Raw genomic sequence first — 57,671 nt, forward strand, 5'->3', positions numbered from 1 at the left:
GCTGAAGGATCCGAAGGACTTCGCTTCCTCGGCCGCTGGCGTGAACTTCTACGGTAAGCAGCGCAATGCCGAATTCTTCGCCGGTGGCGAGACTGGCGAAGCCGGCAAGCTGATCAAGCTGGGCGGCGATATCTGGGGCGGCTTCGGCAAGCTCAAAATGGACGTCAAGTATGACGACCTCGTCGATACGTCCTTCCTTGGGAAGTAGCTTGGCCTTGGAAAGTAGCTTGGCCTTGGAAGTAGCTTGGCCTTGCAAAGTAGCTTGGCCTGCGAAGTAATTTGACCTTGCAAAGTGATTTGGCTGAACCGGAGGCGGACCTCGCGCCTCCGGTCCAAGCGGCCCAAAAGGGTATCCCGTGACACTAGCACCGAACACGAGCTCTCTGGTCAGCAATGGCGTGACCGCGAGAGTTGAAGAAGGTCAGGCCGGTCGATCCGTCCTGAAAGTCATCGCCACACCGTTTCGGGCTGTGCCGCGCTCTCTCTCCATTACGCTCGGCTTCATGGTCTGGATCGCCGTCATCGGCGGCTGGTTCGCGCTGACCTATTCCGGAGCGGTCAAGGAAATGTTCCTGCCTCGCCCCGAATCCGTGTTGTCCACCACCATCAGCATGGCGCTTGACGGGTCGTTGTGGGAGCATGTTTTCGCCAGCGTCCAGGTGGTGTTGATCGGCTTCGTCCTTTCGAGCATCGTTGCGGTGCCGCTTGGATTGACGATGGGCACCTATCGCATCGTCCAGGCCGTTCTCGAACCGTTGGTCAATTTCATACGCTATCTGCCGGTGACGTCCTTCGTGCCGCTTTTCATCCTGTGGATCGGCATCGGCATCGAGCAGCGCGTTGCCGTCATCGTCTTCGGCGTCTTCTTCCAGCAGCTCGTCATGATCGCCGACAGCGCTCGCAGCGTCCAGCGCGACCTTGTCAACGCAGCCTATACGCTCGGCACGAAACGAGGCGACACGGTCTTCCACATCGTCTTTCCGGCCACGCTTCCGAGCGTGCTGGATGTGCTGCGCGTCACCATGGGCTGGGCCTGGACCTATCTCGTCGTGGCCGAACTCGTCGCCGCCCGCAGCGGACTTGGCTACATCTCGCTCAAAGCCATGCGCGGCTTTCAGGTCGACGTGATCTTCATGGCCATCGCCATGATCGGCATCCTTGGTCTTTGCACCGACCAATTGTTCCGGGGCATCCGCCGCCTCGTCGCTCCCTGGGCCAATTGAGGAACACGCACACATGGACGCCCTGAATCTTACGACGAAACCAAAGAGTTCCGACATAGGCATCGACAATGTGGTCCTGCGCTACGGCAAGGGTGACAATGCGGTGCTGGCGCTGGATGGCATTTCCTTTCACGTCGTGCCCAACGAATTCTGTGTGATCGTCGGCCCATCCGGCTGCGGCAAGTCGAGCCTGCTTTATCTCGTCGCCGGTCTTGAGGAGCGGACCGGCGGCATGATCGTAGTCGGCGGCAAGCCTGTTACCGAGCCGGGCCCGGATCGCGGCATGGTGTTTCAGGCATATACGCTGTTTCCCTGGCTTACGGTGGCGCAGAACGTCGAATATGGCCCGAAGCGGAAGGGCATTGCGCCGGCCGAGCGCAGGGTCATTGTCGAGCATTTTCTCCACGAGGTCGGTCTGGCAAAGTTCGCCAACCATTACCCGTCTCAGCTGTCGGGCGGCATGAAGCAGCGCGTTGCGATTGCGCGCGCGCTCGCCAATGATCCGGACGTGCTGCTGATGGATGAGCCTTTTGGAGCGCTCGACAGCCAAACCCGTCACAGCATGCAGAAGCTTTTGCTGAGGATCTGGGATCATTCCAAGAAGACGGTCCTGTTCGTTACCCATGACATCGACGAAGCGATCCTGCTGGCGGACAGGGTGCTCGTCATGTCCGGCCGGCCCGGTCAGATCAAGAAGGAAATCCGCGTAGGCCTCCCGCGTCCACGCAGCATGGATCTGGTCATGGAGCCGAACTTCATCGCCATGAAGCGGGAGATCCTCGAGCTCCTGAAGAACGACGAAGACGACGAGCACTAATGCATGTCGCTCAAAAGTGACCTCGGTTTTGGGCAGACGACATGCATGAAACAGACATCGGCAGTCTTCGGTGTGGATGATGAAACGGGCAAGGCATGAGCATCGAGGCGGCGGAATTTGACTATATCGTCATTGGCGCGGGCTCGGCCGGCTGTGTCTTGGCAAACAGGCTGAGCGCAGACCCGGCAGTTCGTGTCTGCCTGATCGAGGCGGGCGGCAGCGACGACCGCACCAGGGTGCGCGTGCCGGCCGGCATTCTCTCGCTCTACGGCAATCCGAACTTCGACTACGGCTACAAGGGCGTGCCGCAGCCGCTGCTCAACAACCGCCGCATACCGGTCAACCGGGGCAAGGTTCTTGGCGGGTCGAGTTCGATCAACTCGATGGTCTATATTCGTGGCGCCGCGCAGGACTACGATGAATGGGCAGCGCTTGGCTGTGCCGGGTGGTCCTATGCCGATGTCCTGCCCGTCTTCAAGAAATTGGAGCGGAACTGCCTGTTGCAGAGCCCCGCCTATCACGGATTCGACGGCGAATTGCTGGTCGACAATCCGCGCGATCCCAACGTGGTATCCAGCCTGTGGGTTGAGGCGGGCAGAGGCGTAGGCCTGCCCGAGAACCGCGACTTCAATGCCGGTGGCCAACTCGGCCTCGGCATCTACAACGTCACCCAGAACAGAGGCGAGCGCTTCTCGGCCTACAGCGCCTTTGTCCGGCCGATTCTCGGCCGCTCGAATCTACGGATATTGTCAGGCGTCGAGGTTCTTGATCTGGCGATTGAACGCGAGCGCGTCACCGGCGTCAACGTGATCAGGGAAGGCGCAACCCAACGGTTGGGGTGCCGAGCGGAGGTCGTCCTCAGCGCGGGTGCGATCGGATCGCCGCGCATTCTGCTTGCTTCCGGCGTCGGCCCGGCCGGGGAGCTGAAAGCAGCGGGGATTGAACCGGTCGCGAACCTGCCAGGCGTCGGTAAGAACTTGCGCGACCATGTCGATGGCATGATCACGGTGCGATCGAACAGCCGCAAGACGCTCGGCCTTTCACTTGCCAATCTTCCGGCGATGCTGGCGGCGCCGTTCCAGTATTTCGCCCGGCGCAAAGGCATGCTGACGACCAACTATGTCGAAGCCGGCGGCTTTGCCAGGACGAAGTATGCCGGGAGCATACCCGACATTCAGTTCCACTTCGTGCCGGGCTATCGCAGCCATCGCGGTCGGCTCGTCGAATATGGCCACGGCTATGCCGTGCACACCTGTGTGTTGAGACCCGGGAGCGTCGGCGAAATCACGCTTCAACGCGACGGCACCCGCCGCAATATGCTCATAGACCATCGCTTCTTCAGTGACGAACAGGATGCCCTGACCCTCGTCGAGGGCATAAAGGTCGCGCGTTCGATCCTGGCTTCGCCGGTTTTCGGCGGCATCCGCGGACCGGAAATCCTGCCTGGGCCCAACGTGAACACCGATGACGAGATTCTCGCCTATCTGCGTGCCGAGGCTCTTACCGTCTATCATCCGGTTGGCACGGCCAGGATGGGCAACGACGCCATGGCGGTGGTTGATCCCGCCGGTCTCAAGGTGCGCGGTTTCGACAATCTGCGCGTCGCTGATGCCTCCGTCATGCCGACATTGATCGGTGGCAACACCAATGCGCCATCCATGATGATTGGCGAAAAGGCGGCTATGGCAATACTGGCGTAGCCGTCTGCGCGCGGCCAATTCAGCATTTAGGAACAAGCTAACCACTGCCACATGAAATCGTAATTTTCGCTGCCCGGTCCCTCCAGTAAACCAACGATCAGACCTCCGCCGCATGCGCAGAAACTCTCGGGGAGAGCCAGAAAGGGCCGCTGAATGCCAGTCGAAACAGTAGACACGCTTGTTGTTGGCGGCGGCCAGGCGGGGCTGGCGATGAGCGAGCATCTGAGCAAGTGCGGCGTGCCCCATCTCGTGCTGGAGCGGGACCGCATCGCCGAACGCTGGCGTAGCGAGAGATGGGACTCGCTGGTTGCCAATGGTCCCGCCTGGCATGACCGTTTTCCCGGCATGGAATTTCCCAATGCCGGTCCGGATGCCTTTATCGGCAAGGAGAAGGTCGCCGACTATTTTGTCGCTTACGCCGACATGATCGCTGCCCCCATCCGCTGCGGCGTGGAGGTCAGGAAAGTGGAAAGGCTTGTCGGCCGTCCCGGCTTCCGGATCGAAACCTCGGATGGCGTGATCGAAGCCAGGAGCGTGGTTGCCGCCACCGGCGCTTTCCAGCATCCGGTCATCCCGGCCGTCGTTCCCGGGGACGCCGGACCTATGCAGATACATTCCAGCGCCTATCGCAATCCCGGCCAACTGCCCGCAGGCGCGGTGCTGGTGGTCGGCTCCGGGTCTTCGGGGGTGCAGATCGCCGACGAACTCCAGCGTGCGGGACGGCGGGTTTATCTCTCGGTCGGGCCGCACGATCGGCCGCCGCGGGCCTATCGCGAACGTGACTTCTGCTGGTGGCTGGGGGTTTTGGGCAAGTGGGACGCGCAGGCGCCTGCGCCCGGCACCGAACATGTCACCATCGCGGTCAGCGGCGCGCGTGGCGGCCAGACGATCGACTTCCGGCGCCTTGCCGCGCAAGGGATGACGCTGGTTGGCCGGACCGAATCCTACAGGCACGGTGTGATGATTTTCGCACCCGATCTGGCCAAGAATATCGCGCGCGGCGATGCGAATTACATGTCGGTTCTGGACGAGGCAGATGCCTATGTCGCCCGCAACGGCCTCGACCTTCCCCCAGAGCCCGAGGCCCGCAAGATCGGCCCGGACCCGCGATGCATGACCGATCCCATTCTCGAGCTGAACCTGTCGGAAGCCGGGATAGGTTCGATCATCTGGGCGACGGGATTCACCGTCGACTACAACTGGCTGAAGGTCGATGTGTTCGACGAAAGGGGCAAGCCGAAGCACCAGCGCGGTGTGTCGACCGAGCCCGGCATCTATTTCCTCGGACTGCCTTGGCAATCGCGCAGGGGGTCGAGCTTCATCTGGGGCGTCTGGCACGACGCGCAGCATGTGGCCGACCATATTTCCACGCAGCGCAAATACCTAGCCTACCATGCGTCCGCGAAGCGCGAGACCAAGGTGGCATAGACACGGCACCTCAAACGGGATGCCCCGACCTCGAGCCTGATCCGACGGAGACCAAGATGGCGCATACAAGAATTCGAAAGTTCAACACCAAGGACACTTATCCCGAGCAGAAGCTCGACAATGATCTGTGCCAGGCGGTCGTTACGCGGGGCGGCAGGACCGTCTATCTGCGCGGCCAATGTCCGCAGGACCTCGACACGGCCAAGAACATCGACAGCCATGATCCGGTCGAGCAGACACACAAGGTCATGCAGAACATCCGCCAGCTGATCGAGGAGTGCGGCGGCACCATGGAGCACCTGGTCAAGGTGGTGGTCTACATCACCGATGTGCGCCATCGTGAGGCGGTCTACCGTACCATGGGCGCGTATATCAGAGGCGTGCATCCCGTCTCGACCGGCCTTGTCGTGCAGGCCCTGGCGCGGCCGGACTGGCTGGTCGAGATCGACGGCACCGCCGTCATTCCGGACTGATTGCGATGACCTTTTCCATTGTCGCGCGGTGCGGCCGCACCGGCATGTTCGGGGTCGCGGTGTCCTCCTCGTCGCCTGCTGTTGCGGCGCGCTGCGCCTATGCGCAGGCGGGCGCCGGGGCCATTGCCAGCCAGAACGTCACCGATCCTACGCTTGGACTGCGCGGTCTCGAATTGCTGGCGCGCGGCGCGTCCGCGGCGGAGGCGATTGCCATATTGAAGCGCACCGGTGCCTATCCCGAATACCGGCAGGTGCTGGCTGTCGACGCCGCTGGAGCGACCGCGATCCATTCGGGTCCCAAAGCTCTTGGCATCTGGGCGGAGGCGCGAGCTGACAATGTCGCCTGCGGCGGCAACATGCTGGCCCATGATGGCGTGCCGCAAGCGATGGTCGAGGCCTTCCTGGCGTCGGAGGGGCATCTCGGCGACCGCCTCATCGCGACTATGCGCGCGGCGCTGACAGCCGGCGGCGAGGCTGGCCCTGTCCATTCCGCCGGCATGAAGCTGGTGCGTGAGGTGGCGTGGCCGGTCGCCGACCTGCGCTGCGACTGGACCGACGATTGTCCTATCGAGCAACTGGCGGCGCTGTGGCAACTCTACAAGCCACAGCTCGATGCCTATGTGACCCGCGCGATCAACCCATCCGATGCGCCGAGCTACGGCGTGCCGGGCGACGAATAGTCAAGACAGGGGTCACCTGCGATGAGTGAACTCAGCCACAAGGACTGGATCGGCAAGGCGTCCGCGATCCGTTTTCGTGACAAGGCGTTCATCGACGGCAAGACGGTCGCGGCGCGTTCGGGCCGGACCTTTGCCAGCGTCAATCCGGCAACGGGCGAGGTGCTGGCCGAAGTGGCGTCCTGCGGCGAGGAAGACATCGATCTGGCGGTTGCCGCCGCTAGGCGCAGCTTCAACGCCGGCGTCTGGTCGCGCACCAGCCCGGCGCACCGCAAGGAGGTGTTGCTGCGGCTGGCGCAGCTGCTGCGCGACAACCTGCATGAACTGGCCCTGCTTGAATCGCTGGACATGGGCAAACTGGTCAGGGATGCGGCCTCGGTCGACGTCCCCGGTTCGGCGGCGATCTTCCAATGGTATGGCGAGGCCATCGACAAGATCTATGGCGAGGTGGCGCCGACCGGCGAAGGCGATCTGGTGCTGGTGCGGCGCGAGCCGCTTGGCGTGGTCGGCGCGGTGGTGCCGTGGAACTTCCCGCTCGACATGGCGACCTGGAAGTGCGCGCCGGCGCTGGCGGCGGGCAATTCGGTGGTGCTGAAACCCGCCGAGCAGTCGCCTCTGTCGGCCCTGCTCCTGGCGGAGCTGGCGATGGAGGCGGGCCTGCCTGCCGGCGTGCTCAATGTTGTGCCCGGCCTTGGCGAAACCGCCGGCCAGGCGCTTGGCCGCCATATGGATGTGGATTGCCTCGCCTTCACCGGTTCGACCGCGGTGGGCAAGATGTTCCTGCAGTACTCCGGGCAGTCGAACATGAAGCAGGTCTGGCTGGAGACCGGCGGCAAGAGCCCCAACCTCGTCTTTGCCGACTGCGGGGATCTCGATGTGGTGGCCGATATGGCGGCCTTCGGCATCTTCTTCAACCAGGGCGAGGTCTGTTCCGCCAATTCACGCCTGCTCGTCCAGCGCGGCATCAAGGATGCCTTGGTGGAGAAACAGGTGCAGCGTGCGGCGGCCACGCAGCCCGGCGATCCGCTCGATCCGATTTCGAAAATGGGCGCGATGGTCGATAGTCGCCACGCCGCCAATGTCATGCGCTTCGTCGAGGCCGGTAAAAAGACCGCGCGCCTGGTCGCGGGCGGCGACATGGTCACGGTCAATGGGCGCGGCAGCTTTGTCCAGCCCACCATTTTCGACGATGTCACGCCTGCCGATCCGATTGCCCGCGACGAGATCTTCGGGCCGGTGCTTTCGGTCATTGCCTTCGATGACGAGGCCGACGCGATCCGCATCGCTAATGACAGCCCCTACGGGCTCGCCGCATCGCTGTGGACCGACAGCCTGTCGCGCGCGCACCGCATCGCCGGGCGGCTGCAGGCCGGCACAGTTTCCGTCAACAAGGTCGACGCTCTGAGCCCGATGACGCCGTTCGGTGGTTTCAAGCAATCCGGCTTCGGCCGCGACCTGTCGCTGCATGCGCTCGACAAGTACACCGCGCTCAAAACGACATGGATCAAATATTGATGGGCGCCTAGAGCGCATCGCGATCGAACGGATTCAAGTGATGCGCTTTAGGCCTTTGCTCCATGCATGTCGTTTGCGCAAAACCGGGGCCACTTTTGCGCGACATGCATTAGGCTTGATCGAAGCCCTCAAACCGGCAACATAGCCAGCCATGCCGCTACGCTTCACGCTCAGACAGCTGGAATATTTCGTTGCCGTGGGCGAAGCCGGCTCCATCGCCAAGGCGGCCGAGCAGGTCAATGTGTCGCCGCCATCGATTTCGGCCTCGATCGCGCAGTTGGAAACCGAGTTCGGCGTCCAGCTTTTTGTCCGCAAGCATTCGCACGGCCTCTCGCTCACCGCCGGTGGCCGCATCTTCCTCAAGGAAGCCGCCCGGCTGCTCAATGATGCCGATGCCTTGCATGACGTCGCCGGCGATTTTGCCGAGAAGGTGCGCGGCCCGCTGGCGGTGGGATGCCTGCTGACCTTTGCGCAGATCGTGCTGCCGGCGCTGCGCATGCGGTTCGAGCGTGCTTATCCCGATGTGCGCGTGCGCCAGTTCGAGCGCAATCAGGGGCAATTGCTTGAGATGCTGCAGCGCGGTGAAATCGACCTTGCCCTGACCTACGATCTCGAACTGTCGCAGGATATGACCTTCGAGCCGCTGATGTTGGTGCCGGCCTATGTCATGCTGCCGGCGGGCCATCGTTTCGCGGCCAAGGCGTCGATCACGACGGAGGAACTGGCCGACGAGCCGATGGTGCTGCTCGACCTGCCGTACAGCCGCGAATATTTCCTGTCGGCATTCCACCAGCGAGGGATCCGGCCCAACATTGCCGAGCGCACCGGCGACATTGCGGTCATGCGCTCCATGGTGGCCAACGGCTTCGGCTACGGCATCGCCAACATGCGGCCGCTCAACACGCTGGCGCCGGACGGCAAGCCGCTCGTCTTCGTGCCGTTGGACGGTGACCTGCGGCCGCTGACCATGGGCGTCGCCTTGCCCAATTCCGAACATCGTACGCAATCCGCCCAGGCGTTCATCGACCACTGCCGGCATTTTGTCGTCGAGCAAGGTGTGTTCGGCGCCGAGCGGGCCGTCGGCCAGGCAGCGCTTCCGCAGAAGTAGCGCCCGCTTACGCCAGTTGCTGGTCGGCAAGCCGCTTCAGCAATTTTTCCAGCATGTTGTCGCAGCGGCGCATCTGCTCGACGCTGACGAATTCGTCCGGCTTGTGCCCTTGCGCCATCGACCCCGGTCCGCACACGACCGTCGGCGTGCCGAGATCGCGGCTGAACAGGCCGCCTTCCGTGCCGAAGGCCATCTTGATGGTATTGTTGGCGCCGGTCAGCGATTTGACGAAGGCGACGGCTTGCGAACTGGCTGGCGTGTCCAGGCCGGGATAGGTGTTGGTGATGTCGATGTCGATTGCTGCCTCGGGCGCGATGGTCGAGGCTTCGGAAGCAATATGAGCAGCCTCCTTGCGCAGGCGGTCGAGAATCTCGTGCGGGTCGTCGGCTGCGACATTGCGGATCTCGAAGTCGACCTGGCAAAGGTTCGGCACGATGTTCAGCGCCACGCCTGCGTTGATCTTGCCGACATGGACGGTCGTGTATGAGATGTCGTAGTCGCCGTCGCGGGCGCCATCGCGCACCAGCCGGTCCTGTTCGCGGCGCAAGGCGGCGACGAAGTCGCAGCCGAGATGGATGGCGTTGAGCGCCAGCGGGGCCAGCGCCGAATGGCCTTCGCGCCCCTTGCAAAGCGCGCGTGCGGCAAGCTTGCCCTTGTGCCCCGTCGCCACCTGCATATCGGTCGGCTCGCCGACAATGCATAGCAGCGGCCGATGCGGGGCCGCTTGCAGCATGTCGACCAGGCTGCGCACACCGATGCAGCCGATCTCCTCGTCGTAGGAGAGTGCCAGGTGCAGAGGCGTCTTCAGCGTCATTTTCGCGGCCTTGAGGCACGCGGCGAGCGCGCAGGCCACAAAACCCTTCATGTCGGCCGCGCCGCGTCCGTAAAGCTTGCCGTCACGGTTCGTCATCTCGAAGGGCGGCAGCGTCCAGGCCTGGCCGTCGACGGGAACGACGTCGGTGTGACCGGACAGCATGATGCCGGAAGCATCAGTCGGTCCGATGGTGGCAAAGAGGTTGGCCTTGTGGCCGTCCTCGCTGTGGATGATCTGGCTGGCAGTGCCGTGTGCGTCTAGCAGGTCCGCCACGTAGTTGACGAGGGCGAGGTTCGAGTCGCGGCTCACCGTCGGGAATGCGAGCAGCTTTTCGAGGATCTGGATGCTGTCCATGCGTCTTGTGTCTCATTGGCCGTCGGTACTTCTAGCATCGCGTGGCCGGGGCCTTGAAGTCGCATTTGGCTCAGTCGGGATTCAGCGGATGCTAATCCGGATGTGTGCGATTAGGCGCGGCCTAACCGGCACAGAAGAAATCTGTTGTTTTCCGGCGCTTGCCGCAACTTATGAATGGTCTCACGGCATCAACCCACTGGGCTGGCCGGCTTGCGTCACGCCTCGAAACCATGATCGGGCGTGCTGCAGGGCGACGCTGGCAGGAAGGCACGTTCCATGCGCGATCCGCGTTATGATATTCTGTTTGAGCCCGTGAAGATCGGTCCGGTGACCGCCAAGAACCGCTTCTATCAGGTGCCGCATTGCAATGGCGGCGGCTATCGCGACCCTTCGGCCGCGGCCGAGATGCGCCGCACCAAGTCGGAAGGCGGCTGGGGCGTCATCTTCACCGAGCAAACCGAGATGCACCACACATCGGAGATCACGCCCTTCATCGAGCTCAGGCTGTGGGACGATGCCGATATTCCGGCGCTGGCGAAGATGGCCAAGGCAATGCACCAGCATGGCGCGCTGGCCGGCATCCAGCTGGCCTACTCAGGCATCAACGGGCCGAACCTCTACACCAAGGAAGTGCCGCGCGGGCCGTCGGCCCTGCCGATCCGCACCTTCACCAACGATCCGGTGCAGGCGCGCGCCATGGACAAGCAGGATATTCGCGACCTGCGCCGCTGGCATCGCAATGCCTTCAAACGGGCGAGGCTCGCGGGCTTCGATTTGGTGTGCCTCTACGGCGCGCATGGCTTCGGCATCATCCAGCACTTCCTGTCCACGGCCACCAACCAGCGCAGCGACGAATATGGCGGCTCGCTGGAGAACCGCTCGCGGCTGATGCGTGAGCTGATCGAAGAGGGCAGGGACGCTATCGGCGACACGTGCGGCCTGACGCTGCGGCTGTCGCTGGACGAGATGATCGGTGAGCTCGGCTTCGCCAATTCCGAAGTGCGCGACATGATCGAGATGCATGCCGATCTGCCCGACCTCTGGGACCTGGCGCATGGCGCCTGGGAGGACTGCTCCGGGCCGTCGCGGTTCAAGGAGGAGGGCGCGCAGGAGAGCCTGGTGTCCGGCATCAAGAAACTGACCTCGAAGCCGGTCGTAGGCGTCGGTCGCTTCACCTCGCCGGATGTGATGGTGAAGATGATCAAGTCCGGCACGCTGGATTTCATCGGCTGCGCGCGCCCATCGATTGCCGATCCCTTCCTGCCGAAGAAGGTGGAGGAGGGGCGCATCGAGGACATTCGCGAATGCATCGGCTGCAACATCTGCATCACCGGCGACATGACCATGTCGATCTCGCGCTGCACGCAGAACCCGACCTTCATGGAGGAATGGCGCAAGGGCTGGCATCCCGAACGCATGCAGGCCAAGGGCGATAGCGACAGCGTGCTGATCGTCGGCGCCGGCCCGGCCGGGCTGGAGGCGGCGCGTGCGCTCGGCCTGCGCGGCTATCAGGTGGCCATCGCCGAGGCCGGCACCGAACTTGGCGGCCGCGTGGCGCGCGAGTGCCGCTTGCCTGGTCTCTCGGCATGGGGACGCGTGCGCGACTACCGCCAGTACCAGATCAGCCAGATGTCCAATGTCGACGTCTATTTCGAAAGCCGATTGTCGGCGCAGGAGATACTGGACTTCGGCTTTCAGAACATTGCGCTTGCCACCGGCTCGACATGGCGCCGAGACGGCGTGGCGCGCGCGCATGTCGTGCCGATGCCGATCGACCCGGCCATGCCGGTCTACACGCCGGACGATCTGATGGCCGGCACTGTGCCGACCGGCAGTGTCGTGCTGTTCGACGACGACCACTACTACATGGGTGGCGTTCTGGCCGAGCTGATGGCGCGCCAGGGCGCGAAGGTGACGCTGGTGACGCCGTCGGCCTATGTATCCGACTGGACCCGCAACACGCTGGAGCAGGGCGCCGTCCATCGCCGGCTGGCCGAACTCGGCGTCGAGATCGTGCTGAACCGGACTGTGACGCGCATCGTGCCGGGCGGTGTTGCCACGGCGTGCGCCTATACGGGCAGCCAATTTGACATCGCCGCGGACGCCGTGGTGCTGGTCACGTCACGCCACCAGGACGATAGTGTCTGGCAGGAATTGAAGGCGCGGCGGGACGAATGGGCCGACAGCGGAATCCGCTCGATCAAAATCATCGGCGACGCCGAGGCGCCGGGTCCGATCGCCTGGGCAACCTATGCCGGTCACCGCTTCGCGCGCGAGCTGGATGAAGCCGATATCGGCGACGCACTGCCCTTCCGCCGCGAGGTCACGGCGTTGGCCGCGGAATAGGGCGCCTGCGGTTCGCTGCAGGCGACAGGGTCATCGCGTGAAGGGCGGATTTCAGCGCCGCTGCAGTGCTCGACCAGCAGGTTCTTTTAAAGTGCATAGCTGCGGGAATGGCTGTTGTCGCTACTCATCGTCGTCTTCGGTTTCCGGCTTAGGAGCCATGGCCTTAATGAAGGCATCTTCTACAGTGCGCGGAACTCTTCGACGGTCGGACATTTCAGATATTGCCTGTGCGATTGCTCCAACAGACGCCTTTCCGTCGATGCTTACGGTAGCTGTCAGATCTACAAATGTCGCAATTGCGTTTCGATAAAGCGCCGAGACCAAAAACCCAACGGGCTGACCGGAAGGTAAAACCAAGTGCTCCCGTCCAACTGGCTCGCCATGGAGAAAATTGTTTCTCGCTTGGTAAGCGAGAGCATACAGATAGCTGGGAAATGCTTTTCTTACGACGCTCTTTTTGCTCAACCGCACATCATGGACTTTTTCGCGAACTGCTTCACGCTCCCATTCACCGCGTTCAATCAATGCAAATACTTTCGCGCGGTTGGCTTCACCGCCAGGGCCAGGGTGCACGAGTATCTCAAATGCGCTTATCCAAAGCGACAGGGATCGGCCCCAGTCATATATCGTGGCGCCCGCGCTTTGCGGCATTTGCATTGCGGCATTAGCAGCGTTCAGAGAGCGAAATAGCGCAAGTTGTTCCCAGTGTGGCGTTCCGCCGGAAAATCTCTTCCTCCACCAGTCTAGCAAAACTTTTAGTAACGCTTCATCAATGTCCCAATCGCGAATCTGGACGACCGAAAGTCCTGGCGAGGAAAGCCCCCTAAATCCTTTGATCTGATGAAGTGCGCTTACGGCCGGAGTGTTCGCGATGAGGTGCTCGCCATTCCGATCGACCATCCAAGGATAAAGATCGAAAGAGTCAGAGTACATCGGTCGGGAATAATTGCGATGAGTTATGGCCGCAGCGCGTGCAAATGGGATGATGGACGCGGCAACGGCATCTCGAAAACCCGAGACAGCTTCGCTGTTGAGAAACTCGGCGGGCGTATCAGATCTCGCAACGAGCGCTGCGGGCGTAATCCTCACTCCGTGGCTGTTTGTAAACCTTCGGAAGAATGCTTTTAGATTTGGCTGCAGGGCAAAATTATCGGACAGGCGCGCGTCATCGCTGCCGATCATGGAGAATTGTTCTCCCTCAATCGGGTCTGTGACGACGATGTTCGGAAGCGCAGCGAGAATATTCCAACTCATCAAAGAAGCTCATTTCCCGGCATGATTATTTAGCGGTCGGCGCGACGCACATAAGCCTCGGCCGATCTAGGATATCGGTAGTGCGACTCTTTTCATGATCGGCTGATTGGCATCCAACGAAGCCGCAGACAATTGGATTCCGAATGATCTAGCGTTGCGCCGCTGCTCCCCGTCGATTTCTCTCCAACTCAACTCGACCAAAATTGGCGATAACGCTCTCACCCTCTTTATAGACTTTCAGCGCGAGATCTGAAGCATTGCTCAGCGTGTTGAGCGGCACACGTTTGATCGCTCGGCTTTTACGATCAGTAGCCTTCAATAATTTCGCAACGCTATTGGTCGCTAGAACATGTTCTCCACCGCTGTCGATAACCATACTGTGGGCGGCGAGGTTCCGAGCCCGGTTTACTTTTTCAACGCCGTCTGCGTAACGCAGGACTGGCTTCTTCCATTCGTCGTTGGATATCTGCGTGACAAATGCCTTCAGGATTTCAACTTTTCGGGCCGGGTCCAGGGCAGCGACAACCGCGAGTGTCAGCGCCTTCCCGCCAAGAGATAGAGCTGCCACCAAGACGGCATTTAACTGATTGTCTAAGAGTGAAGCCATGAGTACGATTCGGCCCACGACTTCACAGATCTCTTTTTCAGCTTCAGTCTCAGATTTCTTGTCGATCATTTTTCGTCCTCAGATCTGGTGCCGTTGCCGCCGTTGTAATCTCAACGCGATCAGCGCCATAGGCTGCTTGATCTCTGCCTTGGTTCCAGTTGCTGTTCCGGTCGTCTCAAACCGATTGACGTAGTGAATGCGTTAGCCGCAGTCGGTCCTACTGCCGCCAAAATCACAGCTATCCATTTCCAGCGTCCACCTCTATAGGCCTGCCAAGGCGTAGCGAGCACCGCTCTCTCTCGATACCGCATTGCACAATTCCCTCGCTTAGTCACAATGCAGGCATGGTTCGAACCGCACTCGCCGTCCTGGTGATCGATGAAAACCGCATCCGCGCCGCGATCATCGAGGCGGGTTTGCGCGAGGCCGGCCATGAGCGGGTCACCGTCATCCATGATGTGACCGGCATTGCGCGGCGGATCGCCGAGATCGAGCCCGATGTCATCGTCATCGATCTCGAAAACCCGAATCGCGACATGCTGGAAAACATGTTCCAGCTGTCGCGTGCCGTAAAACGGCCGATCGCCATGTTCGTCGACCGCTCCGACCAGGCCTCGATCGAGGCGGCGGTCGATGCCGGCGTTTCGGCCTATGTCGTCGACGGTCTGCGGCAAGAGCGCGTCAAGCCGATCCTCGACATGGCGGTCAGCCGCTTCAACGCCTTTTCGCGCATGGCACGCGAACTGGAAGAGGTTCGCGGCGAGCTCGAGAGCCGCAAGGTGATCGACCGTGCCAAGGGCATCCTGATGAAATCGCGCGGCCTCTCCGAAGAGGCGGCCTACACGCTGCTGCGCAAGACGGCGATGAACCAGAACCGCAAGATCGGCGACATCGCCCAAAGCCTGGTGACTGCCGCGGGGCTGCTGGGACCGGCGGAGGACGAATGAGCATGACTGCCGAGCACCAGATCACCGCCGGCTTCATGCCGCTTTTCGACAGCGCCGTGCTGGTCGCGGCCGGCGAGCTTGGCTTCGCCGCGCAAGAAGGCATCGATCTGAAGCTGCACCGCGAGACATCCTGGGCCAACATCCGCGACCGCATCGCCATCGGCCACTTCCATCTCGCGCATATGCTGGGACCGATGCCGCTCGCCTGCAATCTCGGGCTGACGCCGCTGGCCTCGGAAACCATCGTGCCGTTCTCGCTCGGCCTCGGCGGCAATTGCGTCACCATCTCCAATGCCGTTTGGGCCGGTATGGCGGCACACGGCGCCGAGGCCGACCTAGACCCGGCGCGCGCCGGTGCCGCACTTGGCGCGCTCATTCGCGAGCGCGCTGCGGCCGGTGGCGATCCGCTGCGCTTTGCCGTGGTGCATCCGCATTCCGGGCACAATTACGAATTGCGCTACTGGCTCGCCGCCTGCGGCATCGATCCGAGCCAAGAGATTGAGATCGTCATCGTGCCGCCGCCCTTCATGGCCGATGCGCTGGCCGCCGGCCGCATCGACGGCTACTGCGTCGGCGAACCCTGGAACAGCGCTACGGTGGCCGCCGGCACCGGCCACATCGTCACCGTCAAGGCGCGGATATGGCGCAACAGCCCGGAGAAGGTGATCGGCGTGCGCAAGGCTTGGGCAGATGAAAACCCCGAGGCCTTGGCGGCGCTGCTGCGCGCGCTGCATCACTCGGCGCGCTGGTGCCAGGATCCGGCCAACCATGGCGAACTGGCCGGGGTGATGGCGCAGGCCGGCTTCCTCGGCCTGCCGCCGACCGTGCAGATGCCGATCCTGACCGGCCATCTCCAACTGGGCGGCGGTGCGGAGCGGACCATCGACGACTTCTTCCTCCCCTTCGACAAGGCGGCGAACTTTCCGTGGAAGAGCCATGCGCTGTGGTTCTACACGCAGATGGTGCGCTGGGGGCACGTGGCGCACACGCCTGAAAGCCTTGCCATCGCCCGCGATTGCTACCGTCCCGACCTCTACCGTTCGGCGCTGAAGCCGCTCGGCGTCGCGCTTCCCGGCGCCAATTCGAAAGTCGAGGGTGCGCTCCAAATTGCCACCGCGGTCGGCGCGACAGGCGCCGGCCTTGTGCTCGGTCCTGACGGTTTCTTCGACGGTCAGATCTTCGATCCTGACGAGATCGATGCGTACATTACCGGCCAGAAATCTGCCGAGATTCAGGCCTGATCATTTCCGCGCCATCCTTGTGCATTGCACAAAAATTGTGCGCGCGATTGCCCTAATGAACAATCTTTGGCCTTCCGGCCATAGGGTTCAGTGCGCCGGCGATCAGCGCAGGCTGCGGATTTCATTGGCCTTTTTCACCTCTCTCAAAACTGGCACGGTTCCTGCTTTGAAATAGACAGGCCCTTTGCGGGTCACGGAACAGGCGTCCAATGGCGGGCGCCACAGGCAAAGCTGCCGCTCAGGTTCATGCGCGCTCCCGGTCACCCGGACGCGAAGACCTGGCTGGCGGCTTTTTTGTTTTGATCAACACGCAATCGACGACGCGGATCTCAAGCCGCGCCCAACCGGAGACGACGATGACGAAACGGATCAGGACTGGAACGACCCTCAAGGACATGACGCGCCGCGATTTTCTGGTCAGCAGCGCGATGACGGCCGGCCTGTTCGTGGCGGCCCGCAAGCTCTTCCCTTCCGGCGCCTATGCCGCGACCGCCACTCCGGAGGTCACCGGCGCCAAGCTCGGCTTCATTGCCCTCACCGATGCGGCCCCGCTGATGATCGCCAAGGAGAAGGGGCTGTTCGCCAAGTTCGGCATGCCCGATGTCGAGGTGCTCAAGCAGGCCTCCTGGGGTGCGACACGCGACAATCTGATGCTCGGCGGCGCGGCCAACGGCATCGACGGCGCTCATATCCTGACACCGCTGCCTTACCTCATGCACACCGGCAAGGTGACGCAGAACAACCAGCCGATGCCGATGGCGATCGTGGCTCGGCTCAACTACGACTGCCAGGGCATTTCGGTCGCCCAGGAATATGCCGGCACCGGTGTCGGCCTCGACGCCTCGAAGCTGAAAGACGCCTTCGCTGCCAAGAAGGCGACCGGCAAGGAAATCAAGGCCGCCATGACCTTCCCGGGCGGTACGCATGATCTGTGGCTGCGCTATTGGCTGGCCGCCGGCGGCATCGATCCCGACAAGGACGTCTCGACCATCGTCGTGCCGCCGCCGCAGATGGTGGCCAACATGAAGGTCGGCAATATGGACGTGTTCTGCGTCGGCGAGCCGTGGAACGAGCAACTCGTCCACCAGGGCGTGGGCTTCACCGCCGCCACGACAGGCGAATTGTGGAAGGGCCATCCCGAAAAGGCGCTCGGCCTGCGCGCCGAATTCATCGAGAAATATCCGAACGCCACCAAGGCGATCCTGATGGCCGTCATGGAAGCCCAGCAATGGTGCGAGGCCACCTAGAACAAGGACGAGATGGCCGCTATCATCGGCAAGCGGCAATGGATGAACGTGCCCGTCGCCGACATCATCGGCCGCCTCAAGGGCGACATCAACTATGGCAATGGCCGCGTCGCCAACGGCACCGATCTCTCCATGAAGTTCTGGAAGGGCGGCGTCTCTTATCCGTTCAAGAGCCATGATGCGTGGTTCCTTGCCGAGAACATCCGCTGGGGCAAGTTCGCGCCGACCACCGACATCAACGCGCTGGTCGACCAGGTCAACCGCGAGGATCTGTGGCGCGAGGCGGCCAAGGATCTCGGCGTCGCGGCAGCCGACGTTCCGGCGTCGTCGTCGCGCGGCGTCGAGACCTTTTTCGACGGCAAGATTTTCGATCCGGCCAACCCGTCCGCCTATCTCGACAGCCTGAAGATCAAGGCATCGGCGTAGCCTGATCGCAAGCGGCGCGCATGCGCCGCTTGCGATCACTACCTGCCCCCAAGGAGTTTTCCCCAGACATGTCGATCCAGACTATCGAGGACACCAAGGTGAAGGCCTTTCCCGCCAAGCCGGCGGAGGTCATCGCCTTCACTGCCAAGGCACGGCGCCGCTTCGAGCCGCTCGCCATCGCCGGCAAACTGGCGAGCGCGCTGGTGCCGCCCATCATCGTCATCGCGCTGATGCTGGTCGTCTGGCAGATCGCCTGTTCGTCGCCGACATCGAGCCTGCCGCCGCCGACCCAGGTGTGGAACGAGGCCTACGACCTGATAGCGCATCCGTTCTTCGACAATGGCCCGCAGGATATAGGTCTGGCCTGGCGCGTGCTGATCTCGCTGCAGCGCGTCGCCGTCGGCTTCGGCCTGGCGGCGGTCGTCGGCGTCGCGCTCGGTGCGCTGGTCGGCCAGTCGATCTGGGCGATGCGCGGCCTCGACCCGGTGTTCCAGATCCTGCGCACGGTGCCGCCGCTGGCCTGGCTGCCGCTGTCGCTGGCGGCGTTCCGTGATTCCAGCCCGTCGGCGATCTTCGTCATCTTCATCACCTCGATCTGGCCAATCATCATCAACACCGCGGTCGGCGTGCGCAACATTCCCGAGGACTACCGCAACGTCTCGCGCATCCTGCGGCTCAACCAGTTCGAATTCTTCGTCAAGATCATGGTGCCGGCCGCCGCGCCTTACATCTTCACCGGCTTGAGGATCGGCATCGGCCTGTCCTGGCTCGCCATCGTCGCCGCTGAAATGCTGACTGGCGGCGTCGGCATCGGCTTCTTCATCTGGGATGCGTGGAACTCGTCGCGGCTGCCCGACATCATCGTCGCGCTCGCCTATATCGGCGTCACCGGCTTCTGCCTCGACCGGCTGGTCGCGGCGGTCGGCGCCTTCGTCACCCGCGGCACAACGGCAAAGTGAGGAGAGGGGCGATGACGGCCTATCTGAAGCTCGACCATATCGACAAATCCTTCACGCGTGGTGCCCAGGTCAGCGAGGTGTTGAAGGACATCAGGCTGACCATCGACAAGGGCGAATTCGTCTCCATCATCGGCCATTCCGGCTGCGGCAAGTCGACCCTGCTCAATCTGATCGCCGGGCTGACCAAGGTGTCGGCCGGCGCCGTGCTGCTCGAGGACAAGGAGGTCGACAGCCCTGGACCGGAACGCGCCGTGGTGTTCCAGAACCACTCGCTGCTGCCGTGGCTGACCGTCTACGAAAACATCAACCTGGCGGTGTCGAAGGTCTTCGGCCGTTCGAAGAGCAAAGTCGAGCGGCATGACTGGATCATGCGCAATCTCGACCTCGTGCAGATGGCGCATGCCAAGGACAAGCGCCCGGCGGAAATCTCCGGGGGCATGAAGCAGCGCGTCGGCATCGCCCGGGCGCTGGCGATGGAGCCGAAGATCCTGCTGCTCGACGAGCCGTTCGGCGCGCTCGATGCGCTGACGCGGGCCCATCTGCAGGACGCGGTGATGGACATCCATTCCAGGCTCGGCTCGACGACGATCATGATCACCCATGACGTCGACGAGGCGGTGCTGCTCTCCGACCGCATCGTCATGATGACCAACGGTCCGGCGGCGACCATCGGCGAAGTGCTTGCCGTGCCGCTGGCGCGGCCGCGCCGGCGCGTCGAACTCTCTTCCGACCGGACCTTCCTGCGCTGCCGCGAGGCGGTTCTGAAGTTCCTCTACGAACGCCACCGCTTCGTCGAAGCCGCGGAGTAGCACCATGAGCGAAAGACTTGTCATCATCGGCAATGGCATGGCCCCCGGGCGCATGCTGGAGCACCTGCTGGAACAGGCTCCGGGCCGCTACACCGTCACCATCTTCAACGCCGAGCCGCGCGTCAATTACGACCGCATCATGCTGTCGCCGGTGCTGTCGGGCGAGAAGGCCTATGAGGAGATCATCATCCATGGCGACGGCTGGTACATCGCCAACAACATCACCCTCTACAAGGGCCACAAGATCGTTGCCATCGACCGGACGGCGAAGACCGTCACCTCGGATCACGGCGTCACCGAGCCCTACGACAAGCTCGTCATCGCCACCGGCTCGGTACCGTTCATCATTCCGGTTCCGGGCCATGACCTGCCGGGCGTGCTGACCTATCGCGATCTCGACGACGTGCAGGCGATGATGCTCGCTGCCCAGTCGCGGGCCAAGGCGGTGGTCATCGGCGGCGGCCTGCTGGGTCTGGAGGCGGCGGCGGGCCTCAACGCGCAAGGCATGGACGTCACCGTGCTGCATGTCATGCCGACCTTGATGGAGCGCCAGCTCGATCCGGCCGCCGGCTATCTCTTGCAGCGTGCGGTGGAGCAGCGCGGCATCAAGGTCATCACCAAGGCCAACACACAGGCTATCACCGGCAACGGCAAGGTCGGACAGGTGGAACTTGCTGACGGCACCATTATCCCAGCAACGCTTGTGGTGATGGCCGTCGGCATCAGGCCGAATTCGGCGCTGGCCAAACAGGCCGGCATCGCCGTTAACAGGGGCATCGTCGTCGATGCCGGCATGCGCAGCAACGATCCCGACATCTACGCGCTCGGCGAATGTGCCGAGGTCAACGGCCAGGTCTATGGCCTCGTCGCGCCGCTCTACGAGATGGCGCGCGTCACAGCCAGCCAGCTTGCCGGCAACGAAGCGGCGGCCTTCGTCCATATGGACACGCCGACCAAGCTCAAGGTCACCGGCATCGACCTGTTCTCGCTCGGCGACTTCGCCGAGGGCGAGGACCGCCAGGAGATCGTGCTGCGCGATGCGGCGGCCGGCGTCTACAAGCGGCTTGTGCTGAAGGACGACCGCATCATCGGCACCGTGCTCTATGGCGAGACGGCGGACGGCGCCTGGTTCAACGATCTCAAGAAAAAGCAGACCGACATATCGGAGATGCGCGATACGCTCATCTTCGGCCAGTCCTACCAGGGGGGTGCCCCGCTGGACCCTATGGCGGCCGTTGCAGCCTTGCCGGATGATGCGGAGATCTGCGGCTGCAACGGCGTTTGCAAGGGGAAGATCACCGGCGCGATCACGGCCAAGGGCCTGACCTCGCTCGACGACGTGCGCGCCCACACCAAGGCGTCGGCCTCCTGCGGCTCCTGCACCGGGCTGGTCGAGAAGCTGATGGTGCTGACCATCGGCGACAAATACAATCCAGCGGCGGTGCAGCCGATGTGCGGCTGCACGACGCTCGGTCATGACGAGGTCCGCCGGCTGATCATCGCCAAGCGCCTGAAGACCATTCCCGCCGTCATGCAGGAACTGGAATGGACGACCTCCTGCGGCTGCGCCAAATGCCGGCCGGCGCTCAATTACTATCTCGTCTGCGACTGGCCGGACGACTACGCCGACGACTACCAGTCGCGCTTCATCAACGAGCGCGTCCACGCCAACATCCAGAAGGATGGCACCTATTCGGTGGTGCCGCGCATGTGGGGCGGGGTGACCAATGCCGCTGAACTGCGCGCCATCGCCGACGTTGTCGACAAGTTTGAAATCCCGATGGTCAAGGTCACCGGCGGCCAGCGCATCGACATGCTCGGCATCCGCAAGGAAGACCTGCCGGCGGTGTGGGCCGATCTCGGCCAGGCCGGCTTCGTCTCCGGCCACGCCTATGCCAAGGGGTTGCGCACGGTGAAGACCTGCGTCGGCTCGGACTGGTGCCGCTTCGGCACGCAGGATTCGACGGGCCTCGGCATCCGCATCGAAAAATTCATGTGGGGCTCGTGGACGCCGGCCAAGGTCAAGATGGCGGTGTCGGGTTGCCCCAGGAATTGCGCCGAGGCGACCTGCAAGGATGTCGGCGTGATCTGCGTCGACTCCGGTTACGAGATCCATTTTGCCGGCGCGGCCGGCCTCGACATCAAGGGCACCGAAGTACTCGGCCTGGTCAGAACCGAGGACGAGGCGCTGGAGCATATCGTGGCGCTGACGCAGATGTACCGCGAGCAGGGCCGCTACCTCGAGCGCATCTACAAATGGGCCAAGCGCATCGGCATCCCCGAGATCAAGCGCCAGATCATGGACGATGGCGACAAGCGCAAGGCCTATTACGAGCGCTTCGTCTTCAGCCAGAAATTCGCCCAGGTCGACCCGTGGTCGGAACGCGTTTCCGGCAAGGACAAGCACGAATTCCGGCCAATGGCTTCGGTCGGTTTTGCGCAGGCGGCGGAGTGAGCGTCATGAACTGGATATCGATAGGCTCTCTCTCCGACATCCCTCGCCGCGGCGCGCGCTGCGTCGCCACGCCGGAAGGAAAAATCGCGGTCTTCCGCACCCAGGACGATCAGGTCTACGCCATCGACGACCATTGCCCGCACAGAGGCGGACCGCTCAGCCAGGGCATCGTGCACGGCGCGGCGGTGACCTGTCCCTTGCACAATTGGGTGATTTCGCTGGAAACGGGCAAGGCGCTCGGCGCCGACGAGGGCGCGGTGCGCACCATTCCGGTGCGGATCGAAGGCGAGCATCTGTTCATTGCGCTGGAAGCGCTGGTCAGCCGCGCGGCCTGACCCCATGGAGATCGATGAAGCGCGCGAGGTGAGGACCACCTGCCCCTATTGCGGGGTGGGCTGCGGCGTGCTGGCGAAGGTCGCCGCGGACGGGCAAGTGTCCGTGCGCGGCGACCCCGACCACCCGGCCAATTTCGGCCGGCTCTGCTCCAAGGGCTCGGCACTGGCCGAGACCATCGATCTCGACGGCAGGCTGCTTCATCCAGAGATCCACGGCCGCCGCGCCGGCTGGGACGAGGCGCTCGACCTCGTCGCCTCGACCTTCTCGCAAACCATTGCCGAGCACGGGCCCGATGCGGTCGCCTTCTATGTCTCCGGCCAGTTGCTGACCGAGGACTACTACGTCGCCAACAAGCTGATGAAGGGCTTTGTCGGCTCCGCCAATATCGACACCAATTCGCGCCTGTGCATGGCCTCTTCGGTCGCCGGCCACCGCCGCGCTTTCGGCTCCGACACCGTGCCCGGAACCTATGACGATCTGGAGCTTGCCGACCTGATCGTGCTGGTCGGCTCCAATCTCGCCTGGTGCCATCCGGTGCTCTACCAGCGCATCGCGGCTGCCCGGGAAAAGCGGCCGGAGATGAAGATCGTGCTGGTCGACCCGCGTCGCACCATGACCGCTGACATTGCCGATATGCATCTGGCGATCGCGCCGGATGGCGACATCGCTTTGTTCACCGGGCTGCTCGCCTACCTCGGCCAGCACAATGCGCTCGACCGCACCTATATCACGACGCACACGACGGGCTTCGGGCAAGCGCTTTTCGCCGCCTCCGCGCTGGACCTGGCTGGCGTCGCCGCTGCCACGGGCCTGAGCGAGGACGAGCTTGACCGGTTCTACAGCCTGTTCGCGGCGACCTCCAAGACCGTGACCGTCTACAGCCAAGGGGTGAACCAGTCGTCTTCGGGCACCGACAAGGTCAATGCCATCATCAACTGCCATTTGGCCACCGGCCGCATCGGCAAGCCAGGGGCAGGGCCGTTTTCGGTGACCGGCCAGCCCAACGCCATGGGCGGGCGCGAGGTCGGCGGCATGGCCAACATGCTGGCTGCCCATATGGAGATCGAAAACCCCGATCATCGCGACCGCGTGCAGCGCTTCTGGAACGCGCCGGCCGTTGCCGGAAAGCCCGGCCTGAAGGCAGTCGAGATGTTCAAGGCGGTTGCCGACGGGCACATCAAAGCGCTGTGGATCATGGCCACCAACCCGGTCGATTCGATGCCGGACGCCGATGCCGTCGAAGCGGCGATCAAGGCGTGCCCGTTCGTGGTGGTGTCGGACGTGCTGGCCCGGACCGATACCGTCCGCCACGCCCATGTCCGGCTGCCCGCCGCCGCCTGGGGCGAGAAGGATGGCACCGTCACCAATTCCGAACGCCGTGTGTCGCGCCAGCGCGCTTTTTTGCGCGTGCCCGGAGATGCGCTGCCTGACTGGCGGATTATTGCCGAGTTGGGCAAACGGATGGGGTTTGGTGAGGCGTTTTCCTACGCGTCGCCGGCGGAGGTGTTTGCCGAGCATGCCGCGCTGTCGGGTTTCGAGAATGATGGTGCGCGGGATTTCGACATCGGGGCTTATGCCGGGGTTGATGCGGAGGGATATGAGGCGCTTGAGCCGTTCCAATGGCCAGCGCCGAGCCAAGGCGCCCCCCTCTGGCCTGCCGGCCATCTCCCCCTCAAGGGGGGAGATCGGCTGTCATGGCCGTCTTCGCCAATTCACAACGTCGCAAAGCGAAAGCAGTCGGCAAAGCTGCCAATCTCCCCCCTTGAGGGGGAGATGGCCGGCAGGCGAGAGGGGGGCGCTCAAGCTGGAGGTTGGCCAGAAGGGGTCGGCACGACTGGGCTCCAGGCTCGCTTCTTCGCCAACGGCAACTTCTTCACACCCGACCGCAAGGCGCGCTTCATCGCCATCCGTCCCACCACGGAAATCCGCACCAGCCCCGATTATCCGCTGATCCTCAACACCGGCCGCATCCGCGACCATTGGCACACCATGACGCGGACGGGGAAAAGCCCGCGGCTTTCGCAGCACATCGCCGAGCCCTTCGTCGAAATCCACCCGGCGGATGCGCAGCGCTTCGGCATCGGTGACGCCGACATAGCGCGCGTTTCCAGCCCGCGCGGTGATGTGCTGGTGCGCGCGCTGGTGACGGCGCGCCAGCGCCAGGGCAGCCTGTTTGCGCCGATGCACTGGACCGATCAGTTCTCGGCAAAGGGCCGGCTCGACACGCTGACCGCGCCGCTGACCGATCCCATTTCCGGTCAGCCGGCGCTGAAACATGTCGCCGTCCGCATCGAGAAATTCGCGGCAAAGGCCTTTGGCTTTGCGGTGGCTCGGCAGCGGCCGGAGCCTAATACTGCGCCCTACTGGGCCGTGGCCAAGTGCAAGGGCGGCTGGCGGGTCGAGCTTGCCTTTGCCGATGACGACATCGACTGGGCAGGCTTTGCCGGGTCGCTGTTCGGTACGTCATTGGGTGCCGAAATATCAGCTTATCACGACCGCGACGTCGGCCAGCACCGCATCGCCGCCTTCGACGACGACCAACTGTCAGGCGCCTTGTTCGTCGCGCCCGGCCCGGTCGCCGTGTCGCGCGGCTGGGCGGCGGAACAACTGAGCGCCGATCATGTTGATCGGCGCAGCAGGCTGGCGATCGTGGCCGGGCGGCCGGGCGGGATCGACGTCGATCGCGGCGCCATCGTCTGCTCCTGCTTCGGCGTTGGCGCCAACCAGATCACGGAAGCGGTACGCCGCGGCTGCGGCAGCGTCGCGGCAATCGGCGCGGCCCTGAATGCCGGCACGAATTGCGGCTCCTGCCGCGCCGAGATCAGGGTCATCATCGACGCACAGAGCCTCCAGGCAGCCGAGTGATCGTCCTGACCAAAGGGGCCTGCGCGACGGTGCTGGTTGGGCTATGGTGGCTCAGGCGTGCTACGTCGCGCACGAATCATCCTCAGTCAGGGTCATCCAATGGCAAATCCCCCGCGCCGACCGACAAATCCGATGGCGGCCGCCGAGGCGGCTTTCAAGCCGGTGAAGAAGCCGGCTGCCCCGGTCCGAGAGCCCACGGCCGCTCCAGGCGTCAGGGAGCTTGTTTCGATCCGAATCGACCGCGCCGTGCTGGACCATTTCCAGGAGGATGGACCCGGCTGGCAGGACCGCATCAACGACGCCTTGCGGCGTGTGATAGAAGGCAAGCCGATCGTTACCGGGGGTGATCGTTCAGACGACGAGTAGCGGCTGTTCCAGCCGGCTCACGCTTCGAAGTGCAGGATGTAGAGCTTCCGCGTCTTCTCGTGGATCGTCCATTCGCCTTTCCAGCCTTTCGGCAGCACCAGCATTTCGCCCGGACCAACGTCCTCGCTGCGGCCATCGGGACCATGCAGCGAGACCCGGCCTGACACGATGTGGCAGGTTTCGGAATTGGTCTCGCGCGAGGCCGTGAAGCGGCCCGGCGTGCACTCCCAGACGCCGACTTCCAGTGCGCCATCCGGCGAGGTCCACAGCGTCGTCGAGGCTTCGAACTGATCGCCGCTGATCGAGGTCGGCTTGGGCTCAGGCTCGCCGAGGTCGATGGAGGCGAGGTGGGCGAAGGTCTGGAAGTCGGTCATGGCAGTCTCTCAATGTCCTGTGATGCGGTCGGCGATTGCGGCCAGTTTCGACGTGTGCTGGAGGCCGGCTTCCTCGCGCTCGTCGGCGACGCGATAGAGCTGATACATCGAGTGGACGCCGAGCCAGCGCATCGGCTCTGGCTCCCATTTGCTGACCTTTCGGTTGACCCAGGGCAGGCGGGTCAATTCGGTGTCGCGGCGCAGGATGAGATCGCGCAGCGTTCGGCCTGAAAGGTTGGAACTCGAGACGCCGAGCCCGACATAGCCGCCGGCCCAGCCGATGCCGGTTTCAAGATCGAGCCCTGCCGTCGTGCACCAGTCGCGCGGCACGCCCAGCACGCCGCACCAGGCGTGGTCGATGCGAAGCCTGGCTGTCTGCGGCAGCAGCCGGGTGAGGATCGCGTGCAGGCTTTCGATCGTGGCCTGCTGCGTTTGGCCGCGCACATCCGTTTGCGAGCCGTAACGATAGGGTACGCCGCGTCCGCCCATGGTGATGCGGCCTTCCCTGGTGCGCTGCGCATAGCAATAGGCGTGCGCGGAGTCGCCCAGAAGCTCATGGCCCTCCCAGCCGATCTCGTCCCACAGTGATTGCGGCAGCGGCTCGGTGATGATCTGTGCGCTGTTGAGCGGCAGCCAGAGCCGTTCATTGCCTGGTATGCCGGCCGTGAACCCTTCCGTGGCACGGATGATGATCGGCGCGCGCACGGTGCCGCGGTTCGTCGTGACCTTGCCCTTCTCGATGCCGGTCACGGTGGTCTGCTCGTAGATCGGCACACCGAGCCGCTCGACGGCTTCGGACAGGCCGCGCACCAGCTTGGCCGGCTGCACACGCGCGGTGCCGTGGTGGATATAACCGCCAAGCACATTCCTGATGTTGATGCGGGCCTTGGCCTCTGCCTGGCCGATCAGGCTGACACGCTCGCTCGGCACGCTCCAGCCGATCGCATCGGCATAGGCGGCGTTGATCCGTTCGAGCTGCGGCGGGTTGGTCGCCACCGTCAGATTGTCGACGCGGCGGATGTCGGCATCGATGCCTTCGGCTTCGGTCACCTTGATCACTTCGTCGACCGTGCCATGCATGGCCGTTTCCATGTCGATGACAGCGCCGCGCGTCGAGGTCTGCAGATATTTCTCGCGCGACCAGCTGAAGCCGCCGGACAGCCAGCCGCCATTGCGGCCCGACGCGCCGAAGCCGGCGAACTCCCGCTCGACGATGGCGATGCGGATCGATGGATCGGCCTTCTTCAGGTAATAAGCCGTCCACAGGCCGGTGTAGCCGGCGCCGACGATGCAGACATCGGCTTCGAGATCGCCCGGAAGCGGCGCGCGATAGGGCGGCAGGCCGATGTCGGCATACCAGAACGAGACGTTGCCGTTGACTTTGGCGTCCATGTCTAAAAATCCTGCGGGGAAAGAGCGATCAGGTCATCGTCATGTCGGCGCGGTCGTCGTCGGCAAGAAGTTTTGCATCGACGACCGACCAGCGCAGATCGACCGTGTCACCAATCGAGAACGGTGTGGCTTCCAGCGACGCGCGTACGATGGCGACCGAGCCGTCGCGCAACGTCACCTGGTATTTCGAGCCGGAGCCCAGATAGATCGCCTCGCTGACTTGACCGGTGAGGCTGTTCTGCCCGGCGGCGGGAGGCGTGTTGGTGCCGGCAAGCGAAAGCTTCTCCGGCCGCAGCAGGACCACCGGTTTGCTGCCGCTGGCGAGCTTGCCGTTGGCCACGATCTTCTGGCCGGCGATCGTCAGGCTGGTTTCGTTTCCGGACGTCAGGGCGGTGCCACGCAAACTGGTCGATTCGCCGATGAACTTGGCCACGAACAGGGTCGTCGGCTCGTCGTAGAGCTGGCGGCCGGTTCCGACCTGTTCGATGCGGCCCTGATTGAAGACGGCGATGCGGTCGGACAGGACCAGCGCTTCTTCTTGGTCGTGCGTCACATAGACGAAGGTGGTGCCGAGTTCGCGGTGGATGCGCTTGATCTCCAGCTGCAGCCATTCGCGCAGTTTCTTGTCGAGCGCGCCGAGCGGTTCGTCCATCAACAGCAGCGGCGGATCGAAGACGATGGCGCGCGCCAGCGCCACGCGCTGCTGCTGGCCGCCGGAAAGTTCGGAGGGATAGCGATGCGCGAAGTCGGCCATCTTGACCATGTCCAGCGCGCGCACGACGAGACGGTCGCGCGCCTGCTTGTCCATGCCGCGCAAGGTGAGGGGATAGGCGACGTTCTTGCCGACCGTCATATGCGGAAACAGCGCGTAGTGCTGGAAGACAACGCCGATGTTGCGCTTGTGCGCCGGCAGGGCGACGATGCTTTTGCCGCCAACGGCGAGGTCGCCGGAGGTGAGGTCGGTGAAGCCCGCGACGACGTTGAGCGTCGTGGTCTTGCCCGAGCCGCTGGGGCCGAGCAGCGTCATGAACTCGCCCGGCTCGATATGCAGGCTGACATCGTCGAGTGCGGTGAAATTGCCGTAGCGCTTGGTTGCGCACTTGATGTCGATGGCCGCGCCGCGTTTCCTCGCAGTCATCTCAACTCCTCGTCGATTTCGAGCTGATGATCAGCCCGGCGCTGATGATCAGCGTCGTGGCAATGAAGATGATGGTTCCGACGGCCGTCACCGTCGGATCGGCGTCGCGGGTGATGCTGGTGAAGATCTGCACCGGCAAGGTCTTCAGGTAGGGACTGGTGATGAACAGCGCGACGATGATCTCATCGAAGGAGGTGACGAAGGCAAACAAAAGCCCGGACAGGATGCCGGGCGCGATCAGCGGCAAGGTCACGGTGCGGAATGTGGTGAAGCGGTTGGCGCCGAGACTTGCCGCCGCCGTCTCCAGCCGCGCGTCGAAGACTTCGAGGCTTGCCGACACGGCGATGATGACGAAGGGGATCGCCAGCATCGTATGTGCGATGACGAAGCCGGTGGTGGTGCCGACGAGCTGGTAGTCGAGATAGACGGCGTAGATGCCGATGGCCAGCACCACGCCGGGCACGATCATCGGCGTGATCAGGATGGCGCGCAGCAGGCCGGCGCCGGAATGTTTCATGCGGCTGAGGCCGAGCGACGCCAGCGTGCCGATCAGCGTGGCGGCGACGGCGACGAGGCCCGCGACCCTCAGCGAATTGAAGAAGCTCGACAGCCAATCGGGGTTGGTGAAGAAATTCTCGTACCATTGCCAGGAGAAGCCGGACGGCGGGAAAGCGAGCGACTTCTTCTCGTTGAATGACATCGGGATGATGACCAGCGTCGGCATCACCAGCCAGACGGCGACCAGCAGGCAGAACAGACCGAGCAGAAGGCGGGATGGTGCCAGTCTCATGATCTGGACGCCTGCTTGTGGCGCTGGCGCATCAGCGGGGCGGCGAGCGCTAGAAGCACGAAGGTCGCGACCAGCAGCACGACGCCCATGGCGCCGCCGCGGCCCCAGTTGAGCAGGCTGAGCACCTGGCTCTGCACCAGCGTCGACAGCATGGTGCTGCGCGGGCCGCCGAGCAGGGCAGGCGTGATGTAGAAGCCGAGCGACAGGATGAAGACGATGATGGCGCCGGCGAAAACGCCGGGCAGCGACAGCGGCAGATAGATTTGCAGGAAGGCGCGTGCCGGGCGCGCACCAAGGCTGCGCGCCGCCTGCACGAGGCGCAGATCGATGCCGCGCATGACCGAATAGAGCGGCAGGATCATGAACGGCAGCAGCACCTGCGCCATGCCGATGACGACGCCGGTCTGCGTGCGGATCAGCTTCACGCCGTCAAAGCCGAGCAGCCTGATGACCGAATTGATGATGCCGGAATCCTGCAGCAGGATGACCCAGGCCAGGGTGCGCACCACGCCGCTGACCCAGAACGGCACCAAAACGCACAGGATGAGGACCAGCCGCAGGCGCGGTCCGACCGCCGTCATGAGATAGGCATAGGGGTAGGCGGCGATGACGCAAACGATGGTGACCCAGGCTGCGATGGAAAAGGTGCGCCACAGGACGGTGACATTCACCGGGGTGGAAAAGAACCAGGCATAGTTCTGCAAGCCCCAAGATGGGTCCGAGAAGCTGCGCAGCGTGACGGTCAGCAAGGGATAGCCCATCGCGGCGATGAGCAAAGCCAAGGCGGGCATCGCCAGCAGCGAAGGATAGGCAGCAAGGCGCGGGCGCCGCTGCGGCGCCCGCACGGCACCTGGCGGCCGAGGATGATCACCCCCGGCCGTCGGCGTATGCGATGTCTGGCTCACGCCGTCACCTCAGCGGTAGCCGGCTCAGTTGCCGGCCATCAGCGCTGTCCACTTGTCGGACGCGGCGGCGAAGTTGGCGACCCAGAACTTGATGTTCTGCTGATAGCCGAGCTTGGCGTGGTCCGGCGTGTTGGTCAGAAAGGCGGCGACGGATGCGTCGACCTTCGGCTGTGCCTCGTTGTTGATCGGCGAGTAGGAGGTCTGCTCGGTCAGGATCTCCTGCGACTTCTTGCCGAGATAGGCGTTGATCAGCGCGTAGGAAGCGTCGGTGTCCTTGGCGCCGACCGGGATGGTCAGCTGGTCCATGACGACCAGCCAGTCCTTCCACACCGGCGTGTAGGCAGCGCCGTTCTTGACCGCCGTCATGGCGCGGCCGGTCCACATGATGATCATGTCGGCCTCGCCGGATTCGGCGAGCTGCTGGGATTCTGCGCCCGTCTTCCAGAAGATCGTGTCGGGACCGATCGCCTTGATCTTGGCGATGCCCTTGTCGATATCGGCCGGCGTCATGGCGTCGACCTTGCCGCCGTCTGCCAGGATGGCCTGTTCGATCAGGCCGCCGAGCGGGCTGCCGCTGCCGTCGATGGCGCGGGTGCCGGGAAATTTCGCGGTGTCGAAGAAGTCCTTCCAGTCCTTCGGCGGATTGTCCTTGTACGTGTCGTTCTTGTACATCAGGACCATGCCGTAGTTCATCGCCGGCACGCTGCACTCGCCGACCTGTCCGGGCGGGATGTGCGAGATGTCGAGCTTGGTCAAATCCAGCTTCTGGAACAGTTTTCCGCAATGCACGAAGGGCGGAAAATCGTCCGTATCGACGACATCCCAGGTCACATTGCCTGATTCGACCTGCGCCTGGAGCTTGGCGATTTCGGTCGGCCCATCATTCAAAAGCTTGACGCCGCTCTTGTCGACGAATTCCTTGAGGGCGGCGACCTGGCCGTCCTGGTAGATGCCGCCATAGGAGACGAAGGTCAGCGTCTTTCCCTTCAGCGAGCCGTCCACCACGGTCCCGGCCGGCGGCGCGTTCTGCGCGTGAGCGGCGGCCGCAAGCAAGGCCAGTGCGGCGGCGCCGACGAACCCGGCCAATCTTGATCTGCTTCCCATTTTCTAACCCTCCGATGGCTCGCTGTTTGATTTTGGTAGGCCGGGCGCGAGCGTTTTCCGGGCTACATATTGGTCGAGGTCGACGGCGCCGCTGGTCGGCGGCGCAATGATCCACAGCACTTCGGCCACCGTATCGCCGACATTGATCGTCCGGTGGGGCGTCGAGGTCGAATATTCGATGCTATCGCCCTCTTCGAGGGTGAAGCTCTCCTCGCCGAGCGTCAGTTGCACGCGTCCGCGCAGCACGAGGAACATCTCGCTCGCGTTGCCGTGCGTGTAGGGCACGTCGCCGGTCGAGCCGCCGACGGCGAACTCGCCGCAATAGACTTCCATCTCGCGGATCGGCCGGCGCGACAGCAGCGTCTTGCGGTAGCCTTCGCTGGTCGGCAGCGCCGGCCGCTCGCTGCGTGTCAGCACCGCGTGCGGCGACACTTCGCATTCGTCGAAAAGATCGGCGAGGCTGATGCCGAGCGCATTGGCAATCAGCATCAGCGTGCTGGTGTTGGCGCCGGAAAGGCCGCGCTCGAGCTGGCTTAGGAAACTGGCGGTGGTGCCGATCATGTCGCCGAGCTGGCGCAGCGTCAGGCGCCGCGTGGTGCGATAGGCCTTGATCCGATCGCCCAATACCGTCGAGCGGCGCGCTTCGGCGCTGGTCGCGGCATTGTCGTTGAGTGCGTGATCCGCAGCGATTTTCATGGCGATCTCAGGGTTCACTTAACATGCTATTAAGTGGGGCGTCCTGGCAAGCGGATTCGCCTGGTCACCTGAAAATCATTGATGGACCTGCAGAGGGCATGATCGGCCGACCGGCAACCCGGTTCAGCTCGATCACTGGATCATGAAGCGCGAACTGAATGGCAGGCTTGCCGCGCCGACGGCCTTCGGGCTGATGGTGACGCGCGCCGGCAGCGCTTCGATGCCGGGGAATTCCCGGCCGATGTCGTCGCACAAGGCCTCGGCAATCTTTTGCGGCGCATAGCTGGACAGGACGACCGTCCTGAACTCGACAAACTGGGTCAGCGCGGAGATCGACGCTTTCAGGCGGTCGGAACACTCGCCCAGCCATGCGCTGTAGGCCTCGCCCAGATCGGGCCACTCAGGGCTGCTGCTCCAGATGATTTCGGACGGGCGCCCGCGCATGGCCAGTTCGCTCTCCAGGCGCATCAGGCCGTGATCGAAGCTGGCGCTGGAGTTTCCCTTGTAGATCTGGTGGTTGAGGATGAGCCTGCTCTGCAGCCGTGCTCCGAGATAGAAGAACAGATAATCGTTGAGCGGCTTTGCGACGCCGAACATACTCTCGCCGCCGGCCGCAGCGGTGATGTCGTTCTGCACGAAAACGGGCAGCTTGATCTGTTCCTCGATCTCGGCCTGCAAGGCCTTGAGCGAGGTGCTCGATCCGTTGCGGGTTGCAGCCATCGTGTCGACATCGTCGGGAACCGCCAGGCCGATGCCGGCAACCCGGCTGCGCGCCTCGACCGGCAGGCTGGTCATGGCTTGCCCGATCGCGCCGAACAGATCGCTGCTTTGCGGAAACGGATTGGCTTCATCCGCCGGCAACTGCGTGTGGAAGCGCACCGTGCCGATGAAGTCGATGAGCGCGATGTCGATCCTGCGCCGGCTGAAGCCGACGCCAACCGCATAGGCGCCCTCCGGGTTGAGTGAAAGCGGGATCGTCGGCGGCCCGACGCGGCCGCGCTGCGCCTCGCCCTGCGAGACCAGGCCCTCCTGCTCGAGCGAGCGAACGATGACTGAAGCCGTCTGCGCCGACAGGCCGGTCTTCTCGCCGATTTCCATCCGCGAAATGCCTTCGTTCTGAAGCAGCAGGGACAGCACCAGCCGCTCGTTGTAGCTGCGGACGCTCAATGCATTCAGCCCGCTCGCACGATCGGCGATGCGCAAGGGATTGGGTGGTGCGAATCTCATGTCAGGCAAAGGTCGCCCCGTCGGTAAGAGCGCGTTGCCTGGCGGCGGTATGGTTGCTCATGTCGAGCGGCTCCAGCCGATGGCATCGACCGCGCGGGCGAGCGCGGTGCCCAGCAATCTGTGCGCCTCGGCATCGATGTGAAAGCCGTCCGCCTCGCTGCACGACACCACCGAGCCGGCATCGAAAAAGTGCAGTTCGAGCGAGTCCGCCAGAACCTCGAACTCGAGCGCGAGCAGGCGCGATTTCTCCGGCGCGCCGGCGAATATGGACTTCCATTCCTTGACGTCGTCCTGCATCGGCGGTGGCGCCACGATCATGATCTCGGGCGTCGAGCCGCCCGGACCTGGCGCCAGCTCCTTGATGTCGTAGACGAGGCAGCCGATCCCCATCGCCACTTCCGACGGCGGCTTGTTGAAGCGGATCTTCAGATCGTTGGTGCCGAGCATGATGATGACGAGGTCGAGCGTCGCATGGCTCTGCAGGCAAGGACGAAGATAGGTTCGGCCGTTCTTGTGGGCGCCCTCGATCGGGTCGTCGTGGACGGTGGTGCGGCCGCTCAACCCCTCCTCGATGACATACCAGTCAGGGCCCAGCTGAGAACGCAATATGCCCGGCCAGCGTTCACCCGGACCATAGCGCTCGAGCGGCCCCCTGCCGGGGATCTGGCCGTGCGTGTTGGAGTCGCCGTAGCACAAGACTGATCGCATGTTTTTCCCGCCGGGACAGACTGCGCGCCGAAGCCGGCGAGCGCCATTCATGATGGATAGTGGAGCGGCGAAAGGCAAGCAAGGGAATAGTCATTCAACCTGACTAACTATTGACAGGGCGAATCCGCTGTGCTTCTAAAGTGCCCGGAGGAGTTCTCGACCGTCATCATCGTCCAGCAGAAGTTGGGCTTCGACACGCATGTGTTCGGGGGCGGGAGAATTGCGCGCATCGGTCGGTTTGTGACGGGGGCATGCATTGGGAGAGCGTCTCGTGGCCATACGAATTTGTAGGCCGGAGCAACCACAAGGAGGAGTGTTCAATGTTAGGATTGCTGAAAACCGTCGGCCTGGGGATGCTCGTTGCGTCCACGCTTGCCGTGACGTCCCTGGCGCATGCGCAAGACGTCAAGCTGATGGACGGCGTGGCGCCGCGCCCCGACGACACGCGCATGACCGCCGCCGGTGCGTTCAAGAAGGACCCGCCCTGGGTCATCGGCATGAGCGACTTCGGTGTCAACGCAAACACCTGGACGGTGCAGGTGGCGCATGAGGCGGAGAACGCCGCGGCCAAGGACAAGCGCATCTCGAAATTCATCCTGCTCGATGCCGGCTTCGACCAGAAGAAGCAGGTGGCCGATATCGAGGACCTGATCGCACAGCATGTCGACGCCATCATCGTTCAACCGGTGACCAGCACGTCGGCCAATGCCAGCATCGCCAAGGCGGTCGCCGCCGGCATCCCGGTCATCCTTCACACCGGGCGTATCGATTCCGACGCCTACACCACCGAAATCCAGGGCGGCGCCGAGCACTTCGGCAAGGTCATGGGCGACTGGCTGGTGAAGACCGTCGGCGACAACGGCAAGATCTGGGTCCTGCGTGGCCTGGCCGGCCATCCGGAAGACACCAACCGCTATAACGGCCTCCTGGAATCGCTCAAGGGCACGCATGTGCAGATCATTGCCGAGGAGCATGGCGACTGGCAGTACGACAAGGCCAAGAAGCTGTGCGAGACGCTCTATCTGAACAATCCGCAGGTCGACGGCATCTGGTCGTCCGGCGCCGACATGACGCGCGCCTGCGTCGATGTCTTCAAGCAGTTCGGCACACCCATTCCGCCGATTTCGGGCGAGGGCAACAATGGCTATTTCGGCCAGTGGATTACGGATGGGTTCAAGTCGATCTCTCCGGAATACAGTCCCGCCCAGGGCGCTGCCGGCGTGCGCGCTGCCGTTGCCCTTCTGGAAGGCAAGCAGCTCTACAAGCGCTATGTCTACAATCCCGACGGATGGGACCAGGACAAGGCCAAGAAATACTATCGCGATGACCTGACCGCCAATGTCTGGTGGCCAAGCGAACTGCCGGAAGACAAGCTCAAGGAATATTACGGCAAGAAGTGACGGCGCCGTGGCTGGCGGGGAGTGGACAAACATTCCCCGCAGGCCGTTCCATGTGTCGAATCCGGTTCGTTCGAGGGTTTCGTGACCAATCTTGTCGAGATGTCCCACATTTCGAAGGCATTCGGAGGGAGCAAGGCGCTCCACTCCGTTTCCCTCGACCTCAAGGCGGGCAGCATCCACGCCCTGATGGGCGAGAACGGTGCCGGCAAATCGACGTTGATGAAGATTCTGGCGGGCGTGCATCAGCCCGATTCCGGCGAGATCTTCATGAGCGGCGAGAAGCTCGATCTGAAGTCGCCGCGCGCCGCGCTCGATGCCGGCATTTCGACCGTTTTCCAGGAGCATTCGCTGCTGCCCAATCTGTCGATCGCCGAGAACATGTTCCTCGGCCGGGAGCCGACGACCCGGTTCGGCTCGATCGACTATCCCGCGATGAAAAGCCAGACCGCCAGGGCGCTTGGCGAACTCGGCCTCACGCTCGACCCGTCGCAACTCGTTTCCAACCTGACCATAGCCGAGCGGCAATTCGTCGAGATCGCGCATTGCATCCAGGCCGACGCCAGCGTGCTCATCCTCGATGAGCCGACGGCGGCGCTCAACGCGGCCGATGTCGATGTGCTCAACCGCAACATCCGCCGGCTGCGCGACAAGGGAAAAGCCATCGTCTACATCTCGCATCGCATGGAGGAGATCTTCGAGTTGTGCGACACCGTGACGGTGCTGAAGGATGGCGCACTGGTCGGCACAAGGACGGTGCCCGAGATCACCACCGACGAACTCATCGCCATGATGGTCGGACGCGAACTCCAGGACCTTTTTCCCGATCGTACGGGCGATGTAGGCGATGAGATACTGCGCGTCGAAAACCTCAAGATCACCGAGACATCGCAGCCGCTGTCGCTGACTTTGCACAAGGGCGAGATCGTCGCCCTGGCCGGGCTGGAAGGGCAGGGCCAGCAGCGCTTCCTGCGATCGCTGATTGGCCGCTACCATCCCTTCGCCGGGACGATTTCCATCAACGGCAAGGCGCTGAAGATGCCGCTCCCGGCGTCGGCGGGCGTTCGGTATTTGCAGCAGCTGAAGGTCGGCTTCGTTCCCGAGGACCGCAAGGAAGAGGGGCTCTTCCTCGCTTTGCCGATCGCCCACAACATCGCCATCGGATTGCATTCGAGGCGCCCGGAACTTGCGCCGGCGCGGCCATATCGAAACGTCATCGCCCGCATGATGGAGGTCATGAACATAAAGGCGGCGGGCCTGTCGGCTGCGGTCGGTTCGCTGTCGGGCGGCAACCAGCAAAAGGTTCTGCTCGGCCGCTACCTTGCCGCCGATCTCGATCTTCTGCTGGTCGAAGAGCCGACGCGCGGCGTCGACATCGGCGCCAAGTCCGAGATCTACCATCTTCTGCGGGACTTCACCGCGAAGGGCGGCGCGGTGCTGGTGCTGTCGCGCGAGACGATCGAGCTGATCGGGCTCTGCGACCGCATCTACGTCGTCCATCACGACACGATCGTGGCCGAAATGCCGGCAGCGCAGGCGAGCGAACACAAGATTCTCGACGCGGCCCTCATGGGCGGCTCCACGCGCCAGCATTAGGGGCCTGCCATGGTTCGTTCGGTTTTCAACATCCTGAATGGCCGGAACACGCGGCAGGGCCTGTGGGGCCTGCCGCTGCTGGTCGCCTTGCTCATTTCGCTGTGGCTGACCGTCGAGACGACGCAGTTCGCCACGGCCGAAAACCTCTTCAACCTGGTTGCCCAGGCGATGCCGCTGATCATCGCGGCGATCGGACAGCTCGTCGTCGTGCTCATCGGCGGGCTCGACCTGTCGGTCGGCTCGGTCATCAGCTTCACCACCGCGGTGCTGGCGCTCGACCAGCCAGCGATTGTGTTGATCCCGGCGGTCTTCGTGCTGGCGGCAGTCATCGGGCTGATCAACGGTCTGGCGATCACCCGTTTCAACGTCCATCCGATCATCGCGACGCTGTCGACGCAGTACATCGTGCTCGGCATCACGCGCATCCTGCGGCCCGTCTCCGGCGGCACGGTGCCGGAGATCGTCATCGATGCCGTCTCGGGCAGTTTCCTCGGCATTCCCTATCCGGTTTTCTGGGGCATCGTCGTGATCCTGGCAGCGTGGAAACTGCTCTACGGATCCCGGTACGGGCTGCATCTGTTTGCGATTGGCGGCGGCATCGCGTCCGGCGCCGAGAGTGCTGCCCGCAATTTCGGCGTCTCCGACCGCCGCAACATCATCCTCGCCTATGTGATCTGTTCCTGTTTCGCAGCCGTTGCCGGTGTCTTCCTCGCCGGGCGCATCGTGTCGGGCGATCCGAATGTCGGGCTGCTTTTCGAACTCGATACCGTCACCGCCGTGGCGCTTGGAGGCACCCAGCTTTCCGGTGGCATAGGCAGCCTGCACGGCACCGTGATCGGCGCGCTGGTCATGGCGCTGCTGGCCAATGGCATGAACCTCGCCAACGTCTCGCCGTTCGTCCAGACCGCGATCAAGGGCGGCATCCTGCTGGCGGTGGTCGGGCTGCAATCCCGCAAGAAGATGGGGCTCTGAAAGATGGCTGCCGTTCTCGCAAATCCGATCGCCCGGCGCCTGCTGCGCATACCGCCGTCCTATTTTGTCTTCCTCGTGCTGCTGGCCACGCTGTGGATCGCACGGCCGAACATGCTCAACCTCAACATCATGGGTATCTTCGTCAGGCAGATCGTCCCGCTCGGCATCCTGGTTCTGGGGCAGCTCGTCGTCATGCGGGTGAAGTCGATCGACCTTTCCGGCGGCGGCATCATCCTGCTCATCAACTATTTCATTTCGTCGGGCACTTTCCCCGGCGCGTCGATGCCTTTCTTCGTCGTGCTGGCGCTCGGTACCGGCCTCGTCATCGGCCTGTTCAACGGCTTCATGATAGGGAGCCGGCGGGTGTCGGCGGTCATCGTCACGCTGGCGGTCAGCATCATCCTGGTCGGGCTGGTGCAGTTCCTGTCGAGCGGCAATCCGCCCGGCGATGTGCCGAAGCTGTTCAACGACCTCTACAACACGAAATTCCTGTCGGTTCCGACGCCGGTGCTGTTCTGGGTCCTGCTGACCGCTTTGGTGTGGCTGCTGCTGTCGCGGACCGTCTTTGGCCGCTACGTCGCCTCGGTCGGGGAGAATGCCGAAGCCGCGCATTTTTCCGGCGTGCCGGTCCAGCGCACGGTGATCCTTGCGCACACGCTCGCCGGCCTGATCGCGGCGATCGCGGCCCTGGTACAGACCGGTTCGATCGCCGTCGGCAGCGTCCGTGTCGGCCTCGACCTGCCGATCCTGGCGGTCGCGGCAACGATCCTCGGCGGCGTCGTCTTCGGTCGCGGCGACGGTGGCGTCTGGGGACCTTTCTTCGGGGCGTTGTGCTTTGCGCTGCTGTTCGTGGTGATGACCGTGCTCGGCATCGACGAGCCCGGCAAGCTCATCGCGCAGGGCGTCATCATCCTGGGTGCCGCGATCTTCTACGGAGTGCGGGTGCGAAACCCCTGACCTGAGACGGCGAAAGCAAGCCGACCGGTGTTCGCCGGGACCGACAAATCCACGCGTTCAGACAATTGCAAACAGATGGAGAAACATGGATGTCACCGCCAAAAAACATCATGTGCTATGGCGACTCGCTGACCTGGGGCTGGGTTCCGGTCAAGGAGGGGTCGCCGACCTACCGCTACCCCTATGACCAGCGCTGGACCGGTGTGATGGCGGCGGCGCTGGGAGGGGGCTACCACATCATCGAGGAAGGCCTGAGCGCGCGCACGACATGTCTCGACGACCCCAACGATCCGCGCCTGAACGGGGCGAACTACCTGCCCTCGGCCATCGCCAGCCATCTGCCGCTGGACCTGGTCATCGTCATGCTCGGCACCAACGACACCAAGTCCTATTTCCGCCGGACGCCTTATGAGATCGCCAATGGAATGGCGAAACTGGTCGGGCAGATCCTGACCAGTGCCGGCGGCATCGGCACCCCTTATCCGGCCCCCAAGGCGCTGGTCATTGCGCCGCCGCCGCTGACCCCGATGCCCGATCCATGGTTCGAGGGCATGTTCGGCGGCGGGCACGAAAAATCCAGGGACCTGGCCAGGCAGTACAAGGCGATGGCGGATTTCATGAAGATCGATTTCCTCAATGCCGGCGATTACCTCACCACGGACGGTGTCGACGGAATTCATTTCACCGCCGCAAACAACGCCGATCTGGGACGCGCCGTCGCCGACAAGGTCAAGTCGATCCTCGAGCCGGGCCAGGTCAGCACCGCCGCTTGAAGCCGCCACGCCCGTCGGCTTGCGGCACACAGGCCCACGGCGCAGGTGTGTCGCAGGTTCCTCCGGCGATGCACATCGATGCGGGGCCGAACGATGCGTTTGGCCCCGCATTGATATGGCGCCCGGCGCCGGCAGATGTGCGTCGATCTAGGGGCTTGGCCTCGGAACATCATCGGCCGATGCTTTGGTTTGACGATCGAAGACGACCGCCAGGCCGTTCTTGACGGCAAGTGAGGCGACCATGTCGTCGAGCTCGCGATCGGGAATGGCGGGTTTGAGGACCTGCCGGATGGCCCGATAGGCCTGCTCGGTCGACACATAGTCATAGCGCTTTTTACGCGCTTCCACATATTGCTCGATGAGAATGCCCAATCGGCGGGCGGCTATGTCATCTGGCTGCTGCAAGGGAGCCTCCTCAAGCGTCGATCGTTTGCAGACCCCCCGGATGTAAAAACCCACGCTGCGAAAGTTAAGGCCTGCGGCTGGTCCGAAGCCAAATAAATACGCTGTGGTCATCGACGATCCGCACGGCAGCCAAGCCAAGCGTCGGTCAAGGCCTTGGGCGAAATAGGGCGGCAGCGATCGGCTCCCAAGCGCGGAGCGATCCGCCCAGACGTGCATTCACAACAGCGTCGACAGAGCGGCCATGAAGTGGTCGTTTTCCGAAGTCGAGCCGATGCTGACACGCACATAGGTGTCAAAGCCCTGCTGCTTCCACGGTTTGACGATGACCCCTTGCCGCAGCAGGCCTTCGACGAAGACGGAGGCATCTTGCCGGCAGTTGAAGAACAGGAAATTGCCTCTGGAGGCGGCGACGTCGAGGCCCTTGCTCGCCAGGAAAGTCTCGACGCGTTTTCTCTCCGCCCTGGCCAGAGCTACGACCCTGGCGAGGTGTTCGTCATCGGCCAGCGCCGCGAATGCTGCGGCCTGGGCCATGCCGTTGGCGTTGAAAGGCGTGCGGACGCGGTCGAGCAGCGTGCGCAGCTCCGGGTCGCCGACGATGCCGAAGCCGATCCGCAATCCGGCCAGGCCGAACGCCTTGGAAAAGGTCCGAAGCACGATCCACGGCCGGTCGAGCTTTCCCAGATAGGGCAGGGATGACGCATAGTCGTCGCCCTTGGCATATTCGGCATAGGCTTCGTCGATGACGATCAGCGTCTCGTCGCTCGTCGCATCCAGAACCCTCGACAGATTGCCGCCGGAGAGCCAGCTGCCGACCGGGTTCATCGGGTTCGAGAACAGCAGCATGCGCGGCCGTTCGCGCACCGCCTCGACCAGCGCATCGACATTGATGGTCAGATCGTCGTTGACGACAACGCGATTGACGGTAGCGCCCATCAACGTGGTGTAGTCCTCATGCAGCGGAAACGACGGATAGAGCGTGACGACGGCGTCGCCCGGCCGCAACACGGCGCGGCTGATGACGGAGAGAAGATCTTCGGAACCGTTGCCGAGGATAATCTGGTCCTCGGCGACGGCATATTTGTCGCCGATCGCCTGGCGCAGCTTGCGCCCGGCAGGATCCGGATAGAGGCGGAACATCTCGGAGCCGGCATGCATCGTGGCGGCGAGGGTCGGGCTGGGCCCGAGCGGGTTTTCGTTCGAGCCCAGTTTGGCGATTCTGGCCGGTGCGTATCGTTTCCGTACCTCGTCAATGGTCAGTCCGGAATTGTAGGGCGACAGGCGGTTGACTTCGGTGCGGACCATATCCGAGGCTTTCGACACGGGCTGGCTCCTCTGCGGTGGATTTCGTCATCCGTACCGCAGCTGAAATGCTTTGTATATGCTTGTATATGTAACTTGACCTGATAGTCTCTACGCCGAAGCGGAAACCGACACCGACCAGGAGGATCACATGCGCAACGCTTCTCTCTTCGATCTCTCCGGCAGGAAGGCGCTTGTCACCGGCGCCAGCCGTGGCATCGGGCGCAGCATCGCCGAAGCGCTGAGTGCTGCCGGCGCCGACGTCGCGGTCACGGCGCGCAGCCTGGCCGCGCTGGAGCACACGACGGTCGCCATCCGCGCGGCCGGTGGGGTGGCGCATGCCATCGCTCTCGACGTCACCGATGTCGGCCGCTGCCGCGCAGCCACCAACGAGGCTGCCAGCCTGCTTGGTGGTCTCGACATTCTCGTCAACAATGCCGGGATGGAGGAGGTGCGGCCCTCGCTCGATGTCGACGAGGCGCTGTGGGACAGGATCGTCGACACGAATCTGAAGGGAGCGTTCTTCTGCGCCCAGGCCGCCGCGCGGCAGATGCGCGACGCCGGCCGTCCCGGCACCATCATCAACCTGTGCTCGCTGACGTCGGAAGTCGGAATCCCAACCGCGGTGCCGTATGGCTCGTCGAAGTCCGGCCTGCTCGGCATGACGCGGGCGCTTGCGGCCGAGTGGGCGGAGCTTGGCATAAGGGTCAACGCCATCGCGCCGGGCTATTTCAGGACGGCGATGACGGACGTTTTTTACAACAACGAGGCATGGCAGCACTCCATGCTGGCCAAGATCCCGCAGCGGCGTTTCGGTGATCTCTCCGACCTGCATGGCATCGCCGTGTTCCTCGCTTCGGATGCGGCGGCCTACATAACCGGCCAGTCCATTCCGGTCGATGGCGGCTTTCTCGCCTCGATCTGATGAGGCAGGTTTATCTCGGTAGTTTCGACGGGAAGGAAGATGGAAAAATCGCTGGCGACCGTCACATAGACATGTATATACTTTTGGCCGAGTGAAGCCTCTCGACGGCTTTGATCCTTGTTCAGGGTCGACCTGTCGGCCCGCAGCATATGGCCGGCCTGCGCCAGCCGTGATTGCGTTCCAAGAGTTCCAGGAGAACGAGCAGCCATGTCCGACATCAGCTTCCACGATTTGTCATCCATCGATGCCGACCAGCGCGCCAGTCTGCTGAAGCGCGCCGAGGCCGATCTGACGGTCTTCGTCGAGAAGGTCCGGCCGATCATCCAGGCCGTCAAGGACGAAGGCGACGCCGCCTTGATCCGCTTCGCCAGGGAACTCGACAAGGCCAATGTCGCCGAGGGCGAGCTGCAGGTGTCGGAAGCCGAGTTCGACGCGGCGTTCGACAAGGTGGAAAAGGACGTCGTCGAGAGCATCCAGTTCGGCATCGACAACATCAGGCATTTCCATGAGGAGCAGAAGCCGGAAACGATGTGGCTCAAGGAAGTCCGGCCGGGCGCCTATGCCGGCGACCGGTACACGCCGATCGCTTCCGTTGCGCTCTACGTGCCGCGCGGCAAGGGTGCTTTCCCATCGGTGACGATGATGACGTCGGTGCCGGCGGTGATTGCCGGCGTGCCGCAAATCGCCATCGTGACGCCGCCGACATCGGATGGTTCGGTGGACGCGGCAACGTTGGTCGCCGCACGCCTCGCCGGCGTCGGAACCGTCTACAAATGCGGCGGCGCTCAGGCAGTTGCCGCCGTCGCCTACGGCACGGAGACGGTGAAGCCCGCGCTCAAGATCGTCGGCCCCGGCAGCCCCTGGGTGGTGGCGGCCAAGAGCGTGCTGTCTTCGGTCATCAACACAGGCCTTCCGGCCGGGCCGTCCGAAGCGATCATCTTTGCCGATGACAGCGTCGACGGCGGGCTTGCCGCGCTCGACCTGTTGATCGAAGCCGAGCACGGGCCGGATTCCTCGGCCTATCTGGTGACGCACAGCCGCAAGGTCGCCGAAGCCGCATTGGCTGCAATCCCGGAGCATTGGTCGCGGATGACCGAGCAGCGTGTCGAGTTTTCACGCGCGGTGCTGACCGGCAAGCGCGGTGGCATCGTGCTGACCGCGTCGCTGGAAGACAGCTACCGCTTCATCAACGACTATGCGCCCGAACATCTCGAGATCCTGTCGAAGGAGCCGTTCGCGCATCTCGGGCGCATCACGGAGGCGGCTGAAATCCTGATGGGGCCGCACACGCCGGTGACGCTGGCCAATTTCGTGCTTGGACCCAATGCGGTGCTGCCGACCAGCCGTTGGGCGCGGACCTACGGGCCGCTTTCGGTGACGGATTTCGTCAAGCGCTCGTCGGTCGGCTATGTCACCTCGGTGGCCTATCCGGAACTCGCTCTGCACGCCCGCAGGCTCGCCCGCTACGAGGGCTTCAGCTCGCATGAGAACGCGGTCTCGGAGATCCGCGACCGCTATCTTGCCGGCTGAGCGGAACCGATCGAGATGAAGGCGGCACGACTTTACGGGCCCGGCGATCTGCGCGTCGAGGACATCGCGACGCCGGGCGCGCCGGATGCAGGCTGGGTGAAGCTCAGGGTCGATGCCGCCGGCATCTGCGGTTCGGACCTGCATAATTTCCGCACGGGACAGTGGATAAGCCGGTCGCCTTCGACGGCCGGCCATGAACTCACCGGCACGGTGACCGCCACCGGCGCGGGCGTCGACGCCTTCGCTATCGGTGACAGGGTTGTCGCCGATTCCCGCTTCTGGTGCGGAGACTGCGCGCAATGCCAAGCCGGCAGGCGTCATCTCTGCGCGTCACTGGGCTTCGTCGGAGAAATCTGCGACGGCGGATTTGCCGAACAGGCCGTGCTGCCCGCACGGCTTTTGCATATCATCGATGCCGGGCTCGACGAGCGGGTCGCGGCAATGGCCGAGCCGCTGGCGGTGGCGCTGCACGCGGTGCGGCGCCTGCCGAAAACGACAGGCTTCGTGCTGGTCGTCGGCTGCGGGCCGATCGGCGGTCTTGCCGCCCTGCTGTTGTCGCGGACCTTCGCCGGCACCGTGCTGATCGCCGACCGCAACCAGAGCCGCTGCGCCCGGGTGGCGCGGGTGACGGGTGCCCGGATCGTCGATCTGAGCCGGGACGCCGTTGCCGCCGCAACTGCCAATGCCCCGCTGCTCGCGGCCATCGAGGCGACCGGCAGCGTCGCGGCGCTCAATCAGCTGCTCGGCGTTCTCGATCCCGGCGGTACGATCGCCATGGTCGGCATCTTCCACGGCCGCCTCGACATTGATCCCAATACGCTGGTCGAACGCGAAATCGGGTTGCTGGGATGCCATGCCTTTGCCGACGAACTGCCCGAGGCCGTGCGGATGCTGGGTGAATTGAGCGAACCGCTGCTGGCGCTGATCGACCAGGAGATCGGCCTGGATGACATTCCGGCTGCCTATGAGCGGCTGTTGGCGGGGCGCAGCGACGGCTTGAAAACAATCATCCGCATGCGGCAACCTGTCGAGTCGTGATTTCCGATGAATCGCCGGAAAGGACTTTTGAAATGATCACTTTGCCCGACACCGCCAGCCCTCTTTACGAGAAGGTGAAGGACTACATCCTGGCAAACATCGGAACGGGCCGGTGGGGCAAAGATCGCAAGCTGCCGTCCGAGAATGAGTTGGTCGCTTCACTCGGCGTCTCGCGGATGACGGTTCACCGGGCGCTCAGAGAATTGACCTCGGCCGGGTTTCTGATCCGCCTGCAAGGTGTGGGAACCTTCATCGCGCCACCGCGGCCACAGTCGACGCTGATCGAGATCAACAACATCGCAGCCGAGATCGTCGAGCGCGGCAACAGACATCGTTCCGAAGTCCTCGTCCTCGAAACCATCATGCCGACAAAAGAGCTGGCGCTGTCGTTCGAATTTCCAAAGCGCGTCTCGATCTATCATTCCGTCGTCGTCAATTTCGAGAACGATCTGCCGGTGCAACTCGAAGAGCGCTTCGTCAATCCGAGCCTTATCCCCGACTATGACAAGCAGGATTTTTCGAAGACGGCGACCTATGACTACCTCATGCAGAAAACCCCGGTGACCGAGGTCGAGCATATCATTTCCGCCATCCCGGCGGATGCCGAGACGGCGCGGCATCTGGGCATCGATGTCGGCGCCTGCTGCCTTTTCCTGCACCGCCGGACATGGACGGGCGCGGTGGTGGCGACGATCAGCAAGCTGACTTATGCCGGCAGCCGCTACTCGCTCGGCAGCCGCTATTCCCCTTCAAAAAGCAGCTGACGGAAGCAGGTCGAATGCAAGAGCGACAGATGACGCCGGCACCGAGCCGCACGGCGCGGATCCGGGCACTCGCGCAGCATGATGTTGCCGAAGCACAAAGCGCGCTGGCGGCATTGCTGGGCGACCTGTTCGCGATGCGCCCCCGCAATGTCCGCATCAACTTCGATAAATACAGCCTCAATTCGTTGAACGGCTTCTTCGAGGACGACGGCAAGGCCTACTTCTTCAAGTTCCATCAGGAGGAGCGGGAAGAGGCGATGACGGGCGAGTATTACCGCGCCGAGATTCTGTCGCGCGCCGGCCTGCCGGTTGATCAACCCGTGCATATGTCGGCCCAACCGGGCGAGCAGATCCTTGTCTATCGGCGGCGCACGGATCCGAGGTTTTCGGATGTGCTGTTCGCGCTGGATGCGCAGGACGATGCCGGCAAACGGCGAGAAGCCGTTCTTGCCGAGCGCGACCTGTCGGCCAGGCTGCTCAAGGTCTATCTCGAAACGCTGCATCCGGTAACCGTCGAGGAGGTGGCGGCGGAACCGATCCACAGGCTGTTTCATGAGCGGCTGATCGATGCCGAGACACGCTTGTCGCCAGGCGGCCGGCTGGCCGATTTCTATGTCGGCAAGCCGTTCGTCTTTCCCGGTGCCGAGCTGGATTGGGATCGGTTTTCCCGGCTGAAATTCGTCATCAATGGCGAGCAGTACACCGACAGCGTCGGTGAGCTTTTCGATGCCGCCGCAGTGCGCTTGCGGCCGGACCGGCTTGCCGATGCAGGCGGCGTGGTCGCGCATGGCGACGCCCACAACGCCAATGTCTGGTACACGGCGAAGGCGGGGAGGGCGGAGCTGTCCTTCTTCGATCCTGCCTTTGCAGGCTCGCATATCCCGACGCTGCTGGCGGAGGTGAAGGCGACGTTCCACAACATCTTCGCCCACCCGTTCTGGCTCTATGATCCGGCGACCGCGACCGAGGCTTTTCGCGCCCATGCGCGGCTGGACGGAAACCTGCTCCATGTCGACACGGACTGGGACCTGAGCCCGGTCCGCCGCGACCTGCTGGAGGTCAAGGCCACAGCGCTGTGGCGGCCATTGCTGCTTGAGCTCAAACGGCGCGGCATGCTGCCGGCCGATTGGCGCGCGGTGCTCCGGGCCGGTCTCTTCCTGTCGCCGACGCTGGTCATGAACCTGCGCGCCGGCGCACGCAGCCACACGCCGGTTTCTTCCCTTATTGCCTTTTCGGTGGCGGTCATGGTCGGCAGCGAACCTGTTGCCGGAACCGATCGGGTGACCGATTTTCTAGACCGGATCGATCCCGGAGCGCGTAAAAATTGAGTCTTTCCAACTTGTATATGCATGTATGTATTTTAGCCTTGACATCCGCTCCCGCTGACGCTGAAATATCCGCGCACTTCACCATGAAGTGGCAGGTAAGACGCCGAGGCACAGTGCCGCAAGAGCAGAAACCCGCAGTCTCACCGGACCGGCTACCTCAGTCAGAAAAAGCGGTCCGATCATCAAGGGGAACAAGGATGATGCGTAACCTAACAGGACAATTTCGCGCGCTCGTGATGGCCGCCGCCATCGGGCTCGCCGCCGCCCCGGCGGCCTACGCGGCCGATGCGGCCATTCCCACCACGCCCGAGGCAGGAGCGTTCAAGATCGGCATCGAGCCCTGGCTCGGCTATGGCCAGTGGCATGTCGCCGAGGCCAAGGGCCTGTTCAAGACGAACGGGCTGAGCGACGTCCAGATCGTCAACTTCGCCGAGGACAAGGACATCAATGCAGCACTTGCAAGCGGCCAGCTCGACGCCGCCAACATCGCCACCCACACGGCGATGGGCATGGTTGCGGCCGGCCTGCCGGTGAAGATCGTGCTGCTGCTCGACGTCTCCATGACCGCCGACGCGATCATCGCTGGCAAGGACGTCACCTCCATCGCGGACCTCAAGGGCAAGCAGGTGGCCTTCGAGGAAGGCACGACGAGCGACATCCTGCTCAAATACGCGCTCACCAGGAACGGCATGTCGATCGACGATGTGAAGCCGGTTCCGATGCCTGCGTCCGACGCCGGCAGCGCCTTGATCGCCGGCCAGGTGCCGGTCGCGGTGACCTATGAACCGTACCTCACCGTCGCCATGGCGCAGAACAAGGACCTCAAGCTGCTGTTCACCGCCGGCGAGGATCCCGGCCTGATCAGCGACGTGCTGGTGGTGCGTGACGAGGTGATCAAGTCGCGGCCCGGCCAAGTGCTGGCCATGATCAAAAGCTGGGACGCAGCGCTCAAGGACTACAATGCCGATACGCCCGGTGGGCGCGCCATCATCGCCAAGGCTGTCGGTTCGGACGTCAAGGACCTCAACACCGCCTTTGACGGCGTGCGTTACTACTCACTCGCCGAAAACAAGGCGGCGCTGACCGGTGATTTCACCACCAAGACCTTCGCCGATGTCGAAGCCGCCGCCAAGAACGCCAAGCTGCTGCAGGCCGATGTGACGCCGGAGCAGATGATCGACCCGTCGTTCGTCAAGGCGGCGGAATGACCAAGGCCGGATCGCGGTGGTGACGCAGATGCCCGGGGAGCGTCCCGCTCAAACGGATCCGGCTCGTCCCACGAAACAGGCGAGGCGTCGCCGATCCTCCGGCATCGGCGTGCCCATCGCCAGGTCGCGCTTCCTGGTGATCGCGGTGGCCGTGTTCGTCGGGCTCGGCCTTGCCTGGTGGGCGGCGACCGGACTGGGATTGGTAAAGCCGATCTTCCTGCCATCGCCGGGCAGCGTCGCTATGCAGATCGCCAAGCTCGCGGCCGACGGCACGTTGTGGCTGGACCTCAAAGCCTCGATGTACCGTATCTCCATCGGCTTCCTCATCGCCTCGGCCCTGTCGATACCGATCGGCGTGCTGATTGGCAGTTTCCGTTCCTGGGAAGCGGCCATCGAGCCGCTGGTGGATTTCATCCGCTACATGCCGGTCGTCGCTTTCGTGCCGCTCTCCATCCTTTGGGCTGGCACCGGCGATTCGCAGAAATTCCTGATCATCTTCATCGGCACGTTCTTCCAGCAGGTGCTGATGATCATGGACAATGTAAAACGGGTTCCAGCCGATTTCATCGGCCTTGGGCGCACGCTAGGCCTGCCGGATCGCAAGATCCTGACGCGCATCGTCGTGCCCAGCGCCTTGCCGGGCATCTGGGATACGCTGCGCATCAGCTTGGGCTGGGCATGGACCTGGCTGGTGCTGGCCGAACTCGTCGCCGCCACTTCGGGGCTCGGCTATCGCATCACCGTGTCCCAGCGCTATTTCCAGACCAACACCATCATCGGCTACATCCTGCTGCTCGGCCTGCTCGGCCTCATCACCGACCAGGTGATGAAGGCGCTGGAAAAGGTGCTGTTCAAGCAAGAGGGCCGCTCGCAATGAGGTCCAGCCGATGAGCCCCAAATTGCGGATCGCCGGTCTCCACAAGAGCTTCGGCACGGGCGAGCGGCGCACGGAAGTGCTGCGCGGTATCAACCTGGATCTTGCCGACAACGAGTTTGTCTCCCTGGTCGGCACGTCGGGCTGCGGCAAGAGCACGCTGCTGTCGATCGTGGCCGGACTGCAGGACTTCGACGCGGGCGATCTCAGCATCGATGGCGCGCCGATCCTGCAGCCTGGACTCGACCGTGGCGTCGTCTTTCAGTCCTACACGCTGCTTCCCTGGCTGACGGCGCGGCAGAACATCGAGTTTGCGCTCAAGGCCGCTGGTTACGATCGCCCGACCTGCCGCAGGATCGCGCTGGAGCATCTCGAACTCGTCAAGCTGTCTGGTAGTGCGGACCGCTATCCAGCCGAACTCTCGGGCGGCATGAAACAACGCGTCGCCATTGCGCGCGCGCTTTCCTACCGGCCCAAGATGCTGTTGATGGACGAGCCCTTCGGCGCGCTCGATGCCTTGACCCGGCATCAGATGCAGGAACTGCTGACCCAGATCTGGGAGGAACACAGGTTGACCGTCCTGTTTGTCACCCATGATGTGGAGGAGGCCGTCTATCTGTCGGACCGCATCGTCGTCATGGGCATCGGCCCGGGACGTATCACGCAGACATTCAACGTGGATATCGAGCGCCCGCGCCGCGAAGAGGTGATGGAAAGCCCTGTATTCATGGATCTGCAACGCGGCGTGCACAAGGCCATCCGCGAGGGTTCAAAACGCCCCGAAATGGCCTAGGCGCCTGCGGTCGTTTGCAGGTCCAATCACGTCGCCTTGCCGACTGCCGCGTCCAGTTCCAGCTCGCCTTCGGAAATGTCGTCGAACGAGGCGTAGTTCATGTTGTAGAGGCGGGCGTAGAGGCCTTTTCTTGCCATCAGCTGTTCGTGGTTGCCGCTTTCGACGATCTCGCCGTTCTGCAGCACGATGATGCGGTCGGCGCCGCGGATAGTGGCCAGACGGTGGGCGATGACCAGCCCGGTGCGGCCTTCCAGCAGCGTGATCAGCGCCTTCTGGATCAGCATCTCGGTGTAGGAATCGATGCTGGCCGTGGCTTCGTCGAGCACCAGGATCTTTGCATCCGCCACCAGCGCGCGCGCGAAGCTGATCAGCTGGCGCTGGCCCAGCGAGAGATTGCCGCCGCGCTGCTCGAGTTCGGTATCGTAGCCATCTGGCAGGTTCTCGATGAAATCGTGCGCGCCGACGGCTTGTGCGGCGCGGACCACCTCCTCGCGGCTGGCTGATGTCTTGTGGTAGCGGATGTTTTCCAGCACCGAGCCGGAGAACAGGAACGGCTCCTGCAGCACCATCGCCACCTGATCGCCGAGCGAATCCTGGGTGAGGTCACGCACATCATGGCCGCCGACCAGAACCTCACCCGACCAGACATCGTAGAAGCGGTGCACCAGCGCCATCGAGCTGGATTTGCCCGATCCGGTCGGGCCGACAAGGGCTACGGTCTCGCCCGGGTTGACGCGGAAGGAGATGTTCTTCAGCACCGGCTGGTTCGGCCTATAACCGAAAGTGACGTTCCTGAACTCGACCGAGCCGTCCATATCGCGCGACAGCGCCACCGCACCTTGCCTGTCGCTGACATCGACCGGCACGTCGAGCACTTCGGAGATGCGCTGGCCCGAAGCCATGGCGCGCTGCATGACGCTGTATTGCATGGTCAGCGAGCGGATCGGGTCGAAGAAGCGCTGGATGTAGAACAGGAACGCCACCATGACGCCGATGTCGAGGCTGTGCGAGAGCACCATCGACCCGCCGACGACGATGACAGTTGCCATGGCGATGCCGGTCAGCGTGTCGACGATCGGCACCATTACCTGCGCGTATTTCGCCGACCTCAAATGGGCATTGAGGTTGGCCAGCACCTTTTCGTCGTAGAGGTCGAAATTGACGTGCTGGCGCTCGAGGCTCTGCACCGTGCGCACGCCATGGATGCCTTCGGCCAGTGCGCCGTTGGCGATCGAGTTGGTTTCGTGCGCGGCCATGAAGGCGACCTTGGCGCGCGGCAGCCAGAAAAGGCGCACGATGAACAGCACCGGCATGGTCGACAGCGTCAGCAGGCCCAGTCGGAAATCGAGCCACAAAAGCACGCTGACGATGCCGAACAACAGCACGATGTCGCCTACCGACATCACCGATGTTTCGAGGAATTCCTGCATCGAATTGACGTCGCCCTGCAGGCGCGACATCAGCCGGCCGACCTCGGTCTTGTCCATGAAGCTCAGCGAGACCCGTTGCAGATGGCTGAACATGGCGCGGCGCAGGTCCGACAGCACGTTTTCGGCCACCTTGCCGACGACGCTTTCCTGCACATAGCTGGCAGCATAGTTGATCAGGATGATCACGGCGAAAGCGCTGATCGCGGCGATCATTACCGATTGGTCGAGCTTGCCAGCCGTCATGCCGTGGTCGATGGCGTAGCGGATGACCAGCGGGATCGCCAGCTGGGTCAGCGTGAACACCAGCACCGCGGCGACTGAGATGAAAATCCGGTTCTGATACGGCCTCACGAAGCTCCAGATACGCCGCACGATGCGAGGGTCATAAGCTTTGCCGAAGACCTCTTCGTCGTCGCGGTGCGAGCCCACGACCGCCTTTGTCGGTGGCCCGCTGGTGTCTTCCTCCTCGTCGTCGGCCGGTGTCTGCATCACGCGGCTCCCGCCACGGGCCGCTCATCGTCCGGCCGCAACTGCAGGTCATGGAGCGCGCGGTAGCGTCCACCGAGCGCCAGCAACTCCTCATGCGTGCCGCGCTCGACGATCCGGCCGCCCTCGACGAACAGGATCTGGTCGGCATGCATCAGCGAACTCAGCCGGTGCGAGATGATGAGCGTCACGCGATCCCTGGCGAAGCGTTTCATCGCTGCCCGGATACGCTGTTCGGTGCCGGCGTCGATGGCCGCGGTGGAATCATCGAAGACCAGCACGGACGGCCGCAGCATCAGGCTGCGGGCGATGGTCAGGCGCTGCCGCTGGCCACCGGAAAGCGACGCGCCGCGCTCGCCGACGACTGTGGTGTAACCGGCTGGGAGGCCCATGATGTAATTGTGCAATTGGGCGTACTCGGCTGCCTGCCCGATGCGGGTCTCGCGCGCCCAGGGATTGCCGTAGGCGATGTTGTTCTCGATCGAGGTGGTGAACAGGAACGCGTCCTGCTGCACGACGCCGACGGCCTTGCGCAACGATTGCAGCGTCACCTTGCGGATGTCCTGGCCGTCGATGGTTATCGCGCCTGAGGTGACGTCGTAGAAGCGCGGGATCAGGTGCGCGATGGTCGACTTGCCGCTGCCTGGCGGGCCGACGATGCCGATGGTCTCGCCGGACCTCGCCTCGAAGGAGATGCCCGACAGAGTCGGCCGGTCGCCCGCGCCCTCGTAGCGGAAGCCGACATTGTGGAAGCGCAGCACGCCATCGGTGACGACGAGATCCTTGGCGCCGGGCGCGTCCTCGATGTCGAGCTCGGCGTCGAGCAGTTCGAATAGCCGGCTGCCGCAGGTCGAGGCGCGCGCGAAGGAGTTGACCATAAGGCCGAGCTGGCGCACCGGCATCTGCAGGATGGTCATGAAGGTGAGGAACTGGGCCAGCGTGCCGACGCTGATCTGGCCTGCAATCACTTTCTGGCCGCCGAACCAGAGCACCAGCCCCATGGCGGCCAGGAACGAGAAGTTCATGGCGCTGGTGTTGGAGACGCGGATGTCGACGCGCTGATTGGCAAGCTCCAGCGCCGACAGCTTGGCGCGGTCGAATTTTTCCAGCTCATGCCGCTGTGCCGCAAAGGCCCGCACGACGCGGATGCCGCCGAGGTTCTCATCCATCACCCGGCTCAGCACAGACAGCCGCTCCTGCAAAGTCAACCAGGTGCTGCGCAACGCCAGCTGGGTGACCGAGGACCGCCAGGCGACGAGGGGCACGAAACTCAGGCTGAGCAGCCCGAGCATGAGATCGGTGCTGATCAGGAGATAGGCGCCGACGCCGATCAGCACGCCGAGCAGCACCACACGCAAAATGCCGGTGGAGAAGAACATGCGCACGCCGTCGAGATCGAGCAGGCCGAGCGTGATCAAATCGCCGGTGTGGACCCTGTCGTGGTAGGCGAAGCTCAGGCGCTGGATCTTCTCGTAGAAGGCCAGCCGCAGTTCATAGCCGGTGCGATGACCGACGGCCTCGCCATAGTAGTTCTGCGCCATGGTGAAGAGGCCGCGCAGGATCGAGACGACGAGCAGCGTCAGCGCCGTGTTCCACAGCGCCTGTTCCGCCGCAGCGCCGGCACCCGCGGCCATCACACCTTGCGCCTGGTCGATGGCGCGTCCCAGCAGGCGTGGAATGAAAAGCTGCAGCGTCGCGGCGATGAAGGTCGAGACGATGGTGATGGCGACCTGCCAGGGATGGCGCAGCGTCATGCGCACGATGCGGAGCAAGGTGCTGAGGCCCTTGCCCCAGGAGGCTTCCGCCACATGGGCAAACGATTTGCCGCGCTCCGGTGCGCTGCTGGTTGCTTGCGTGTTCAAGGAAAATATCCAAACCAATCCGGACGTTAGCCCGGACTAATAAAGCAGACTCAATGTGAGCGGTTGACTTGGCGCTATGTTACGCGGGTCTGGCTTGGCCCTTCAAGAGCCAATGCCGGCATCGCACTGTGCCTGAAGGAAAGCGAACATGCGGCTGTGACCCGGCTGGCACCAGCGGCGTAATCCTGCCGATCTTGCCGAAGGGCGTTGGCCGGACGAGGTCAGCACCTAGTGTACGCAAGCGACGGCCGGACGGAATGCGACCTCCCATCCGGCCGGATTCCGGTTTGCTAGGCAGGTATCAGGACGGCGATCCGATGCACGCCGACCTCCTTGCTTGTATTTGTCGCCTCGTCGGTCTTGCCTTTGGCGCAGGTGTACATGTCACCCGTCTTGAGCTTGAATTCCTTGTCGGCCTTCTTGATCGTGAACGCACCTGAAGCAATGGTGCAGACCATATCGTTGTCCATCACCGTCTGAGGCGCGTGTGCGCCGGGCTGAAATACCACGTCGACAATTGCGATGCTCTTGTAGGCGGGAATGTCGGAGTTGCCGGTGCTGACCTCAACCACCCTGACACCGGGCGCAATCTCCTTGCCTTCCTTCGGGCCGTATTTCTTCGCTGATGCCGCCAGGGTGAACAGAGGCGTTATCGCGGCAGCCGTCACACCGAGAGCAATTGCAGACCTGCGATTCATGGTTTTCATCGCATCCTCCCACATGTTCGCCATGAACGAATGTGCATGGCTGAAATATATTAGCATAAACGAATGTAATTGTATGCGAGGAAGCTCCCAACCCCGGCATAGCCGCGTGAACTTGGCGGCAGCCGTCAGAGAGGTTCGTACATCGACCATCTGCTTGCCGCAAAAACCCCGCCGCGGCGGACCTTCGGACTGCTGTTGAGCCGCTCAAAAACCCTGGCGGTGCCGCCAGCAGGCGATCCGGTGGCCGGCCGCGACCTCTCGGGCCGGCGGCTCCGCCTTTCGGCAGTCGGGCAGGACCAGCGGGCAGCGGTCGGCGAAGGAGCACCCCGTATTCGGGACGCCGGCTGCCTCGATCTCGATTGGAGCGGATAGTCTCGGCGCAGCTTCGTCGGAGGACGCAGCCAAAAGCAGGGCCGTATAGGGGTGGTTGGGGCCGCGAAAAATCTGGTCGGAGGAGCCGGTTTCGACCAGGCGTCCGCGATAGAGCACGCCGATCCTGTCGGCCATGTAGCGCACCACCCTGAGGTCGTGGCTGATGAACAGATAGGTCGTGTCCTTGTCGCGCTGCAGGTCGTTGAGCAGGTTGAGAACGGTCGCCTGGACGGAGACGTCGAGCGCGGAGGTCGGTTCATCGAGCACGACGACCTTCGGCACGCCGGCGAAGGCGCGCGCGATTGCCGCCCGCTGCCGCTGGCCGCCGGACAGCGAACGCGACTTCTGCTCGGCCGTGGCGCCGGCGAGGCGAACCGATTGCAGCAGGTCGCCGACGCGGGCTCTCACTTCGCTGCGGCGCAGGCCGGCGAGCCTGCGCAGCGGGCGGCCGAGGATCGTGCCGATCCGCTGGCGCGGATTGAGCGTGCGATCCGGCGACTGGAAGACCATCTGCACGTCGCGGCGTTCGGCAAGGTTTCTCTTCTCGACGCGCGGCGCGACCGTCCTGCCGAACAGTTCGACCGATCCGGCGCTTGGCGTCTGCAGACCGGTGACGATCCGTGCCAGGGTCGACTTGCCAGAACCGGACTCGCCGATCAGCCCGAAGGTCTCGCCCTGGCCGATGTCGAGATCGACGTGGTGCAGCACTGGCTGGCTGCCGAAGGCATGACTGATGCCTTTGCAGGCGATCGCGATGCGGCGTTCTTTTGGCAGGCCGGCGTCTTCGCCTTGGGCCATTGGGTGCGCTGGCACGCCGTCCGTCTCCGCCAGTCTTCCGTCCCGCTTGGTGTAGTTGAGCGCCGGGATCGAGGCGATGAGCGCCTTGGTGTAGGCGTGAGAGGGGTTGTCGAAGACATCGCTCGCGACGCCGCTTTCGACCACGGTTCCCGCCTGCATCACCGCCACCCGGTCGCAGGAGCGGCGGATCATATTGATGTCGTGGCTGATCAGCAGGATGCTGGTTTTGTGATCCTTGCGTAAGTCGGAGAGGATGGCGATGATCTCGGACTGGACGCTGGCGTCGAGCGCCGTCGTCGGCTCATCCAGCACCAGCAGCGATGGGTCGAGCGCAATGGCAATGGCGATGTTGGCGCGCTGCTGCATGCCGCCGGAGAGTTCGTGCGGATAGAGATCCAGCACCCGCTCCGGATGGCTGACCCGGACGCGGCCCAGCAGTTCGGCGGCGCGCCCGCGCGCCTCTTCGAGGCGAACCGGGCGATGCCGCATGACCGTCTCGGTGATCTGGCGGCCGATCGTCATGCTTGGATTGAGGGCAGCACCGGGATGCTGGTAGACCGCGGCGATATGATTTCCCCTGAGCCGGCGCAGTTGCTCGGCGGAAAGGTCGCGGATTTCGCGGCCCTGGAATTCCAGCGCCGACGCAGCGATGCGGGCGTTTTTCGGCAGATAGCGCAATATGGCGAGCGCCACCGAGCTTTTGCCCGATCCCGACTCGCCAACCAGGCCGAGCGCTTCGCCTTCGCCGATGTGCAGTGACACGCCGCTGACGGCGGGATGCGATCCCTTGCGCCCGTCATAGGCCACGGACAGCTGGTCTACGTTCAGAACCGAGGAGGACATGGGGACTTGAAACCACTTTCTTCCAGCGCCGCCATCGAGGGCAATCGCTTCCGCTTTCGCAATTCATTATCTCTATAAATTTACTCGAATTAAGCCGGAGCGCAATCTACCTTTCTCGCATCAGCAGAGATTGTCGCCGTCTGCCGAGGCAGCGCGACGGTCTCCGGAGCAGATCTGGAAGGAGGCCCGGCATGGCTCGAGACCACATGATCCTCAGCGCATTCTTCTTCAACCCGCAGGGCGATCATCGGATGTCGTGGCGCCACCCGAGGGCGCCGGGGCGGGAGGTACTGGATTTCGAATTCTACCGCGATCTCGTGCAGGCGGCCGAACGCGCCAGGATCGACACCATCTTCGTCGCCGACCACGTGTCGATCTGGGATTCAGTCAAGAGCGGCGTCGCCCATTACGCCAATGCCCGCCTCGAACCGCTGACGCTGCTATCGGCGCTGGCTAGCGTGACCAAGCATATCGGCCTGATCACCACGGCGTCGAGTTCCTACAGCGAGCCGTACAATGTGGCGCGCATGTTCGCCTCGCTCGACCATATCAGCAAGGGCAGGGCGTCGTGGAACGTCGTCACCTCGGCCATGGATGAGGAGGCGCGCAATTTCGGCCGCGACGGCAATATCGAACATGCTTTCCGCTATGAGCGCGCGGCCGAATTCCTCGATATCGTCAAGGCGCTGTGGGACAGCTGGGAAGACGAGGCGCTGCTGATCGACAAGGCGTCAGGCCATTTCGCCGACCCCGACAAGGTCCATCCTATCGATCACAAGGGCAAGCACTTCAAGGTGCGTGGGCCGCTCAACGTCTCGCGGCCGCCGCAAGGCCATCCGCTAATCGTCCAGGCCGGCTCGTCCGAAGATGGCAAGAACTTCGCCACCGCCCAGGCCGATGCGCACTTCGCCATCTACAGCACCAAGGAGGATGGCATCAAATACCGTCAGGACATCAACGAGCGGCTGGCCCGCCACGGCAGGCGGCCGGAGAGCTTCAAGATCCTGCCCGGC

Annotated in this window: 50 protein-coding genes and 1 pseudogene (2 of these 51 running past the window's edge); 33 read left to right on the forward strand and 18 right to left on the reverse strand. The window is 63.4% G+C overall.

Annotated elements, in window-relative coordinates:
• From EOC83_RS21225 to EOC83_RS21265, 9 genes are all read left to right on the forward strand, one after another.
• Positions 1 to 208 carry the 3' end of an ABC transporter substrate-binding protein gene (locus EOC83_RS21225; RefSeq protein ID WP_063168707.1) on the forward strand. Its footprint begins 782 nt before the window's first position, so 208 of the gene's 990 nt are visible here — the last part of the coding sequence; its start codon lies beyond the left edge, outside the window; the stop codon is at positions 206 to 208.
• A 148-nt stretch (positions 209 to 356) separates the two neighbouring features.
• Positions 357 to 1,223, forward strand: a complete 867-nt coding sequence (locus EOC83_RS21230) for an ABC transporter permease (protein ID WP_024503974.1) — start codon at positions 357 to 359, stop codon at positions 1,221 to 1,223.
• A 13-nt stretch (positions 1,224 to 1,236) separates the two neighbouring features.
• A complete protein-coding gene (locus EOC83_RS21235) occupies positions 1,237 to 2,040 on the forward strand; it encodes an ABC transporter ATP-binding protein (RefSeq protein ID WP_013530446.1) in 804 nt (267 codons plus the stop codon).
• Positions 2,041 to 2,135: 95 nt separating this feature from the next.
• A complete protein-coding gene (locus tag EOC83_RS21240) occupies positions 2,136 to 3,740 on the forward strand; it encodes a GMC family oxidoreductase N-terminal domain-containing protein (RefSeq protein ID WP_063168706.1) in 1,605 nt (534 codons plus the stop codon).
• A gap of 153 nt (positions 3,741 to 3,893) precedes the next feature.
• Positions 3,894 to 5,168: an NAD(P)/FAD-dependent oxidoreductase gene (locus EOC83_RS21245; protein ID WP_063168705.1), complete on the forward strand. Its 1,275-nt coding sequence runs from the start codon at positions 3,894 to 3,896 to the stop codon at positions 5,166 to 5,168.
• 56 nt (positions 5,169 to 5,224) lie between these two features.
• A complete protein-coding gene (locus EOC83_RS21250; protein ID WP_063168704.1) occupies positions 5,225 to 5,641 on the forward strand; it encodes a RidA family protein in 417 nt (138 codons plus the stop codon).
• Between the two features lie 5 nt (positions 5,642 to 5,646).
• Positions 5,647 to 6,321 (forward strand): DUF1028 domain-containing protein, encoded by a 675-nt coding sequence (locus EOC83_RS21255; RefSeq protein WP_013530450.1) that lies wholly within the window; start codon positions 5,647 to 5,649, stop codon positions 6,319 to 6,321.
• A gap of 21 nt (positions 6,322 to 6,342) precedes the next feature.
• A complete protein-coding gene (locus tag EOC83_RS21260; protein ID WP_127325979.1) occupies positions 6,343 to 7,833 on the forward strand; it encodes an aldehyde dehydrogenase in 1,491 nt (496 codons plus the stop codon).
• Positions 7,834 to 7,984: 151 nt separating this feature from the next.
• A complete protein-coding gene (locus EOC83_RS21265) occupies positions 7,985 to 8,941 on the forward strand; it encodes a LysR family transcriptional regulator (RefSeq protein ID WP_063168703.1) in 957 nt (318 codons plus the stop codon).
• Between the two features lie 7 nt (positions 8,942 to 8,948).
• Here EOC83_RS21265 and argE read toward each other — a convergent pair whose 3' ends face one another.
• The gene (gene argE / locus EOC83_RS21270; protein WP_063168702.1) at positions 8,949 to 10,109 is read right to left on the reverse strand and encodes an acetylornithine deacetylase; all 1,161 of its coding nucleotides are present in this window, start codon (positions 10,107 to 10,109) and stop codon (positions 8,949 to 8,951) included.
• A 276-nt stretch (positions 10,110 to 10,385) separates the two neighbouring features.
• Here argE and EOC83_RS21275 point away from each other — a divergent pair, with 276 nt between their 5' ends.
• The gene (locus tag EOC83_RS21275; protein WP_063168701.1) at positions 10,386 to 12,455 is read left to right on the forward strand and encodes an NAD(P)-binding protein; all 2,070 of its coding nucleotides are present in this window, start codon (positions 10,386 to 10,388) and stop codon (positions 12,453 to 12,455) included.
• Between the two features lie 120 nt (positions 12,456 to 12,575).
• On the opposite strand, the gene EOC83_RS21280 is transcribed toward EOC83_RS21275, so the two are convergent.
• Entirely contained in the window at positions 12,576 to 13,709 is a 1,134-nt protein-coding gene (locus EOC83_RS21280; RefSeq protein WP_063168700.1) for a hypothetical protein, read from the reverse strand.
• Between the two features lie 148 nt (positions 13,710 to 13,857).
• Positions 13,858 to 14,385: a hypothetical protein gene (locus EOC83_RS21285; RefSeq protein WP_063168699.1), complete on the reverse strand. Its 528-nt coding sequence runs from the start codon at positions 14,383 to 14,385 to the stop codon at positions 13,858 to 13,860.
• 275 nt (positions 14,386 to 14,660) lie between these two features.
• On the opposite strand from EOC83_RS21285, the gene EOC83_RS21290 reads away from it, so the two are divergent.
• From EOC83_RS21290 to EOC83_RS21330, 9 genes and pseudogenes are all read left to right on the forward strand, one after another.
• Positions 14,661 to 15,263, forward strand: coding sequence for an ANTAR domain-containing response regulator (locus EOC83_RS21290; protein ID WP_013530455.1), 603 nt, complete (start codon positions 14,661 to 14,663; stop codon positions 15,261 to 15,263).
• 2 nt (positions 15,264 to 15,265) lie between these two features.
• Positions 15,266 to 16,504 carry a CmpA/NrtA family ABC transporter substrate-binding protein gene (locus tag EOC83_RS21295; protein WP_063170300.1) on the forward strand — a complete coding sequence of 413 codons (1,239 nt, stop codon included), beginning with the start codon at positions 15,266 to 15,268 and terminating at the stop codon, positions 16,502 to 16,504.
• A gap of 356 nt (positions 16,505 to 16,860) precedes the next feature.
• Positions 16,861 to 18,177 (forward strand): annotated as a pseudogene (locus EOC83_RS21300) (CmpA/NrtA family ABC transporter substrate-binding protein).
• Between the two features lie 68 nt (positions 18,178 to 18,245).
• Complete coding sequence (ntrB, locus tag EOC83_RS21305) at positions 18,246 to 19,136, forward strand: nitrate ABC transporter permease (protein ID WP_013530458.1); 891 nt, start codon at positions 18,246 to 18,248, stop codon at positions 19,134 to 19,136.
• Positions 19,137 to 19,147: 11 nt separating this feature from the next.
• Positions 19,148 to 19,945 carry an ABC transporter ATP-binding protein gene (locus EOC83_RS21310; RefSeq protein WP_013530459.1) on the forward strand — a complete coding sequence of 266 codons (798 nt, stop codon included), beginning with the start codon at positions 19,148 to 19,150 and terminating at the stop codon, positions 19,943 to 19,945.
• Positions 19,946 to 19,949: 4 nt separating this feature from the next.
• The gene (gene nirB / locus EOC83_RS21315; protein ID WP_024503965.1) at positions 19,950 to 22,400 is read left to right on the forward strand and encodes a nitrite reductase large subunit NirB; all 2,451 of its coding nucleotides are present in this window, start codon (positions 19,950 to 19,952) and stop codon (positions 22,398 to 22,400) included.
• Between the two features lie 5 nt (positions 22,401 to 22,405).
• Positions 22,406 to 22,735 carry a nitrite reductase small subunit NirD gene (gene nirD / locus EOC83_RS21320; protein ID WP_063168698.1) on the forward strand — a complete coding sequence of 110 codons (330 nt, stop codon included), beginning with the start codon at positions 22,406 to 22,408 and terminating at the stop codon, positions 22,733 to 22,735.
• A 4-nt stretch (positions 22,736 to 22,739) separates the two neighbouring features.
• A complete protein-coding gene (locus EOC83_RS21325) occupies positions 22,740 to 25,601 on the forward strand; it encodes a nitrate reductase (RefSeq protein WP_063168697.1) in 2,862 nt (953 codons plus the stop codon).
• A 99-nt stretch (positions 25,602 to 25,700) separates the two neighbouring features.
• Complete coding sequence (locus EOC83_RS21330; protein ID WP_024503962.1) at positions 25,701 to 25,967, forward strand: BrnA antitoxin family protein; 267 nt, start codon at positions 25,701 to 25,703, stop codon at positions 25,965 to 25,967.
• 17 nt (positions 25,968 to 25,984) lie between these two features.
• On the opposite strand, the gene EOC83_RS21335 is transcribed toward EOC83_RS21330, so the two are convergent.
• From EOC83_RS21335 to EOC83_RS21375, 9 genes are all read right to left on the reverse strand, one after another.
• A complete protein-coding gene (locus tag EOC83_RS21335; protein ID WP_013530464.1) occupies positions 25,985 to 26,341 on the reverse strand; it encodes a cupin domain-containing protein in 357 nt (118 codons plus the stop codon).
• 9 nt (positions 26,342 to 26,350) lie between these two features.
• Positions 26,351 to 27,733 (reverse strand): FAD-binding oxidoreductase, encoded by a 1,383-nt coding sequence (locus EOC83_RS21340; RefSeq protein WP_063168696.1) that lies wholly within the window; start codon positions 27,731 to 27,733, stop codon positions 26,351 to 26,353.
• 28 nt (positions 27,734 to 27,761) lie between these two features.
• On the reverse strand, positions 27,762 to 28,871 hold the full coding sequence (locus tag EOC83_RS21345; protein WP_063168695.1) for an ABC transporter ATP-binding protein: 1,110 nt from the start codon (positions 28,869 to 28,871) through the stop codon (positions 27,762 to 27,764).
• 1 nt (position 28,872) lies between these two features.
• A complete protein-coding gene (locus EOC83_RS21350; RefSeq protein ID WP_027160917.1) occupies positions 28,873 to 29,661 on the reverse strand; it encodes an ABC transporter permease in 789 nt (262 codons plus the stop codon).
• Complete coding sequence (locus EOC83_RS21355; protein WP_082826516.1) at positions 29,658 to 30,566, reverse strand: ABC transporter permease; 909 nt, start codon at positions 30,564 to 30,566, stop codon at positions 29,658 to 29,660. Before EOC83_RS21355 ends, EOC83_RS21350 begins: the two co-directional genes overlap by 4 nt.
• Before the next feature lie 24 nt (positions 30,567 to 30,590).
• Positions 30,591 to 31,670 (reverse strand): extracellular solute-binding protein, encoded by a 1,080-nt coding sequence (locus tag EOC83_RS21360; protein WP_023809407.1) that lies wholly within the window; start codon positions 31,668 to 31,670, stop codon positions 30,591 to 30,593.
• 3 nt (positions 31,671 to 31,673) lie between these two features.
• The gene (locus EOC83_RS21365; RefSeq protein ID WP_024503956.1) at positions 31,674 to 32,366 is read right to left on the reverse strand and encodes an XRE family transcriptional regulator; all 693 of its coding nucleotides are present in this window, start codon (positions 32,364 to 32,366) and stop codon (positions 31,674 to 31,676) included.
• 132 nt (positions 32,367 to 32,498) lie between these two features.
• Positions 32,499 to 33,593: an ROK family transcriptional regulator gene (locus tag EOC83_RS21370; protein WP_013530471.1), complete on the reverse strand. Its 1,095-nt coding sequence runs from the start codon at positions 33,591 to 33,593 to the stop codon at positions 32,499 to 32,501.
• Between the two features lie 57 nt (positions 33,594 to 33,650).
• Complete coding sequence (locus EOC83_RS21375) at positions 33,651 to 34,301, reverse strand: SGNH/GDSL hydrolase family protein (protein WP_023809404.1); 651 nt, start codon at positions 34,299 to 34,301, stop codon at positions 33,651 to 33,653.
• A 320-nt stretch (positions 34,302 to 34,621) separates the two neighbouring features.
• Between EOC83_RS21375 and EOC83_RS21380 the strand changes: the two genes are divergently transcribed.
• From EOC83_RS21380 to EOC83_RS21400, 5 genes are all read left to right on the forward strand, one after another.
• Entirely contained in the window at positions 34,622 to 35,701 is a 1,080-nt protein-coding gene (locus EOC83_RS21380; RefSeq protein ID WP_013530473.1) for a substrate-binding domain-containing protein, read from the forward strand.
• An 81-nt stretch (positions 35,702 to 35,782) separates the two neighbouring features.
• Positions 35,783 to 37,294 (forward strand): sugar ABC transporter ATP-binding protein, encoded by a 1,512-nt coding sequence (locus tag EOC83_RS21385; protein WP_013530474.1) that lies wholly within the window; start codon positions 35,783 to 35,785, stop codon positions 37,292 to 37,294.
• A 9-nt stretch (positions 37,295 to 37,303) separates the two neighbouring features.
• Entirely contained in the window at positions 37,304 to 38,266 is a 963-nt protein-coding gene (locus tag EOC83_RS21390; RefSeq protein WP_013530475.1) for an ABC transporter permease, read from the forward strand.
• Positions 38,267 to 38,269: 3 nt separating this feature from the next.
• Positions 38,270 to 39,223: an ABC transporter permease gene (locus EOC83_RS21395; RefSeq protein WP_063168693.1), complete on the forward strand. Its 954-nt coding sequence runs from the start codon at positions 38,270 to 38,272 to the stop codon at positions 39,221 to 39,223.
• Between the two features lie 89 nt (positions 39,224 to 39,312).
• The gene (locus EOC83_RS21400) at positions 39,313 to 39,996 is read left to right on the forward strand and encodes an SGNH/GDSL hydrolase family protein (protein WP_013530477.1); all 684 of its coding nucleotides are present in this window, start codon (positions 39,313 to 39,315) and stop codon (positions 39,994 to 39,996) included.
• A gap of 147 nt (positions 39,997 to 40,143) precedes the next feature.
• Here the strand turns inward: EOC83_RS21400 and EOC83_RS21405 are convergent, their stop codons facing one another.
• On the reverse strand, positions 40,144 to 40,512 hold the full coding sequence (locus EOC83_RS21405) for a hypothetical protein (protein WP_224620654.1): 369 nt from the start codon (positions 40,510 to 40,512) through the stop codon (positions 40,144 to 40,146).
• 105 nt (positions 40,513 to 40,617) lie between these two features.
• Entirely contained in the window at positions 40,618 to 41,721 is a 1,104-nt protein-coding gene (locus EOC83_RS21410; RefSeq protein ID WP_082826515.1) for a histidinol-phosphate transaminase, read from the reverse strand.
• Between the two features lie 130 nt (positions 41,722 to 41,851).
• On the opposite strand from EOC83_RS21410, the gene EOC83_RS21415 reads away from it, so the two are divergent.
• The 8 genes from EOC83_RS21415 to EOC83_RS21455 all read left to right on the forward strand — a co-directional run bounded on the left by EOC83_RS21415 (position 41,852) and on the right by EOC83_RS21455 (position 50,160).
• On the forward strand, positions 41,852 to 42,625 hold the full coding sequence (locus EOC83_RS21415; protein WP_024503950.1) for a 3-oxoacyl-ACP reductase family protein: 774 nt from the start codon (positions 41,852 to 41,854) through the stop codon (positions 42,623 to 42,625).
• A 207-nt stretch (positions 42,626 to 42,832) separates the two neighbouring features.
• The gene (gene hisD / locus EOC83_RS21425) at positions 42,833 to 44,155 is read left to right on the forward strand and encodes a histidinol dehydrogenase (protein ID WP_024503949.1); all 1,323 of its coding nucleotides are present in this window, start codon (positions 42,833 to 42,835) and stop codon (positions 44,153 to 44,155) included.
• Between the two features lie 15 nt (positions 44,156 to 44,170).
• A complete protein-coding gene (locus EOC83_RS21430) occupies positions 44,171 to 45,193 on the forward strand; it encodes a zinc-binding dehydrogenase (RefSeq protein ID WP_063168691.1) in 1,023 nt (340 codons plus the stop codon).
• 32 nt (positions 45,194 to 45,225) lie between these two features.
• On the forward strand, positions 45,226 to 45,957 hold the full coding sequence (hutC, locus tag EOC83_RS21435; RefSeq protein WP_013530484.1) for a histidine utilization repressor: 732 nt from the start codon (positions 45,226 to 45,228) through the stop codon (positions 45,955 to 45,957).
• Between the two features lie 29 nt (positions 45,958 to 45,986).
• A complete protein-coding gene (locus EOC83_RS21440) occupies positions 45,987 to 47,285 on the forward strand; it encodes a hypothetical protein (protein ID WP_063168690.1) in 1,299 nt (432 codons plus the stop codon).
• A 197-nt stretch (positions 47,286 to 47,482) separates the two neighbouring features.
• Complete coding sequence (locus EOC83_RS21445; RefSeq protein WP_164745972.1) at positions 47,483 to 48,493, forward strand: ABC transporter substrate-binding protein; 1,011 nt, start codon at positions 47,483 to 47,485, stop codon at positions 48,491 to 48,493.
• A 109-nt stretch (positions 48,494 to 48,602) separates the two neighbouring features.
• Positions 48,603 to 49,370 carry an ABC transporter permease gene (locus EOC83_RS21450; protein ID WP_027160903.1) on the forward strand — a complete coding sequence of 256 codons (768 nt, stop codon included), beginning with the start codon at positions 48,603 to 48,605 and terminating at the stop codon, positions 49,368 to 49,370.
• Positions 49,371 to 49,380: 10 nt separating this feature from the next.
• On the forward strand, positions 49,381 to 50,160 hold the full coding sequence (locus tag EOC83_RS21455) for an ABC transporter ATP-binding protein (RefSeq protein ID WP_063168688.1): 780 nt from the start codon (positions 49,381 to 49,383) through the stop codon (positions 50,158 to 50,160).
• 26 nt (positions 50,161 to 50,186) lie between these two features.
• On the opposite strand, the gene EOC83_RS21460 is transcribed toward EOC83_RS21455, so the two are convergent.
• From EOC83_RS21460 to EOC83_RS21475, 4 genes are all read right to left on the reverse strand, one after another.
• Positions 50,187 to 52,079 carry an ABC transporter ATP-binding protein gene (locus tag EOC83_RS21460; protein ID WP_063168687.1) on the reverse strand — a complete coding sequence of 631 codons (1,893 nt, stop codon included), beginning with the start codon at positions 52,077 to 52,079 and terminating at the stop codon, positions 50,187 to 50,189.
• Positions 52,079 to 53,938, reverse strand: coding sequence for an ABC transporter ATP-binding protein (locus EOC83_RS21465; protein ID WP_063168686.1), 1,860 nt, complete (start codon positions 53,936 to 53,938; stop codon positions 52,079 to 52,081). Before EOC83_RS21465 ends, EOC83_RS21460 begins: the two co-directional genes overlap by 1 nt.
• A 290-nt stretch (positions 53,939 to 54,228) precedes the next feature.
• Positions 54,229 to 54,645, reverse strand: a complete 417-nt coding sequence (locus EOC83_RS21470) for a hypothetical protein (protein WP_063168685.1) — start codon at positions 54,643 to 54,645, stop codon at positions 54,229 to 54,231.
• Between the two features lie 204 nt (positions 54,646 to 54,849).
• The gene (locus EOC83_RS21475; protein ID WP_063168684.1) at positions 54,850 to 56,658 is read right to left on the reverse strand and encodes an ABC transporter ATP-binding protein; all 1,809 of its coding nucleotides are present in this window, start codon (positions 56,656 to 56,658) and stop codon (positions 54,850 to 54,852) included.
• A gap of 191 nt (positions 56,659 to 56,849) precedes the next feature.
• Here EOC83_RS21475 and EOC83_RS21480 point away from each other — a divergent pair, with 191 nt between their 5' ends.
• Positions 56,850 to 57,671: the 5' portion of an LLM class flavin-dependent oxidoreductase gene (locus tag EOC83_RS21480; RefSeq protein WP_024503940.1), read on the forward strand. It continues 537 nt past the right edge of the window; 822 of the gene's 1,359 nt are visible here — the first part of the coding sequence; its start codon is at positions 56,850 to 56,852; its stop codon lies off the right edge, out of view.

This window comes from Mesorhizobium sp. Primo-A, assembly GCF_003997175.1.
Lineage (GTDB): Bacteria > Pseudomonadota > Alphaproteobacteria > Rhizobiales > Rhizobiaceae > Mesorhizobium > Mesorhizobium ciceri.

Excerpts from the sequence above, each read along its gene's own strand:
- EOC83_RS21250 (WP_063168704.1), top strand. The coding sequence starts at position 5,225 with ATGGCGCATACAAGAATTCGAAAGTTCAACACCAAGGACACTTATCCC.
- EOC83_RS21255 (WP_013530450.1), top strand. The coding sequence starts at position 5,647 with ATGACCTTTTCCATTGTCGCGCGGTGCGGCCGCACCGGCATGTTCGGG.
- EOC83_RS21405 (WP_224620654.1), bottom strand. The coding sequence starts at position 40,512 with ATGACCACAGCGTATTTATTTGGCTTCGGACCAGCCGCAGGCCTTAAC.
- EOC83_RS21360 (WP_023809407.1), bottom strand. The coding sequence starts at position 31,670 with ATGGGAAGCAGATCAAGATTGGCCGGGTTCGTCGGCGCCGCCGCACTG.
- EOC83_RS21260 (WP_127325979.1), top strand. The coding sequence starts at position 6,343 with ATGAGTGAACTCAGCCACAAGGACTGGATCGGCAAGGCGTCCGCGATC.
- EOC83_RS21325 (WP_063168697.1), top strand. The coding sequence starts at position 22,740 with ATGGAGATCGATGAAGCGCGCGAGGTGAGGACCACCTGCCCCTATTGC.
- EOC83_RS21240 (WP_063168706.1), top strand. The coding sequence starts at position 2,136 with ATGAGCATCGAGGCGGCGGAATTTGACTATATCGTCATTGGCGCGGGC.
- EOC83_RS21275 (WP_063168701.1), top strand. The coding sequence starts at position 10,386 with ATGCGCGATCCGCGTTATGATATTCTGTTTGAGCCCGTGAAGATCGGT.
- EOC83_RS21330 (WP_024503962.1), top strand. The coding sequence starts at position 25,701 with ATGGCAAATCCCCCGCGCCGACCGACAAATCCGATGGCGGCCGCCGAG.
- EOC83_RS21235 (WP_013530446.1), top strand. The coding sequence starts at position 1,237 with ATGGACGCCCTGAATCTTACGACGAAACCAAAGAGTTCCGACATAGGC.
- ntrB (WP_013530458.1), top strand. The coding sequence starts at position 18,246 with ATGTCGATCCAGACTATCGAGGACACCAAGGTGAAGGCCTTTCCCGCC.
- nirB (WP_024503965.1), top strand. The coding sequence starts at position 19,950 with ATGAGCGAAAGACTTGTCATCATCGGCAATGGCATGGCCCCCGGGCGC.
- EOC83_RS21265 (WP_063168703.1), top strand. The coding sequence starts at position 7,985 with ATGCCGCTACGCTTCACGCTCAGACAGCTGGAATATTTCGTTGCCGTG.
- EOC83_RS21445 (WP_164745972.1), top strand. The coding sequence starts at position 47,483 with ATGATGCGTAACCTAACAGGACAATTTCGCGCGCTCGTGATGGCCGCC.
- EOC83_RS21280 (WP_063168700.1), bottom strand. The coding sequence starts at position 13,709 with ATGAGTTGGAATATTCTCGCTGCGCTTCCGAACATCGTCGTCACAGAC.
- EOC83_RS21430 (WP_063168691.1), top strand. The coding sequence starts at position 44,171 with ATGAAGGCGGCACGACTTTACGGGCCCGGCGATCTGCGCGTCGAGGAC.
- argE (WP_063168702.1), bottom strand. The coding sequence starts at position 10,109 with ATGGACAGCATCCAGATCCTCGAAAAGCTGCTCGCATTCCCGACGGTG.
- EOC83_RS21335 (WP_013530464.1), bottom strand. The coding sequence starts at position 26,341 with ATGACCGACTTCCAGACCTTCGCCCACCTCGCCTCCATCGACCTCGGC.
- hutC (WP_013530484.1), top strand. The coding sequence starts at position 45,226 with ATGATCACTTTGCCCGACACCGCCAGCCCTCTTTACGAGAAGGTGAAG.
- EOC83_RS21370 (WP_013530471.1), bottom strand. The coding sequence starts at position 33,593 with ATGAGATTCGCACCACCCAATCCCTTGCGCATCGCCGATCGTGCGAGC.
- hisD (WP_024503949.1), top strand. The coding sequence starts at position 42,833 with ATGTCCGACATCAGCTTCCACGATTTGTCATCCATCGATGCCGACCAG.
- EOC83_RS21350 (WP_027160917.1), bottom strand. The coding sequence starts at position 29,661 with ATGAGACTGGCACCATCCCGCCTTCTGCTCGGTCTGTTCTGCCTGCTG.
- EOC83_RS21345 (WP_063168695.1), bottom strand. The coding sequence starts at position 28,871 with ATGACTGCGAGGAAACGCGGCGCGGCCATCGACATCAAGTGCGCAACC.
- EOC83_RS21460 (WP_063168687.1), bottom strand. The coding sequence starts at position 52,079 with ATGCAGACACCGGCCGACGACGAGGAGGAAGACACCAGCGGGCCACCG.
- EOC83_RS21440 (WP_063168690.1), top strand. The coding sequence starts at position 45,987 with ATGACGCCGGCACCGAGCCGCACGGCGCGGATCCGGGCACTCGCGCAG.
- EOC83_RS21395 (WP_063168693.1), top strand. The coding sequence starts at position 38,270 with ATGGCTGCCGTTCTCGCAAATCCGATCGCCCGGCGCCTGCTGCGCATA.
- EOC83_RS21375 (WP_023809404.1), bottom strand. The coding sequence starts at position 34,301 with ATGCGATCAGTCTTGTGCTACGGCGACTCCAACACGCACGGCCAGATC.
- EOC83_RS21285 (WP_063168699.1), bottom strand. The coding sequence starts at position 14,385 with ATGATCGACAAGAAATCTGAGACTGAAGCTGAAAAAGAGATCTGTGAA.
- EOC83_RS21400 (WP_013530477.1), top strand. The coding sequence starts at position 39,313 with ATGTCACCGCCAAAAAACATCATGTGCTATGGCGACTCGCTGACCTGG.
- EOC83_RS21290 (WP_013530455.1), top strand. The coding sequence starts at position 14,661 with ATGGTTCGAACCGCACTCGCCGTCCTGGTGATCGATGAAAACCGCATC.
- EOC83_RS21245 (WP_063168705.1), top strand. The coding sequence starts at position 3,894 with ATGCCAGTCGAAACAGTAGACACGCTTGTTGTTGGCGGCGGCCAGGCG.
- EOC83_RS21455 (WP_063168688.1), top strand. The coding sequence starts at position 49,381 with ATGAGCCCCAAATTGCGGATCGCCGGTCTCCACAAGAGCTTCGGCACG.
- EOC83_RS21380 (WP_013530473.1), top strand. The coding sequence starts at position 34,622 with ATGTTAGGATTGCTGAAAACCGTCGGCCTGGGGATGCTCGTTGCGTCC.
- EOC83_RS21365 (WP_024503956.1), bottom strand. The coding sequence starts at position 32,366 with ATGAAAATCGCTGCGGATCACGCACTCAACGACAATGCCGCGACCAGC.
- EOC83_RS21390 (WP_013530475.1), top strand. The coding sequence starts at position 37,304 with ATGGTTCGTTCGGTTTTCAACATCCTGAATGGCCGGAACACGCGGCAG.
- nirD (WP_063168698.1), top strand. The coding sequence starts at position 22,406 with ATGAACTGGATATCGATAGGCTCTCTCTCCGACATCCCTCGCCGCGGC.
- EOC83_RS21475 (WP_063168684.1), bottom strand. The coding sequence starts at position 56,658 with ATGTCCTCCTCGGTTCTGAACGTAGACCAGCTGTCCGTGGCCTATGAC.
- EOC83_RS21295 (WP_063170300.1), top strand. The coding sequence starts at position 15,266 with ATGACTGCCGAGCACCAGATCACCGCCGGCTTCATGCCGCTTTTCGAC.
- EOC83_RS21310 (WP_013530459.1), top strand. The coding sequence starts at position 19,148 with ATGACGGCCTATCTGAAGCTCGACCATATCGACAAATCCTTCACGCGT.
- EOC83_RS21415 (WP_024503950.1), top strand. The coding sequence starts at position 41,852 with ATGCGCAACGCTTCTCTCTTCGATCTCTCCGGCAGGAAGGCGCTTGTC.
- EOC83_RS21470 (WP_063168685.1), bottom strand. The coding sequence starts at position 54,645 with ATGAAAACCATGAATCGCAGGTCTGCAATTGCTCTCGGTGTGACGGCT.
- EOC83_RS21340 (WP_063168696.1), bottom strand. The coding sequence starts at position 27,733 with ATGGACGCCAAAGTCAACGGCAACGTCTCGTTCTGGTATGCCGACATC.